The organism is Arthrobacter sp. P1_D12 (assembly GCF_056406175.1).
Window position 1 is genome coordinate 1 of sequence record NZ_JBFUAR010000019.1, and the last position, 56,272, is coordinate 56,272.

Annotated in this window: 51 protein-coding genes and 1 pseudogene (1 of these 52 cut by a window edge); 27 read left to right on the forward strand and 25 right to left on the reverse strand. The window is 67.1% G+C overall.

The annotated features are described in order from the left end of the window. Positions 1–679: hypothetical protein (locus AC1DZV_RS14995; RefSeq protein WP_476954020.1), on the reverse strand; the 679-nt coding region annotated here is incomplete at its 3' end. Further along, a complete protein-coding gene (locus AC1DZV_RS15000; RefSeq protein ID WP_028277422.1) occupies positions 676–1,224 on the reverse strand; it encodes an RNA polymerase sigma factor in 549 nt (182 codons plus the stop codon). The genes AC1DZV_RS14995 and AC1DZV_RS15000, both read right to left, overlap by 4 nt. A gap of 280 nt (positions 1,225–1,504) precedes the next feature. Between AC1DZV_RS15000 and AC1DZV_RS15005 the strand changes: the two genes are divergently transcribed. After that, on the forward strand, positions 1,505–1,648 hold the full coding sequence (locus AC1DZV_RS15005) for a hypothetical protein (protein WP_476954021.1): 144 nt from the start codon (positions 1,505–1,507) through the stop codon (positions 1,646–1,648). 415 nt (positions 1,649–2,063) lie between these two features. On the opposite strand, the gene AC1DZV_RS15010 is transcribed toward AC1DZV_RS15005, so the two are convergent. After that, positions 2,064–3,074, reverse strand: a complete 1,011-nt coding sequence (locus AC1DZV_RS15010; protein ID WP_476954022.1) for a 1-aminocyclopropane-1-carboxylate deaminase — start codon at positions 3,072–3,074, stop codon at positions 2,064–2,066. A 105-nt stretch (positions 3,075–3,179) separates the two neighbouring features. Between AC1DZV_RS15010 and AC1DZV_RS15015 the strand changes: the two genes are divergently transcribed. Beyond that, positions 3,180–3,842, forward strand: coding sequence for a GntR family transcriptional regulator (locus AC1DZV_RS15015; protein WP_476954023.1), 663 nt, complete (start codon positions 3,180–3,182; stop codon positions 3,840–3,842). 144 nt (positions 3,843–3,986) lie between these two features. Here the strand turns inward: AC1DZV_RS15015 and AC1DZV_RS15020 are convergent, their stop codons facing one another. Next, positions 3,987–5,276 (reverse strand): adenylosuccinate synthase, encoded by a 1,290-nt coding sequence (locus tag AC1DZV_RS15020; RefSeq protein ID WP_476954024.1) that lies wholly within the window; start codon positions 5,274–5,276, stop codon positions 3,987–3,989. A gap of 403 nt (positions 5,277–5,679) precedes the next feature. On the opposite strand from AC1DZV_RS15020, the gene AC1DZV_RS15025 reads away from it, so the two are divergent. After that, positions 5,680–6,888, forward strand: coding sequence for a cobalamin-independent methionine synthase II family protein (locus AC1DZV_RS15025; RefSeq protein WP_476949944.1), 1,209 nt, complete (start codon positions 5,680–5,682; stop codon positions 6,886–6,888). 175 nt (positions 6,889–7,063) lie between these two features. Beyond that, positions 7,064–7,696 (forward strand): uracil-DNA glycosylase family protein, encoded by a 633-nt coding sequence (locus AC1DZV_RS15030; protein ID WP_028277428.1) that lies wholly within the window; start codon positions 7,064–7,066, stop codon positions 7,694–7,696. Between the two features lie 94 nt (positions 7,697–7,790). On the opposite strand, the gene AC1DZV_RS15035 is transcribed toward AC1DZV_RS15030, so the two are convergent. From AC1DZV_RS15035 to AC1DZV_RS15045, 3 genes are all read right to left on the reverse strand, one after another. Continuing rightward, the gene (locus AC1DZV_RS15035) at positions 7,791–8,216 is read right to left on the reverse strand and encodes a DUF3151 domain-containing protein (RefSeq protein ID WP_028277429.1); all 426 of its coding nucleotides are present in this window, start codon (positions 8,214–8,216) and stop codon (positions 7,791–7,793) included. 2 nt (positions 8,217–8,218) lie between these two features. Then, positions 8,219–9,238 (reverse strand): class II fructose-bisphosphate aldolase, encoded by a 1,020-nt coding sequence (fbaA, locus tag AC1DZV_RS15040; protein ID WP_243181434.1) that lies wholly within the window; start codon positions 9,236–9,238, stop codon positions 8,219–8,221. A gap of 237 nt (positions 9,239–9,475) precedes the next feature. Beyond that, a complete protein-coding gene (locus tag AC1DZV_RS15045; protein ID WP_079555318.1) occupies positions 9,476–10,153 on the reverse strand; it encodes a TrmH family RNA methyltransferase in 678 nt (225 codons plus the stop codon). Positions 10,154–10,211: 58 nt separating this feature from the next. Between AC1DZV_RS15045 and AC1DZV_RS15050 the strand changes: the two genes are divergently transcribed. Then, entirely contained in the window at positions 10,212–11,042 is an 831-nt protein-coding gene (locus AC1DZV_RS15050) for an HAD-IIA family hydrolase (RefSeq protein ID WP_028277432.1), read from the forward strand. Positions 11,043–11,065: 23 nt separating this feature from the next. Here the strand turns inward: AC1DZV_RS15050 and AC1DZV_RS15055 are convergent, their stop codons facing one another. The 5 genes from AC1DZV_RS15055 to AC1DZV_RS15075 all read right to left on the reverse strand — a co-directional run bounded on the left by AC1DZV_RS15055 (position 11,066) and on the right by AC1DZV_RS15075 (position 15,681). Further along, positions 11,066–12,094, reverse strand: coding sequence for a thioesterase domain-containing protein (locus AC1DZV_RS15055; RefSeq protein WP_476946555.1), 1,029 nt, complete (start codon positions 12,092–12,094; stop codon positions 11,066–11,068). 138 nt (positions 12,095–12,232) lie between these two features. Further along, the gene (locus tag AC1DZV_RS15060) at positions 12,233–12,778 is read right to left on the reverse strand and encodes a hypothetical protein (protein ID WP_476949946.1); all 546 of its coding nucleotides are present in this window, start codon (positions 12,776–12,778) and stop codon (positions 12,233–12,235) included. Positions 12,779–12,873: 95 nt separating this feature from the next. After that, the gene (locus AC1DZV_RS15065) at positions 12,874–13,683 is read right to left on the reverse strand and encodes a GAF and ANTAR domain-containing protein (protein WP_243181431.1); all 810 of its coding nucleotides are present in this window, start codon (positions 13,681–13,683) and stop codon (positions 12,874–12,876) included. Positions 13,684–13,777: 94 nt separating this feature from the next. Further along, entirely contained in the window at positions 13,778–14,362 is a 585-nt protein-coding gene (gene pyrE, locus AC1DZV_RS15070) for an orotate phosphoribosyltransferase (RefSeq protein ID WP_476949947.1), read from the reverse strand. A gap of 71 nt (positions 14,363–14,433) precedes the next feature. Next, positions 14,434–15,681, reverse strand: a complete 1,248-nt coding sequence (locus tag AC1DZV_RS15075) for an FAD-dependent oxidoreductase (protein ID WP_476954025.1) — start codon at positions 15,679–15,681, stop codon at positions 14,434–14,436. 240 nt (positions 15,682–15,921) lie between these two features. Between AC1DZV_RS15075 and AC1DZV_RS15080 the strand changes: the two are divergent. Then, positions 15,922–16,125 (forward strand): annotated as a pseudogene (locus tag AC1DZV_RS15080) (substrate-binding domain-containing protein); the annotation flags it as partial. A 243-nt stretch (positions 16,126–16,368) separates the two neighbouring features. Further along, on the forward strand, positions 16,369–17,190 hold the full coding sequence (gene nadE, locus AC1DZV_RS15085) for an ammonia-dependent NAD(+) synthetase (protein ID WP_026539367.1): 822 nt from the start codon (positions 16,369–16,371) through the stop codon (positions 17,188–17,190). Positions 17,191–17,242: 52 nt separating this feature from the next. On the opposite strand, the gene AC1DZV_RS15090 is transcribed toward nadE, so the two are convergent. Together AC1DZV_RS15090 and AC1DZV_RS15095 are read right to left on the reverse strand one after the other, a co-directional pair. After that, positions 17,243–18,148, reverse strand: a complete 906-nt coding sequence (locus AC1DZV_RS15090; RefSeq protein ID WP_476949949.1) for an NADP-dependent oxidoreductase — start codon at positions 18,146–18,148, stop codon at positions 17,243–17,245. 135 nt (positions 18,149–18,283) lie between these two features. Beyond that, positions 18,284–19,066 (reverse strand): IclR family transcriptional regulator, encoded by a 783-nt coding sequence (locus tag AC1DZV_RS15095; RefSeq protein WP_230010098.1) that lies wholly within the window; start codon positions 19,064–19,066, stop codon positions 18,284–18,286. A 249-nt stretch (positions 19,067–19,315) separates the two neighbouring features. Here AC1DZV_RS15095 and AC1DZV_RS15100 point away from each other — a divergent pair, with 249 nt between their 5' ends. From AC1DZV_RS15100 to AC1DZV_RS15135, 8 genes are all read left to right on the forward strand, one after another. Then, positions 19,316–20,062: a CoA transferase subunit A gene (locus AC1DZV_RS15100; RefSeq protein WP_476949950.1), complete on the forward strand. Its 747-nt coding sequence runs from the start codon at positions 19,316–19,318 to the stop codon at positions 20,060–20,062. An 81-nt stretch (positions 20,063–20,143) separates the two neighbouring features. Further along, positions 20,144–20,824 (forward strand): CoA transferase subunit B, encoded by a 681-nt coding sequence (locus AC1DZV_RS15105; RefSeq protein ID WP_459383705.1) that lies wholly within the window; start codon positions 20,144–20,146, stop codon positions 20,822–20,824. Beyond that, complete coding sequence (locus AC1DZV_RS15110; RefSeq protein WP_476949951.1) at positions 20,821–22,011, forward strand: acetyl-CoA acetyltransferase; 1,191 nt, start codon at positions 20,821–20,823, stop codon at positions 22,009–22,011. The genes AC1DZV_RS15105 and AC1DZV_RS15110 overlap by 4 nt, the downstream gene beginning before the upstream one ends. Before the next feature lie 133 nt (positions 22,012–22,144). After that, complete coding sequence (locus tag AC1DZV_RS15115) at positions 22,145–23,200, forward strand: zinc-dependent alcohol dehydrogenase family protein (protein ID WP_459383703.1); 1,056 nt, start codon at positions 22,145–22,147, stop codon at positions 23,198–23,200. 145 nt (positions 23,201–23,345) lie between these two features. Beyond that, positions 23,346–23,663 carry a hypothetical protein gene (locus AC1DZV_RS15120; RefSeq protein ID WP_079552423.1) on the forward strand — a complete coding sequence of 106 codons (318 nt, stop codon included), beginning with the start codon at positions 23,346–23,348 and terminating at the stop codon, positions 23,661–23,663. A gap of 166 nt (positions 23,664–23,829) precedes the next feature. Next, positions 23,830–26,610, forward strand: coding sequence for a PEP/pyruvate-binding domain-containing protein (locus AC1DZV_RS15125; protein WP_476954026.1), 2,781 nt, complete (start codon positions 23,830–23,832; stop codon positions 26,608–26,610). An 87-nt stretch (positions 26,611–26,697) separates the two neighbouring features. Further along, positions 26,698–27,645, forward strand: a complete 948-nt coding sequence (locus tag AC1DZV_RS15130) for an alpha/beta fold hydrolase (protein WP_476949953.1) — start codon at positions 26,698–26,700, stop codon at positions 27,643–27,645. Between the two features lie 147 nt (positions 27,646–27,792). Beyond that, entirely contained in the window at positions 27,793–27,996 is a 204-nt protein-coding gene (locus tag AC1DZV_RS15135) for a cold-shock protein (RefSeq protein WP_009357211.1), read from the forward strand. Between the two features lie 151 nt (positions 27,997–28,147). Here the strand turns inward: AC1DZV_RS15135 and AC1DZV_RS15140 are convergent, their stop codons facing one another. Next, positions 28,148–30,124, reverse strand: a complete 1,977-nt coding sequence (locus tag AC1DZV_RS15140) for an APC family permease (RefSeq protein WP_476949954.1) — start codon at positions 30,122–30,124, stop codon at positions 28,148–28,150. Between the two features lie 416 nt (positions 30,125–30,540). Here AC1DZV_RS15140 and AC1DZV_RS15145 point away from each other — a divergent pair, with 416 nt between their 5' ends. The 7 genes from AC1DZV_RS15145 to AC1DZV_RS15175 are packed head-to-tail and all read left to right on the forward strand — an operon-like array spanning position 30,541 to position 40,339. Continuing rightward, a complete protein-coding gene (locus tag AC1DZV_RS15145) occupies positions 30,541–30,639 on the forward strand; it encodes a potassium-transporting ATPase subunit F (RefSeq protein WP_018775954.1) in 99 nt (32 codons plus the stop codon). A 7-nt stretch (positions 30,640–30,646) separates the two neighbouring features. After that, positions 30,647–32,314 carry a potassium-transporting ATPase subunit KdpA gene (gene kdpA, locus AC1DZV_RS15150; RefSeq protein WP_476949955.1) on the forward strand — a complete coding sequence of 556 codons (1,668 nt, stop codon included), beginning with the start codon at positions 30,647–30,649 and terminating at the stop codon, positions 32,312–32,314. Further along, a complete protein-coding gene (gene kdpB, locus AC1DZV_RS15155; protein ID WP_476954027.1) occupies positions 32,311–34,449 on the forward strand; it encodes a potassium-transporting ATPase subunit KdpB in 2,139 nt (712 codons plus the stop codon). The genes kdpA and kdpB overlap by 4 nt, the downstream gene beginning before the upstream one ends. Before the next feature lie 10 nt (positions 34,450–34,459). Next, on the forward strand, positions 34,460–35,089 hold the full coding sequence (kdpC, locus tag AC1DZV_RS15160; protein ID WP_476949957.1) for a K(+)-transporting ATPase subunit C: 630 nt from the start codon (positions 34,460–34,462) through the stop codon (positions 35,087–35,089). A gap of 12 nt (positions 35,090–35,101) precedes the next feature. Then, positions 35,102–37,780 (forward strand): DUF4118 domain-containing protein, encoded by a 2,679-nt coding sequence (locus tag AC1DZV_RS15165; protein ID WP_476949958.1) that lies wholly within the window; start codon positions 35,102–35,104, stop codon positions 37,778–37,780. Continuing rightward, the gene (locus AC1DZV_RS15170; protein ID WP_476949959.1) at positions 37,777–38,451 is read left to right on the forward strand and encodes a response regulator; all 675 of its coding nucleotides are present in this window, start codon (positions 37,777–37,779) and stop codon (positions 38,449–38,451) included. Before AC1DZV_RS15165 ends, AC1DZV_RS15170 begins: the two co-directional genes overlap by 4 nt. Before the next feature lie 40 nt (positions 38,452–38,491). After that, complete coding sequence (locus tag AC1DZV_RS15175; RefSeq protein ID WP_476949960.1) at positions 38,492–40,339, forward strand: sensor domain-containing diguanylate cyclase; 1,848 nt, start codon at positions 38,492–38,494, stop codon at positions 40,337–40,339. Between the two features lie 14 nt (positions 40,340–40,353). Here the strand turns inward: AC1DZV_RS15175 and AC1DZV_RS15180 are convergent, their stop codons facing one another. Next, positions 40,354–41,487 carry an acyl-CoA dehydrogenase family protein gene (locus tag AC1DZV_RS15180; RefSeq protein WP_476949961.1) on the reverse strand — a complete coding sequence of 378 codons (1,134 nt, stop codon included), beginning with the start codon at positions 41,485–41,487 and terminating at the stop codon, positions 40,354–40,356. A 381-nt stretch (positions 41,488–41,868) separates the two neighbouring features. On the opposite strand from AC1DZV_RS15180, the gene AC1DZV_RS15185 reads away from it, so the two are divergent. Together AC1DZV_RS15185 and AC1DZV_RS15190 are read left to right on the forward strand one after the other, a co-directional pair. Then, positions 41,869–43,614: an AMP-binding protein gene (locus AC1DZV_RS15185; protein ID WP_459383688.1), complete on the forward strand. Its 1,746-nt coding sequence runs from the start codon at positions 41,869–41,871 to the stop codon at positions 43,612–43,614. A 2-nt stretch (positions 43,615–43,616) separates the two neighbouring features. After that, positions 43,617–44,123, forward strand: a complete 507-nt coding sequence (locus AC1DZV_RS15190) for a MarR family winged helix-turn-helix transcriptional regulator (RefSeq protein ID WP_028277447.1) — start codon at positions 43,617–43,619, stop codon at positions 44,121–44,123. Positions 44,124–44,198: 75 nt separating this feature from the next. On the opposite strand, the gene AC1DZV_RS15195 is transcribed toward AC1DZV_RS15190, so the two are convergent. The 4 genes from AC1DZV_RS15195 to AC1DZV_RS15210 all read right to left on the reverse strand — a co-directional run bounded on the left by AC1DZV_RS15195 (position 44,199) and on the right by AC1DZV_RS15210 (position 48,304). Beyond that, a complete protein-coding gene (locus AC1DZV_RS15195; protein WP_243181412.1) occupies positions 44,199–44,459 on the reverse strand; it encodes a hypothetical protein in 261 nt (86 codons plus the stop codon). A gap of 1,531 nt (positions 44,460–45,990) precedes the next feature. After that, positions 45,991–46,845: an anti-sigma factor gene (locus AC1DZV_RS15200; protein WP_476949962.1), complete on the reverse strand. Its 855-nt coding sequence runs from the start codon at positions 46,843–46,845 to the stop codon at positions 45,991–45,993. Then, on the reverse strand, positions 46,832–47,404 hold the full coding sequence (locus AC1DZV_RS15205) for an RNA polymerase sigma factor (protein WP_243181409.1): 573 nt from the start codon (positions 47,402–47,404) through the stop codon (positions 46,832–46,834). Before AC1DZV_RS15205 ends, AC1DZV_RS15200 begins: the two co-directional genes overlap by 14 nt. A gap of 183 nt (positions 47,405–47,587) precedes the next feature. After that, positions 47,588–48,304: a DUF4397 domain-containing protein gene (locus AC1DZV_RS15210; RefSeq protein ID WP_243181408.1), complete on the reverse strand. Its 717-nt coding sequence runs from the start codon at positions 48,302–48,304 to the stop codon at positions 47,588–47,590. A gap of 1,150 nt (positions 48,305–49,454) precedes the next feature. Here AC1DZV_RS15210 and AC1DZV_RS15215 point away from each other — a divergent pair. Beyond that, positions 49,455–50,615: an alkaline phosphatase family protein gene (locus AC1DZV_RS15215; protein WP_476954028.1), complete on the forward strand. Its 1,161-nt coding sequence runs from the start codon at positions 49,455–49,457 to the stop codon at positions 50,613–50,615. 680 nt (positions 50,616–51,295) lie between these two features. Here AC1DZV_RS15215 and AC1DZV_RS15220 read toward each other — a convergent pair. From AC1DZV_RS15220 to AC1DZV_RS15235, 4 genes are all read right to left on the reverse strand, one after another. Next, positions 51,296–52,468 (reverse strand): YihY/virulence factor BrkB family protein, encoded by a 1,173-nt coding sequence (locus AC1DZV_RS15220; RefSeq protein ID WP_476954029.1) that lies wholly within the window; start codon positions 52,466–52,468, stop codon positions 51,296–51,298. 86 nt (positions 52,469–52,554) lie between these two features. Then, positions 52,555–53,142 (reverse strand): DUF3618 domain-containing protein, encoded by a 588-nt coding sequence (locus tag AC1DZV_RS15225; protein WP_476943362.1) that lies wholly within the window; start codon positions 53,140–53,142, stop codon positions 52,555–52,557. Positions 53,143–53,160: 18 nt separating this feature from the next. Then, positions 53,161–53,571 carry a phage holin family protein gene (locus AC1DZV_RS15230; RefSeq protein WP_476954038.1) on the reverse strand — a complete coding sequence of 137 codons (411 nt, stop codon included), beginning with the start codon at positions 53,569–53,571 and terminating at the stop codon, positions 53,161–53,163. Between the two features lie 8 nt (positions 53,572–53,579). Further along, positions 53,580–54,368 carry a hypothetical protein gene (locus tag AC1DZV_RS15235; protein WP_476954030.1) on the reverse strand — a complete coding sequence of 263 codons (789 nt, stop codon included), beginning with the start codon at positions 54,366–54,368 and terminating at the stop codon, positions 53,580–53,582. Positions 54,369–54,634: 266 nt separating this feature from the next. Between AC1DZV_RS15235 and AC1DZV_RS15240 the strand changes: the two genes are divergently transcribed. Together AC1DZV_RS15240 and AC1DZV_RS15245 are read left to right on the forward strand one after the other, a co-directional pair. Further along, a complete protein-coding gene (locus AC1DZV_RS15240; RefSeq protein WP_476954031.1) occupies positions 54,635–55,441 on the forward strand; it encodes a DUF2382 domain-containing protein in 807 nt (268 codons plus the stop codon). A 92-nt stretch (positions 55,442–55,533) separates the two neighbouring features. Continuing rightward, the gene (locus tag AC1DZV_RS15245) at positions 55,534–55,983 is read left to right on the forward strand and encodes a MarR family winged helix-turn-helix transcriptional regulator (protein ID WP_243181401.1); all 450 of its coding nucleotides are present in this window, start codon (positions 55,534–55,536) and stop codon (positions 55,981–55,983) included. A gap of 272 nt (positions 55,984–56,255) precedes the next feature. Here the strand turns inward: AC1DZV_RS15245 and AC1DZV_RS15250 are convergent, their stop codons facing one another. Next, positions 56,256–56,272, reverse strand: the 3' portion of a protein-coding gene (locus AC1DZV_RS15250) for a hypothetical protein (RefSeq protein ID WP_243181400.1). 148 nt of this gene lie beyond the right edge of the window; 17 of the gene's 165 nt are visible here — the last part of the coding sequence; its start codon lies beyond the right edge, outside the window — the gene reads right to left on this strand; it ends in the stop codon at positions 56,256–56,258.

Here is a 56,272-nt window from a genome sequence, read left to right on the forward strand (position 1 = left end):
GCCCGGGCCCGGGGGTCGGCAGGATGCCGTCGCGGCCGACGGCGGGCGGTGTGGCAGGGGGCGCGTGTCCGGCCGCCGGGGCGCCCGGGGCGCTGGAGATGGTGGGTGTCGATGCTCCGGACTGGTCAGCACCCGGTGTTCCGGACGTGCCGTGACCCGGCGTGGCGGCGGGCGCGGGAAGGGCGGGGATGGTGGACGGCGACGGCTGGACATGCTCGGGGACCGGTGTACCGTGGCCCGGAGTCTGGAAGATGACCCCGACGGTGTGGCTGACGCTGTGCCGGAAGTCCTCGCTGGATGCCGCCACGGCGCCGGCGCCAAGGGTCATGGCACCCACGACGGCGCCACCGACGATTGCCAGCCGGCGCTTCCGGCGGCGGCGCTCGGCCAAGCTGGTGACCCCGGCCGGGAGCGATTCGTCGGCGTCATTCTTCGCGGACGCGACGGTGGGCAGCGCCGTCGTCGTGGCTGTGTCAGGGGCGGCGGCAAGACCGGCTGCTCCGGCTGTCCCTGCCGCGAGCAGGGCCGCGAGGTCGGCGCGGGGCGCGGGAGCCGCATCCGGGACCACGGCGCGGAGCTGTTCCAGCGCGCTCCGAAGCTCGGCCGCGGATTCGAGGCCGGAGTCGCCCAGCATCGCCTGGATGGTGCCATCCTGCTGGGGGTCGCGGGTGCCGGTCATGATGCTGCGTGGTCCTTTTCGGTTACGAGTTCGCGCAGGGCACTGAGCCCGCGGCGCTGAAGCTGCTTGATGGCACCCGGCGTCTTGTCCATGATGCCGGCCACCTGTTCGATGGAAAGGTCCGCGACGATCCGCAGGACCAGAACTTCGCGCTGCTCCTCATTGAGCCTCGCGAGAGTGTCCGAGATACCGCCCAGGGATCCGAGCACTTCGTCCTCGGCGGATGCCGAGTACCGGGCGTCGTTCAGGGGATCGTATTCGGCCAAATGCGGAGTGCGTTCTGCCCGCCGCCTGTAGTCGACCAGCCGCGCGTGGGCGACGGAGAAAATGAAGGTCCTTAGACCTGCGTGGCCGCCGCTGACGCCGGCCAGCTTTGGCAGGACGTCCACGAACACATCCTGGGTCAGGGCCTCGGCGTCGTCCACGCCCCGGGCCCGGAAGTAGCCCAGCACGGCCGGGGAAATAACCGTGTACACCGCGCTGAAACCTGAAGGGTCACCAGCTAAGGCGGCTGACAATTCGTCATCGCTTAGCTGCTGTGCCAAGAGGCTGTCCTTCCGTTACTGCTGGGGTGCGGCCCCCGCAAGTCTAGCGGCCGCACCCCGGAGCCCTCCAAAGTGAGGGCTCCCTCCTTGCTTTCAGACCCATGCCGGGTCCAGGCCAAACAGCCGGAATTTACTTGTCGTGCTGGGGCAGCTCGACGGACGGCTGGGCCGGAACGGACGGCTGGGCCGGAACAGCCGGGGTTGCCGGAATAGCGGGGGTTGCCGGAACGCCCTTGGCACCGGGGACGGCAGGTGTCGCCGGGGTCGCCGGAACTGCGGCGTGGATGTTGGCGTTGGCGCGTGCCTCGCCGGCAGCACCCTTGACGCTGGCGTCGCCCTTGACGGTGGCTCCGTCCTTCGCGTCGGCGGAGCCGTCGACGGCACCTTCGGTGCGTGGCCGGGACAGCCGGCGTGGCGGGCGTAGCGTGGCTCACTTCAGCCTGCTCGGTGCTGGACATCTGAGCGGCATTGGCCAGTCCTATGCCGGAGAAACCTCCGACTGCCAGAATGGCGGCGCCGACAGCGATCTTGGTGGTCTTGCTAACACTCTTCATTACAGACGTATATCCTTTGTTTTTTTGGTTTGAAGGCGGGCTGAGGCCTCATGGGGGCAGTTGACAGCCCACTCTCGCCAGAAAAGGCTGGCCGGCGCCCATGGGGGCAGGCGCCGGCCGGCACTTACGGTGGAAGGCCAGCCGGTGTCTGGTGGGGGGTCCAAGACTCCGGAGGCGCTTACAAAGGAGTAATCGCTGGGCGGGCCCGAAAGGTTACGCACCAAGCGGAAGTTTCTTGGTTTCTTTTTTGAGCCGGTGCTGCCGGGGATTAACGACGACGGCGCGTCAGGAGCGGAAGAGCCCGCTGTAGGCATTGAGGGCGACTTGGCCACCCAGATGGGCATAAAGGACATTGCTGCCGGCCGGAATTTCCCGGCTTTTCACGAGGTCGATCAGCCCGGCGAGGGACTTTCCCTCGTAGACGGGATCGGTGATCATGGCCTCGAGCGAGGCGCCCAGCCGAATGGCCTCCAGGGTGGAATCGACGGGAATCCCATAGAGGTCCCCGGCCCAGCCCTCCATGACGTTGATTTCCTCGTCCCGGAGTTCCCTGCCCAGGCCGATCAGCTCGGCGGTGTTCCGGGCGATGCGTTCCACCTGGTCACGGGTCTTCGCCAGGGTTGCCGACGCGTCGATGCCGATCACGCGGCGCGGTTTGTCCTGGCCGGCAAAACCCGCGATCATCCCGGCGTGGGTGGAGCCCGTGACGGTGCAGACGACAATCGTGTCGAAAAAGACGCCGAGCTCGCGCTCCTGCTCTTCCACCTCGTAGGCCCAGTTGGCGAAGCCCAGACCGCCCAGCCTGTGGTCGGACCCGCCGGCCGGGATCGCGTAGGGCGTGCCGCCGGCGGCCCTGACCTCTTCGATGGCGGTCTCCCAGCTGCTGCGGATGCCGATGTCGAAGCCCGCACTGTCCAGCCGCACGTCGGCGCCCATGATCCGCGAGAGCAGGATGTTGCCTACCCGGTCGGACAACGGATCGGGCCAGTCGACCCAGTTTTCCTGAACCAGGCGGGCTTTGAGGCCGAGTTTCGCGGCCACCGCCGCGACCTGGCGGGTGTGGTTGGACTGGTAGCCGCCAATCGAGACGAGGGTGTCCGCGCCCTGCGCCAGGGCCTCCGGGACGAAGTACTCCAGCTTGCGCGTCTTGTTGCCGCCAAACGCGAGGCCGCTGTTGACGTCCTCGCGCTTCGCCCAGATCTGCGCCCCGCCCAGGTGTGCGCTGAGCCGCGGCAGCGGATGGATGGGGCTCGGGCCAAACATCAGGGGGTAGCGTTCGAAATCAGTGATGGCCATCGTCGGTCCTTCGCTCGCGGTGGGAAACGGTCACAGCAAATATGCAATATATTGCATTGTCGGATACGGGCTCCGGGAGGGCAAGAGGGATATACGATATGTTGCATGCCCGTCCCCTCGCTCGCCGGAGTCCACAAGCGGCCGCTGCTGCGGGACAACGTCTTTGAATCGATCCGTAACGCGATCGTCGACGGCACCTTCGAGCCCGGCGAACGGCTGAAGGACGCCGAACTGGAAGCGTGGCTCGGCGTGAGCCGGACACCCATCCGCGAGGCGCTGCTGCAGCTGGAACGCGCCGGCCTGGTGGTTGCGCTGCCGGGCAAGGCGACCATCGTGGCCCCGTGCGACCCGGCGTCGACCCTCAGCACGCAGCAGGTGGTGGCGGGACTGCACGAGCTGGCCGCACGCCTGGCCGTCCCGCTCCTGGCGGAGGAGCACCTCGCCGCCATGGCCGGGGCCAATGCGCGCTTCGAACAGGCCCTGCAGGCGGCGGAGGTCGAGTCGGCACTGCGGGCCGATGACGATTTCCACGCCGTCTTTGTCACGGTCAGCGGCAACCCGGTGCTCCGGGAACTCCTGGAACAAACCACCCCCGTCCTGCGCCGGGTGGAGCGGATGCGCTTCGGCTCCTTTGCCGCCCGGGAATCGGTGGCGCAGCACGCTGAAATCATCCGGCTCGCCCGCCTTGGGGACGCCGAGGCCGCGGCCAGGGCGTGCCGGGAGAACTGGCTCTCGCTGCGGTTCACGTCCGCGGAAGACCCCGCCTAGGACCGTTGTGGTCCCGCCCAGGCCAGCTGTGGCCCAGGCGCGGCTGCGGCCTTGGCTGCGGCCTTAACGGCGACGGCGGCGGCCCGCCCCGTGCAAGGGCGACCCGCCGCCGTCGTACGCCGGTCAGTGTTGCGTCAACCGGTGCTAATCGTTGATGAGGTCGTTGACCACGATCGTCTGGTCGCGGTCCGGGCCGACGCCGATCGCGGAGAACCGCGTGCCGGAGAGCTTTTCCAGGGCCAGGACGTAGTTCCGGGCGTTCTCCGGCAGGTCCTCCAGGGCGCGGGCGCCGGTGATGTCCTCGGTCCAGCCTTCGAAGTATTCGAAGATCGGCTTGGCGTGGTGGAACTCGGTCTGGGTCATGGGCATTTCGTCGTGCCGCACGCCGTCGACGTCGTAGGCCACGCAGACCGGGATCTGTTCGATGCCCGTCAGCACGTCCAGCTTGGTGACGAAGTAGTCCGTGAAGCCGTTGACCCGGGAGGCGTGGCGCGCCAGCACTGCGTCGTACCAGCCGCAGCGGCGGGGACGGCCGGTGTTGACGCCGAACTCGCCGCCGGTCTTCTGCAGGTACATGCCCATCTCGTCGAACAGTTCCGTCGGGAACGGCCCTGCGCCCACGCGGGTGGTGTAGGCCTTGATGATGCCGATGGAACGCGAGATCCGGGTGGGGCCGATGCCGGAGCCCACGGAGGCGCCGCCCGCGGTCGGGTTCGAGGACGTCACGAAGGGGTAGGTGCCGTGGTCAACGTCCAGGAAGGTGGCCTGGCCGCCCTCCATGAGGACCACCTTGCCCTCGTCCAGGGCGGTGTTCAGGACGTAGGTGCTGTCGATGACCAGCGGGCGGAGGCGCTCGGCGAAGGACAGGAAGTACTCCACGATCTCGTCCACCTCGATGTCCCGGCGGTTGTAGACCTTGACCAGGAGCTCGTTCTTCTGACGCAGCGAACCCTCTACCTTCTGGCGCAGGATCGAGGCGTCAAAGACGTCCTGGACGCGGATGCCGAGGCGGGCCACCTTGTCCATGTAGGCCGGGCCGATGCCGCGGCCGGTGGTGCCAATGGCGCGACTGCCGAGGAACCGCTCGGTGACCTTGTCCAGGACCTGGTGGTAGGGCGCCACGAGGTGCGCGTTGGCGGAGACGCGCAGCTTGGAGGTGTCCGCGCCGCGGGCCTCCAGTCCGTCGATCTCCTGGAACAGCGCTTCCAGGTTCACCACGCAGCCGTTGCCGATGATCGGAACCGCGTTCGGGCTCAGGATGCCGGCCGGAAGGAGCTTGAGCTCATACTTCTCACCGCCTACGACGACGGTGTGCCCGGCGTTGTTGCCGCCGTTGGGCTTGACGACATAGTCGACGCGGCCGCCAAGCAGGTCAGTGGCCTTACCTTTGCCTTCGTCGCCCCATTGGGCTCCGACGATCACGATTGCTGGCATGGGATCCTCCCCCATTCGTTCGGGCCGAACTGCGTTTGATGACCAGGCGGTCACCGCAGTTCAGCGCCGTTCATGAGAATGCCCCGAATCTATCGCTGTGTTCGTATCCAACGCCAGAGTTCCGGGGCTCTTACCACCCAAGTTTAGCCGAAATCGGTGCCCGGCATCGCTTTGGGTCCCTGCTTGGACGCGCCGTCCCGACGGTGGTGAACGCCGGGGCGGCTTCCGCGAGGGAGGGCCACGCGTCCGCCGCGGCGGACGAGCCGTTCTTTTCCATGGCGTTCGTCGTAGCTGCATCATCCGCCGGCTCAGGCCCGACACATAGCGGGCACTACTTGCGGGACGGCGCGGGGTGGAATTGAGTGGGAGTGAGAATCCCGAGCGGCCGAAAGGAAACCGCGCCATGCCCCGGACCACAGACCACATCCGTGTGACCCATGCCGGCTCATTGCCCCGCACGCCGGAGCTGATCGCCGCGAACGAGGCCAAGGAAACGGACGGCATCACGCCCGAATTCCTGGACCTGCTCGAAACCTCGGTGGTGGACGTCGTCCAGCGCCAGAAGGAGCTGGGCATCGACATCCCCAATGACGGCGAGTACGGGCACACGATGTCCAGCTCCGTGGACTACGGAGCCTGGTGGAATTACTCCTTCTCACGGCTCGGCGGCCTGGAACCGACCGACGTGGACCGCTGGGCCGACGCCACGGTGCACCGCTCCTCGCCCGGCCACATCGTCCTGACCTCGTTCCCGGACCGCCGGGACCGGGAGAAGTTCGATGACGCCTACAACGACCCCTCCTCCGGTATCCTGGCCCACCGCAGGGCCGTCACGCAGCCCAAGATCGCCGGGCCGCTGACGTACACGGGCCAGGAGCTCGTGGCCTCGGACGTTGCCAACCTCAAGACCGGCCTGGCCGCTGCCGGACTCGCCGAGGGGTTCATCGCCTCCCTCTCGCCCGGTTCGTGCGCCCGCGTGGCCAACGATTACTACGGCAGCGACGAGGAACTCCTCTACGCCTGCGCCGACGCGATGCGAGAGGAATACAAGGCCATCATCGACGCCGGCCTGACAGTCCAGCTCGACGACCCCTCCCTGGCCGAGAGCTGGGACCAGATCAACCCCGAGCCGAGCCTGGCGGACTACCTGAAGTTCATCCAACTCCGGGTCGAAGCAACGAACTGGGCGCTGCGCGGTCTTCCCCAGGAGCAGATCCGGCTGCATGTCTGTTGGGGTTCCTGGCACGGCCCGCACACCACGGACATCCCCTTCGCGGACATCGTCGACTCAGTCCTGCAGGTCAATGCCGGCGGCTACTCCTTCGAGGCGGCCAACGTCCGGCACGAGCACGAATGGCGCGTCTGGGAGGAAGCGAACCTCCCCGAGGGGAAGGTCATCATCCCCGGCGTCGTCTCGCACGCCACCAACGTCGTGGAGCATCCGGACCTCGTGGCCGACCGGATCGTGCGCTTCGCCGAGCTCGTGGGACGGGAAAACGTGATTGCGTCCACCGATTGCGGGCTGGGCGGCAGGGTGCATCCCCAAATCGCCTACGCCAAGCTGGAGGCCCTAGGCGAAGGCGCACGCCGCGCCACCCAGCGGCTCTGGTAGCAGCCGGGGTCCGGCCCGGCGCCGCATTTCGCGGGGCTTGATAGACTGATAAGGATCGACCAGGAATCGGTCCACACCACATTTTCAAACCACACCATTGCTCCGCATGCCCGTATTCGGCGTGCCTGCATCCGGTGTGGCAGCTTTGCCAATCCCGCAGGAGACCCAGCAACATATGACAGCCCTGGCCACCGAAAATTTCCGCGAAGAGCTTCTGAGCCGCCGGTACGAACCTAACGTCGCCCCCGTCAACGAGCTCCTTGACGTCCTCCAGGCAACCAAAGCTGGCACCGCTGTCCCCTACGTGGACCCCATGCACGACGTCGACGAGTGCCGGATCATCAGCCTGTACTCCAACATCGGCACCGCTGACGCGTCAGGCTTCATCACCGCCGGCGACGACGAGGCCGCCACCCGCATGCTGGGCATCCAGTGGAAACTCGGCCTGCGCCCCGAATTCGTCATGCCCTGGAACGTCCACCCGTGGCACGTCCCCGGCGAGCCGAACGGCAAGTTCACGCCGGACCAGATTTCCGCGGGCCTGAAGCCGCTGCTGAAGTTCCTGGCCCTCGTTCCCCGCGCCTCCGTGATCGTCGCCCACGGCACCGAGGCCAACCGTCTGGCCAACCTGCTACTCAAGACCGAAGTGCCCATGATCTGGCGCCGCGGCCTGAAGACCTACAAGGTCCGCTCGCTCAGCGGCCGGGCGTTCGCCGGCACCCCGGCCCGGCAGGAAGAGTACCTGGCGGAGATGCACACCGCGTACGCGGACGCCATGGCCCGCACAGGGCTGGCCAAGGCCAGCTGACCCACCCGCGCACGCACAAACGACGGCGGGCTCCCACCTCAAGGTGAGAGCCCGCCGTCGTCTGTTAAACCGCAACGCGTTGTCTGGTGCCGCCTCAGCCCTCGGCTTCGATGGCCGCCTTCGCGCCGGGATCGGAATCCTTCAGGAACTTTTCAATCCGCTCCGGCTCCTCAGCCTCGCCGATCGCCGCGGACGCACGGCCAAGCGAGTAGAGGGAGCGCAGGAAGCCGCGGTTGGGTTCGTGCTCCCACGGGATCGGCCCGACGCCGCGCCAGCCATTGCGGCGCAGCGAGTCCAGGCCGCGGTGGTAGCCGACCCGCGAGTACGCGTAGGAATCGATGGTGCGGCCCTCGTCCCAGGCCTCCTCGGCGAGGATGGCCCACAGGAGCGAGGAGGTGGGGTGCTTCGCCACGAGGTCCACGGCTTCCTGGCCGAGCGCGAGATGCTGGTAGATCTCGCTCTCGGCAGGCAGGAGCGTGGGCTCGGGACCCATCAGGTTTTTCCGGAACTCGTCGGACATGGTTAGAAGGTCTTGCCGGTGGAGCCCAGCTGCTGGGCGGCCTCGACCACGCGGGCGGCCAGGCCGGCCTCCGCCGAAGCACCCCAGACGCGGGGATCGTAGAGCTTCTTGTTGCCGACCTCGCCGTCGACCTTCAGCACGCCGTCGTAGTTGCGGAACATGTGATCCACCACGGGGCGGGTGTAGGCGTACTGGGTGTCGGTGTCGATGTTCATCTTGATGACGCCGTAGGAGACGGCGTCCGCGATTTCCTTGTCCGAGGAGCCGGAGCCGCCGTGGAACACGAGGTCGAACGGGTTGGCCTTGCCGATCTTGGCGCCGACCTGCTCCTGGATGTCCTTGAGGATCTCAGGGCGGAGCTTGACGCCGCCCGGCTTGTAGACGCCGTGCACGTTGCCGAAGGTCAGCGCCGTGATGTAGCGGCCGTTTTCGCCGGAACCGAGCGCGTCGATGGTGGCCAGGGCGTCCTCGACCGTGGTGTAGAGCTTGTCGTTGATGGCGTTCTCGACGCCGTCTTCCTCGCCGCCCACGGTGCCGATCTCGACCTCGAGGATCATCTTGGCGGCCGCGGTGCGCTCGAGCAGTTCACGGGCGATCCGCAGGTTTTCCTGCAGGGTCTCGGCGGAGCCGTCCCACATGTGCGAGTTGAAGAGGGGGTTGCGGCCTGCCTTGACCTCGGCCTCGGAGGCGGCAAGCAGCGGGAGCACAAAGCCGTCCAGCTTGTCCTTGGGGCAGTGGTCCGTGTGCAGGGCGATGTTCACGCCGTAGTTTTTCGCGACTTCGCGGGCGAACGCGGCAAAGCCGAGGGAGCCGGCAACCATATCCTTGGTGGAGGCGCCGGACCAGTAAGCTGCACCGCCGGTGGAGACCTGGACGATGCCGTCGGACTCGGCCTCGGCGAAGCCGCGCAGGGCGGCGTTCAGGGTCTGGGAGGACGTGACGTTGACCGCCGGGAAGGCGAAGCCGCCCGTCTTTGCACGGTCGATCATCTCGGAGTAGATCTCTGGGGTTGCAATGGGCATGCTGACTCCTAATGTGAATTTCGTCTACGGGCTGGTGATCCTGGAGGGAACCTCGTCGGCTAGGAACCATCCTAGCCATTCCTGCGCCGGGGCCGTGTCTCCGGTCACGTGGCCCCTGTAACACTCGCGGCCGGGCGCTTCGGTCATGGTTCCGGCCTGCCGGCGGACTGGCCGGCGCCGGCCCCGCCGCCGGCATTGCGCCGGGCGCTGGCGGTGCGCCGGCCGCCGGCGGTGGCTTTAGCCCGGGAGCTGGCCGAACACGTGGCGGCGGATCCAGGCGTGCATCGCGATCGCGGCGGCGGAGGCTGCGTTGATGGAACGGGTGGAGCCGAACTGTTCGATCGACAGGGTGTCCAGCGCCGCTTCGTGGACTTCAGGGGTCAGGCCCGGGCCTTCCTGGCCGAAGACCAGGACGCAGTCCTTGGGCAGTTCGTAGGTCTCCAGCGGCACCGAGTCCGGGAAGATGTCGATCCCGATGATCGCCAGCCCCTCCCCCTGCGCCCAGGCCACGAAGTCCTCAACGGTGGGGTGGTGGCGGACGTGCTGGTAGCGGTCGGTGACCATGGCCCCGCGGCGGTTCCACCGGCGTCGTCCGATGATGTGGACTTCCTTGGCCAGGAACGCGTTGGCGGTCCGGACCACGGTGCCGATGTTGAGGTCGTGCTGCCAGTTCTCGATGGCGATGTGGAAATTGTGGCGTTTGGAGTCCAGGTCGGCCACGATCGCCTCGTGCTTCCAGTAGCGGTATTTGTCCACCACGTTGCGCCGGTCGCCGTCCGCCAGCAGGTCCGGGTCCCAGTGCCCGCCCTGTGGAAGTTCGCCTTCCCAGGGGCCGACGCCGACCTCCGCCTTCGGTTCCGGCCCTTCCTCTGCGGCGGGAAGGGACGGGGCGGGGCTTTCGGGCTGTTCAGTCACTCCTCAACATTAGACTGGGAGCCAGTAAGCAGCACATCACCAGCGGCGGAGGTCCCCCATGGCAGAGTCAGACGAAGTACGTTCATCGGCGTCGGTGTACCGCAGCGGCCAGGAAATCGAGTGCTGGCTCACGGACATGGACGGTGTGCTGGTCCACGAGAACCAGCCCATCCCTGGCGCGGCGGAGCTGATCCAGCGCTGGGTGGACACCTCCAAGCGGTTCCTCGTGCTGACCAACAACTCAATCTTCACGCCCCGGGACCTCGCGGCGCGGCTGAGCTCTTCCGGGCTGGAAATCCCGGAGGAGAACATCTGGACCTCGGCTCTGGCCACGGCCCAGTTCCTCAAGGACCAGGTCCGCGGCTCGGAGTCGGGAAACCGCGCCTACACGATCGGCGAAGCAGGACTCACGACGGCGCTCCACGAGGCCGGCTTCATCCTCACCGACCAGAACCCCGACTTCGTGGTGCTCGGCGAGACCCGCACCTATTCGTTTGAGGCCATCACCATGGCCATCCGCCTGATCCTCGCCGGCGCGCGTTTCATCGCCACCAATCCGGACGCCACCGGGCCCTCGAAGGACGGACCCATGCCTGCCACCGGGGCCATCGCTGCCCTCATCACCAAGGCCACGGGCCGCGAGCCGTACATTGTGGGCAAGCCCAACCCGATGATGTTCCGGTCGGCGATGAACCAGATCGACGCGCACTCGGAAACCACGGCGATGATCGGCGACCGCATGGACACCGACATCATCGCCGGCATGGAGGCGGGCCTGCACACGGTGCTGGTGCTCAGCGGCATCACCCACCGGGACGATATCGCCGCGTATCCGTTCCGGCCGAACCAGATCCTGAATTCCGTGGCGGACCTCAAGAACCAGATCTGAGCAACACCCCAGAACGCGATACCTCAGAACGCGGTTTTCTTCCCGCCGCCGCCCGGCAGCGGGAAGAGGTCGTCCTGGAGTTTTTCGATGATGGGCCGGTAGATGAACGGGCTCCAGCCAGGGCTCGCGTGCTCCGGCCTCGCCCCGTCGGTGCGCAGGTCATCCGAGACCATGTTGGTTTTGAAGGACAGTGACCAGTTGTCCCGGGCGGTCTCGTAATCCACCGTCTTGTCCCGGGGGTTGCCGATGAACGCCATCTTCGTTTCGCCCAGCTTCCCGACGAAACGGCTGGCCTCAAAGTGGAAGATGTAGGCGGATTCGGACTGGATCAGCACGCTGGACGGCGCGATCGGGGACAGCTGTTCCAGTGTCTGGTCCACCACCTGGCCCCAACTGCGTTCATTCTTGTGCAGCATCCTCTCGCCGAGCTCGTAGCCGCCGCGCAGCACTGTGGGGAAGCGGAACCCGCTTTCGTAGAGCAGCACCACGCCCTCGAACCAGCTCTGGTCCAGCACGTCGTGCCGGCTCGCCGGGCTGGAGTCGAGGAGGATGAACGCCACTTCGACGCCGTGCAGTTCGCGCAGCCGGGCCGCCACCTGGGTTGCCACCATGCCGCCAAAACTATGGCCGTAGAAGTAGAGGCTGGTGAGATTGTGGGCGCGGACGTGCTCGATCACGGCGATGACCACCTCGTCGATGTCCAGGCCTTCGTTGGAATACCCGACGGCGGCGAGCTGGCCCCTCTTGTTCAGGGAGCCGCGCAGCGCGTTCAGGATCCACAGGGCTTCTTCCCAGCTCGTTTTATAGCCGGGGAACAGGATCCAGCTGGCGTGGGGGTAATACCGTTCGGCAACGTCATCAGGTACTTCGAGGATCCGGCTGACACGCCGCTCGGCCTGCACGCGCTGAGTGAACAGCATGTCCGCCGCCAGCAGCGACGCGGACCCGGCGCCGATCAGGAACGATCGCCGGGAAACCCGTTTAAGCTCGACGGCGCGGCGGAGCATGCGGGCCTCGGAAGCACCGGGGCCTCGCGGATGGTTCGGATCCATCTCGGCCGGCACATCTCTACCGTAGCCACGCTTTGTCGGGGATGAGAAACCGGACCATACAGCGGTCCCGAAGCCCAGCGTGGAAGCGCCGCTGGCGGGCCGCTGGCGCGGTTGGCGCCGTTCGCACGCCGTTGCCGGTTATGCGGGTTCGGGCTCGCGGCCGACCTCGCGGCGGCTGATTTCCATGCCGATCTCGTCATAAGTCGCCAGGAGTTCCGAGCGGGCCATGTCAGCGGGATCATCGAGAAGGCCGAACACAGAGTCGCTCGCGGCGAAGAGTTCGTCGTCGGAGAACCGGTTCAGCTTCCGGGTGCCTGAGGGATCGATCGAGGCCGTAAATTCCCCGGCCATGTCCAGGGGTGGCAAGGCGGCGGAATCGTCGCGGTGCGCGGTCAGTTCCAGGGAGACTCCGCCGGGAGCCGGCCTGCCGGCGACCTCCGAGCCGGAGGCCCCGCCGTCGATCGCGTTGAGGTCGTTGCGCAGGCCGGCCAGCGCCACTGATTCCACGAATGCGGCCAGGCCGAGGTCAACGCGGATGTGCGAGATGATTCCCATGCGGCGGACGCGCTGGATAATTTGCATCAGGGAGGGGCGGGAGGCCTGTGTGAGGCTCCCCCGGACACTAATCCGGACGACGTCGGAAACGACATCGAGTTTGACGTGGGCTTGCAGTGTTTGGTCCATAGGTACTCCAAATAAGGATGTCTATGGCCGACGGCTCAACCGCATTCAGCGTATCCGCGCTTGTGGTCGCACACAAGTCATAGACTGCTGCCGGTTCAGCCGGCCTGCCTCCTATCCGGCTCCTCGTAGTGCGTCCGGGTTGCCGTTCCGCCGACAGACTGCACCAGGGATTTGGCGATGTCGCGCAGCTTGACGTTGCCGTTGCTGGAGGCGTCGGTGAGGATCCGGACGGCGGTTTCCTGGTCGCAACGGTTCTGCGCCATGACGATCCCGATGGCCATGTCGATCACGGTCCGGGATTCAAGCGTGGCGCGCAGGTTTGTGGCACTGTCCGTGTGCAGCGAGAACCGGACTGCCAGCCGCAGCGCCTGGGAGATTTCGCGGGTGTAGCCGCGGGCCCGGACCGCGACGTCGCCGTCGAACTTGTGCGGGACATCGGAGTAGAGGTTCAGGGCCGCCTGGGCTTCGCCCTGGAGGTGGAAAGGCACCGACAACACCGAGCGCAGGCCGTGCGAGGCGACGGCGGAGGCGTAGTCAGGACCCCAGCGGTCCTCGTCGAAGAGGTCCGGGACGTAGACCTCCCGTTCCTCCTTGGCGGCGGTCAGGCAGGGGCCCTGGGACAGTGAGTACTGGATCTCGTCCACTTCGCGGGCGGAGTCGCTGCTCCACCCGATCGTGGCGGCCTTACGGTCCCGGAGCAGGGTGATTCCGCACAGCGCGTCGTCGCCGGAGCCGGCCACCTGGTGCGCGGAAAAACGCGCGAGTTCGTTCAGGAACTCTTCGAAGTCCGCGCTGTCCAGGATCAGGTTCTGGATCTGGTCGACCGTTCCCACCGAGATGTCGGCGCCCTGCCCCTCAGGGCCGCGGTTCACACCGCTGTTCAGGGACTTTTCGGACGGGAGCATGGCGCGTGTTCTCCAGATAAAGGATGGACGGGTATGGGACAAATGATAGGTCACGGCCCATACCCCGTCCACCTTTGCCGTCCGGCGTCGACCCCTAGCTAAGGCCGAGTTCGTCCTTGCCGAAGGCGAAGAGATACGGAACACCGGCTTCGGCCTCGATCTTTTCCTTGGCCCCGGTGTCGCGGTCCACGATCACGGCGACGGCCACCACGTTGCCGCCGGCCTTGCGGACGCCCTCGACGGCGGTCAGCGCGGAACCGCCGGTGGTTGAGGTGTCCTCCAGGACCAGGACCTTGCGGCCCTCGACCGAGGGGCCTTCCACCTGGCGGCCCATGCCGTAGGACTTCTGCGCCTTGCGGACCACGAAAGCGTCCACCGGGCGGCCGGCGTCGACGGCGGCATGCATGACGGCGGTGCCCACCGGGTCCGCCCCCATGGTGAGTCCCCCGGCGCACTCGAAATCGATCCCGGCGTCCTCCATCAGCGAGAGCATGACCTGTCCGACGAGTTTGGACGCCTCGTGGTGCAGGGTGATGCGGCGCAGGTCGATGTAGTAGTCGGCTTCGGCGCCGCTGGAGAGGGTGACCTTGCCGCGGACGACGGCCAGTTCCTTGATCAGTTCCAGGAGTCGGGCACGGGCAGCGGCAGCGTCGGCTGCGAAGTCACGGGTGGCAGTCATGGCTCCCAGTTTAGTGGCTGGTCCGCCGCGGATTCCCAGCCGGTGGGCTGTATGTCGGTCCCGGGTCAGGGCTAGGGCTGCGGCTGGGGTTCGGCACGCCGCGCGAAGGCCGGTGCGTGCTCGGGCCGCGGCCCAAAGGCGATGAAGCGGGGAATGATCTTGCGGAACGCCGGAATGTGCCGGGCGATGAAGAGTGCCGCGGCCGGAAACTTTGTCCGCTTCCCGGTCAGGACCGGGCCGAAGATCGTGTGTTGCATGAGCCGTTGGGCGCTCTGCACAATGACGGTGGGCAGCCGGCGCCGTCGTTCGACTTTCTCCAGGTCTGCGGTGGTCACCCTGCCCCGGAGCAGTGCGGGGGCAAGGTACTCGGCGGCGGCGGCCGCGTCCTGGATGGCGAGGTTGATTCCGACGCCGCCGGCCGGGGACATCGCGTGCGCGGCGTCCCCGATGAACAGCAGCCCATTGATGTGCCACGAGTGCAGCCGGTTCAGGCGCACGTCCAGCCAGTGGAGGTCATCGAGGGATTCGATGGCGTCAACCCGGTCCGCAAGATCCGGGCGGAGGGCCGCCACGCGCCGTCGGAAGCCCTCGACGCCTTCCGCATGGATCCGGGCATCGGCGCCCTTGGCGGCGAGGTAGCCCATTTGGTAGTAGTCGTTGCGGAACAAGGCCAGCAGCGCCTCGCCGGGGCCGAACGCCGGCACGAGCCCGGCCACCTCACCCGTTTCGGAGGGATAGCGGGGCAGCCGGAACCACCAGGTGTCGAAGGGCACCGGGAACTCCTTTGGCGCCAGCCCGGCCGCGGTGCGCAGCACAGAATGGCGGCCGTCCGTGGCAACCACCAGGTCCGCCGGGAGCTCGTCCTGCGTGCCGTCGGCGGTCCGGAAGCGGACTCCGCGGACGCGGCCTCCGTTGCGGACCAGGCCCGTGGCGGTGTGGCTCATGAGCAGCGTAAACCCCGGTTCCTGGGCCGCGGCCTCGGCGAGGAAGCTCAGGAAATCCCATTGCGGCATCATGGCGATGTAGTTGTACGGCGGCGGCAGGGCGTCAAAGTCGCCCATGGTCACGGCCTGCCCGCCGGGGACCGGGAAAACGACGTTCTTCAGGCGGCTCTGCGGCAACCGGCGGAACTCCTGGCCGAGCCCAAGTTCGTCAATGAGCCGGATGGTGGACGGGTGCACGGTGTCGCCGCGGAAGTCGCGCAGAAAATCGGCGTGCTTCTCCAACACCGTCACCCGCACCCCGGCCCGTGCCAGGAGCAAGCCCAGCATCATCCCCGCAGGTCCACCGCCCACCACCGCACATCCGGTCTTCTCCATGGCCCCACGCTACGCCTGCGCGGGGTGCCGCGGGAGGGGTTTTTCGCGCACGTTTCGGACCCGCGCCGCGGCTTCGGACCGGCGCGGCGGGGATCCGCGCAGCACCGGCCCGAAACCCTAGCGGCGAGCCGAAACCTAGGCGCCCGCAGCCCCGCCGCGCCAGTTTAGAGCCGGGTGTCGAAGGAGTCGCAGAAGACGTTCTCGTTGAACGTGCCCTGGAACTCCGACTTGCCCTGGATCTGCGACGACATCTTTGGCGCCGACTTCTGCAGTCCGCCGCTGTCCACCATGGCCTCCCCGATCGAGCAGGCCGGCCGCGTGGCGGTGTCCATGCTGCTGGCCCAGCTGAACCCGCTCGCCGGCGGTGGCACCCGAAGCCGGTCCGTGATGCCCACCCATCTCACGGTCCGCGGCTCCACCGGTCCGGTGCGGCAGGCTCAATAGGCCCGGCGTCCGGGCCGGTGCCCAGTCAGGACCGGGCCGGCGGCGGCCGGCGGTGCGGTTTTCGGGGCGGTTCCGGCCAGGGGCGCCGAATTCGGACCGGCGCACCGGGGATCTAAGTCGCAACGGTCCGAAACCGTAGCCGCCGTCCGGAACCGAAGCCATTTCGACGCCGGATCCGCGTGTCAGCCGCCGGTCCGGCGCAATAGTTGAGCGTTGTTGACACCGCTGACTAGGCTGTGAGGCATGCGTGAACTCCAGGCGAAGATCATCGAGGAAATGGGCGTGCAGCCCCGGATCGACCCTGCCGGGGAGGTGCGCAAACGCGTGACGTTCCTGAAGGAATACTTGACGGCCACCCACACCAAGGGCTTCGTCCTGGGCATCTCGGGTGGCCTGGACTCCTCCCTGGCCGGGCGGCTGGCCCAGCTGGCGGTCGAGGAACTCGAGGCCGAGGGCACCGAGGCGAACTTCGTGGCCGTGCGGCTGCCCTACGGCGTCCAGCATGACGAGGACGACGCCCAGGCGGCCCTGGACTTCGTGCGCGCCAAGACCGAATGGACGTTCAACATCTCGGCCGCGGTAGATGGCTTCGAGGACGAGTTCGAGAAGACCGTGGGCACGGAGATCTCCGATTTCCACAAGGGCAACACCAAGGCCCGGACCCGGATGATTGCCCAGTACGCCCTGGCCGGCGAGCACAACTACCTGGTGATCGGCACGGATCACGGCGCCGAGTCCGTCACGGGGTTCTTCACCAAGTTCGGCGACGGCGGCGCGGACATCCTGCCGCTGTTCGGCCTTAACAAGCGCCAGAACCGCGCCCTGCTGGCTGAACTCGGCGCACCGGCCCGGATCTGGGAAAAGGTTCCGACGGCGGATCTGCTGGACGGCAAGCCGGGCCGCACCGACGAGGACGAACTCGGCCTGGGCTACGACCTGATCGATGACTACCTCGAGGGCCGTGACGTACCCGATGCCGCTGCCGAACGGATCGAGGCGATGTACCTGCGGACCCGCCACAAGCGCACGGTCCCGGTGACGATTTTCGACACCTGGTGGAAATAGCCTGAGCCGGGAGCCCCGGGCCGGGCTGCAGGCTCGCCCCGCGGGGTTCCAATTACGGGATCAGCACGAGTTTGCCCTGGACATGGCCTGCGCGGCTGATGCCCAGTGCCCGGGCCGCATCGGTGAGGGGAATCCGCTCCTGGATGCTGAAGCGGAGCTTTCCCTCGGCCGACAGCCGGGCCGCCTCCGCTACCCGTCCGTCCAGCAGCCTGACCGGTGCAATTCCGGCGGCGTTGGTCTCCTTTCCAGGCACTGTGGTCACCGCGGCGCCGTGGCCGCCGAGCAAATGGACCGTCGCCGTCGTCGTCTCCTCCCCGCCAAAGGTGTCCACGACGGCGGTGATGGTGCCCAGTGCGCGGACGCGTTCCACGAACCCCTCGCCGTAGGCCACCGGCACGGCGCCGAGGCCGCGCAAATAGTCGTGGTTCTGCTCTGAAGCGGTGCCGATGACCTGGGCGCCGAGCTGCCGCGCGATCTGGACTGCCGCCGAGCCGACCCCGCCCGCTGCGCCGTGGATGAGGACCGTGTCCCCCACGCCAATGCCAAGCTGAACCAGCGCCGAATACGCCGTGCCGCCAGCTATCGCGACACACGCGGCCTGCTCAAAATCGATGCCCGCGGGTTTTGGCGTCAGCTGGCTGGCCGGAAAATTGGCCAGGGCACGGTAGGCCCCGGAAATGCCATTCCAGATGACGTCGTCGCCCACCTCATAGCCGGTCACGCCGGGGCCAACGGCGGTCACGATTCCTGCCGCCTCACAGCCGGGAACTGCAGGGAAGTCCAGGGCAAGGTACGGCTCCAGGTAGCCGGCAACGATTTTCCAGTCCACCGGGTTGACGCCGACGGCGCGGATCTCCACCTGGACCTCGATCTCCGCCGGAACCGGCGGTTCCTCCTCGCCAACCGTGACGACATCCGGGCTGCCATAGTGATCGAAAGAGATCTTGATGTCTTTCATGAGGCTTTGCTCCTTCGGCTCGACGCGATGCGGCCTGTGCTGCCAGCTTCTGGCACAAGCGGCGACTGCGCAAGAGTCGCCCGGCGAGTTGAACCGTCCGAGGCAGCCTGAGCCGGACCGGGGCCATGGCCAGGGTCAGGCGCCTGGCGAGCGGGTCAGCAGCGTGGAGATCCGGTGCGCTTCTTCCAGGAGCAGCCGCCCCAGCTGCGGACGCCGGTCCTCCCGGAAGCGCGGCTCGATACCGGTCAGGGACAGCGCCCAGGCGGGGCGCCCCCGCTGGTCGAAGACCGCCGCACCCATCCCCCAGCTGCCTTCCAGGACCAGCCCCGGATTGACCGAATAGCCGGCCTGCCGCGTCGCTTCGAGGTTCTCCCTAACCAGTGCTGCGGTGTGCGCGGCCGCAAAGCTGCCGGCGTGGGCTGCCCAGTTGGCGAGCAGCTCTTCCTGCTCTTGTGCCGGCAGGAAGGCCATGATGGCGGTGCCTGCGGAGGCGACGCCCAGCGGGAACCGCACCCCCTCGTGCAGCACGAAGGAACGGACCGGGAAGCTGCCTTCTTCCCGGAGCAGGCACACGGTCTCGTTGCCGCGGCGGATGGAGAAGAAAGCGCTTTCGCCGGTCTCTTCGGCCAGGCGGCGCAGGCTCGGCCTCGCGATGTCCTCCAGGGGGAAGCGCGCCGAGGCCACAGACCCCAGCAGCAGGATCTCAGGACCCAGGACCCAGTTGCCGCTGCCCGGGTCCTGGTCCAGCAGCCCCTCGGCCGCGAGCGAGCTCAGCAGCCGGTGCACGGTGGGCCGCGTCAGGCCGGATTCGCGCACGAGCTCCACCAGGGGGCAGCCCTCCGGCTTCCGGCCGACCAGGCGCAGCAGGCCGGCTGCCCGGCTGACCACCTGGGCGCCCTGGACGGGGGTTGTATTCATTGCTTGCCTCACGTCGGCCAGGAACTGGGTGATGCTGTCACCCACGTTGCTTTTACCCGATTTTACCATCAGGTATCCACATAATGGATAGTGCCAAGGGTAGCGTCCACACTATAAACTCCGCCAATTTGCGGGGAAACTCCACGTTGACAGTGGTCCGTGACACACCATAGGCTCCTTCTTCAGGCATGGAGTCCACAAAGTGGATTGCCGGAGTGGATAGCAAGACGAGCTCAATGAGGAGATGCAATGTCAAAGGTGAAATCCGGGGCAGCGGCCGCTCTGCAGGACGTACTGCGCGACGGCATGACGCTCGCCGTCGGCGGTTTCGGGCTCAGCGGGATCCCCGCTGATCTGATCGAGGCGGTGCGGGATTCCGGGGTGAAGGACCTGACGGTCGTCTCCAACAACATGGGCGTGGACGGCAAGGGCCTCGGGGTCCTGATCGAAGGCGGCCAGGTCCGCAAGGTCATCGCGTCCTACGTTGGGGAAAACAAGCTCTTCGCCGAGCAGTACCTCGCCGGCCAGTTGGAGGTGGAGTTCACCCCGCAGGGCACCCTTGCTGAGCGGCTGCGCGCCGGCGGCGCCGGCATCCCGGCGTTCTACACGAAGACCGGCGTGGGCACCCTCGTCGCCGAAGGCAAGCCGCTGGCGGAGTTCGACGGCGAGACCTATGTCCAGGAGCGCGCCATCAAGGCCGACGTCGCCCTGGTTCACGCCCACACGGCCGACACCGACGGCAACCTGATCTACCGGTACACCGCGCAGAACTTCAACCCCGTGGTCGCCACGGCCGCCGCCGTGACCGTCGCCGAGGCCGAAGTGATCGTCGAGCCCGGCCAGCTGGACCCGAACCACATCATCACCCCCGGCGTGTTCGTCCAGCGCCTGGTCCAGGCCAGCGGCCGCGTCAAGGACATCGAACAGCGCACCGTCCGCCCGCGGCCCGCAGCGGAAACAGAGCCGGCGCAGGCCGCCTCCGCCGTCACCGTCTAATCCGGCCCGAGCGCCGCCCACCCCSGGCGCGCCGGCATTGGCGCCCCACCCCTGCACCCTGACTTTCCAAGGAGAACCACCATGGCCTGGACCCGAGATGAAATGGCCGCAATCGCGGCCGAAGAACTGAACGACGGCGACTACGTCAACCTTGGCATCGGCATCCCCACGCTGGTGGCCAACAACCTGCCCGACGGCGTCCGCGTTGTCCTGCAGAGCGAGAACGGCCTCCTCGGCATGGGCCCGTTCCCCTTCGAGGGCGAGGAAGACGCGGACCTGATCAACGCCGGCAAGCAGACCGTCACGGTTCTGCCCGGCGGCAGCATCTTCGACTCCGCGACGTCCTTCGGCATGATCCGCGGCGGTCACGTGAAGGTCGCGATCCTGGGCGCCATGCAGGTCTCCGGGAACGGAGACCTCGCCAACTGGACCATCCCCGGCAAGATGGTCAAGGGCATGGGCGGTGCCATGGACCTCGTGGCCGGCACCCCGCGCGTCGTGGTCCTCACCGAGCACAACGCCAAGGACGGCACCGCCAAGATCGTCAAGGAATGCACGCTGCCCCTCACCGGGCTCAGCTGCGTGGACCGCATCATCAGCGACCTCGCGGTCTTCGACCTTGTGAAGAATGAGCACAAAGCAGACGGCGGGCGGAAGCTCACGCTCACGCGCCTCGCGCCGGGCGTCACCGTGGAGGAAATCCGCGAAAAAACCGAAGCCGACTTCGATGTCGCGCTCGAATTTGAAGGAGCGACGGCATGAGCCTCAAAGACCAGTTCGGCAAGGACGTCCTGCTCACCGGCTGGGGCCACAGCCGGTTCGGCAAGCTGAGCGAAGAAACCCTGGAGTCCCTGATCGTGGAGGTCGCCACCGAGGCGATCGGCAACGCCGGGATCGAGCCCGGCCAGATCGATGAGATTTACCTCGGCCAGTTCAACTCCGGCATGATGCCGCTGGCCTTCCCGTCCTCCCTCGCATTGCAGGTCTCGGATCAGCTGGCCAACGTTCCCTCCACCAGGGTCGAGAACGCCTGCGCCTCCGGCTCTGCCGCGTTCCAGCAGGGCACCAAGTCCCTGCTTGCCGGCACCGCGAAGACCGTCCTGGTGATCGGTGCCGAGAAGATGACGCAGGCCGGGGCCGACGTCGTGGGCGCGGCCCTGCTCGGCGCGGACTACGACATGGCCGGCAAGGCCTCCACCACCGGGTTCACGGGACTCTTCGCCGAGGTGGCGAAGCACTACGGCAAGCGCTACGGCGCCGGCAGCCTCGGCGACGTCCTGGGCACCATCGCGGCGAAGAACCACCGCAACGGCGTCGACAACCCCTACGCCCAGCTCCGCAAGGACCTCGGCGAGGACTTCTGCCGCACCGTCTCGGACAAGAACCCGATGGTGGCCGACCCGCTGCGCCGCACCGACTGCTCCCCCGTCTCCGACGGCGCCGCCGCCGTCGTCCTCAGCGTCGCCCCGACCGGCGGGGCAACCGCGCCGGTGCGGCTCGCCGGCTTCGGCCAGGCGAACGACTTCTTCCCCGCCGAGCGCCGGGACCCGACCGAATTCGCCGCCACACGTGCCTCCTGGCAGCGGTCCCTGCGGATGGCCGGCGTCGGGCTGGAGGAGCTCGACTTCGCGGAAGTCCACGACTGCTTCACCATTGCCGAACTGCTCATGTATGAGGCCATGGGGCTGACCGAACGCGGCCAGGGTGCCCGGGCGCTCGAGGAAGGCTGGGTCTTCAAGGACGGCAAGCTGCCGGTCAACGTCTCGGGCGGCCTCAAGGCCAAGGGCCACCCCGTCGGCGCCACCGGCGTCTCCCAGCACGTCATCGCCGCGATGCAGCTCACCGGCACGGCCGGAGACATGCAGCTGGCCAACCCGCGCCGGGCAGCGGTGCAGAACATGGGTGGCGTGGGCATCGCCAACTACGTCAGCGTGCTCGAAGCCCTCTAAAGCAACGCGGGGGTCAGATACGGCCCTTAATGGGCCGGATCTGACCCCGCGTTGCTTGTCCTCGCCTGCGTGGCCGGGATGCCACGGGACTAAACTCGTTCCCAGCCCATCCACCACAATGCGAGGAGCACCCATGCGCGCCACCATCATCCACGGTCCCGGCGACATCCGAGTCGAAGACCGCGACTACCCCACCCTCCAGCTGCCCACCGACGTCATCGTGAAGGTCACCGCCTCCTGCGTCTGCGGCTCGGACCTCTGGCCGTACCGCGGGGTCAAGCCCACCCACAAGCCGTCCGCGATCGGGCACGAGTTCATCGGGACGGTCGAAAGCGTCGGCGACGACATCAAAGACCTCGCCGTGGGCGACTTCGTGATCGCTCCGTTCGTGGTCAGCTGCGGCGCGTGCCCACAGTGCCTCGACGGCGTCACGGTGGCCTGCGACCACCTCGCCGGCTGGGGCGGCAAGGATGACACTGGCCACGGGATCGACGGCGGCCAGGGCCAGGCCGTGCGCGTACCGCTCGCCGAGTCCACGCTGGTCAAGGTCCCAGGCGTCACCGACCCGGACGACGCCCTCCGCGCCAGCCTGCTCACGCTCTCCGACGTCATGGCCACCGGCCACCACGCAGCACTCGCGGCCAAGGCCGGTCCCGGCCGGACGGTCGTGGTGGTCGGCGACGGCGCCGTGGGGCTCTGCGGCGTCCTGGCCGCCAAGCGCCTCGGCGCGGAGCGGATCATCGCCATGTCGCGGCACGCCGACCGCCAGGCGATCGCCCGCGAATTCGGGGCCACGGACATCGTCGCCGAACGCGGGGACGAGGGCGTCGCCAAGGTCCGCGAACTGCTCGGCGGCGTTCTGGCCGACTCCGTGCTGGAGTGCGTGGGGACCAAAGAATCCATGGAACAGGCCCTGCACAGCGTCCGCCCGGGAGGCGCCCTCGGCTTTGTCGGCGTCCCCACCGGCGGCGCCGAAGCCCCGCTGCGCTTCCTGTTCGACACCAACATCTCGATCGGCGGCGGCATGGCCCCGGCCCGGACGTACATTCCGGAACTGCTGGCGGACGTGCTGAACGGCACCATCAATCCGGGCCGCGTGTTCGACTCGGTCATGCCGCTGGAGGAGGCACCCGAGGCCTACCGCGCGATGGACGAACGGCGCGCCATCAAGGTCCTCCTGACCCCGTAGCCGGGCTCTCGACGGCGGCCGCGCGTGCCCCCCCCCCGCCGCCCGCGCCGGCCCTGGCTGTACTGCTGGCTCCCGCCCTTGCACGGGCAAGGACGAGGGTCTAGCGTGAAGCGCATCAGCATCCGCCGCCGTCAAGGGAGCCGTCATGGCCAGGTTCGTGCAGATCATCGAATTTCAGACCTCCCGCATTGAGGAGATCGAGCAACTCGGCCGGCCCTCCAGGACGGAGGGAACCACTGCCCCGACCTTCCGCCGGATCATGGCCACCGCAGACCGCGACCGCCCCGGAACGTACCTCACGATCGTGGAATTCGACTCCTACGAGTCGGCCATGGAGAACTCCAACCGGCCCGAGACCTCCGAATTCGCCGCGCAGATGGCCGCCCTGTGCGACGGCCCTCCGGTCTTCCGCAACCTGGATCTTATGTGGGAAGACACCGGCGAGGCCGACGCCGGCCAGTAGGCCGGCAGGCTCGCTTGGCAGAGGTGCCGCCGCGCCGCCGGACTGAGGMCCCGGCGGCCGCCCGCGGCTTGAATACGTGGCGTGAACACGTGGCTTGAAGACGCGGACAGGACGTGGGAGCAGGGAAATGGGTTCTGCAGATGGCAGGGCGCCGGAAAGTCTCGTCATGGATCTCAGCGCACTGGGTTCCGCTCCCCTGCCGCTCGTGGGCGGAAAGGCCCTGAACCTCGGCAAGCTCACGACCGCCGGGTTCCGCGTACCCCGCGGATTCTGCCTCACCACGGTTGCCTACCGGAAGGCGGCCCCGGCCGAACTCGACGCGCTGGCGGCCCGGCTGGACGCCGCGCAGCCCCACCCGTCGAACAACGGCGAAACAGACGACGGCGAATCCCGCCCCGGCCAGCCAGGCCGCCCCGGGTTGCACCGGCCCGGACCGGACCTGGGCGAACTGGCCCGGCAGGCGCGGGAAATGATCGTGACCGCGCCGATTCCCGCCGACGTCGATGCCGCCCTTCGCGGCGCGTATGCAGTGCTCGGCAACCGGGCCACAGTGGCAGTCAGATCCTCCGCCACCGCCGAGGACCTGCCCTTCGCCAGCTTCGCCGGCCAGCAGGATTCCTTCCTGAACATCTCCGGAGCCGACGCCGTGGTCGAGTCGGTCCGGCGCTGCTGGGCCTCACTCTGGACCGAACGGGCTGTGGCCTACCGCGCCGCCAACGGGATCAGCCACCGTGAGGTGGGCCTCGCCGTCGTCGTCCAGGACCTCATCACCGCCACCAGCGCCGGCGTGCTCTTCACCGCCAATCCCGTGACGGGCACCCGGACCGAAACGGTCATCGATGCGAGCGCCGGGCCCGGCCAGGCGGTGGTCTCCGGCAGCGTCAACCCGGACCATTTCGTCGTGGATACGGCCACGGGACGCATCCTCCTCCGTTCACCGAAGGGGACGTCAGTCCGGCGGCGGCCGAGCCTGGACGACGCCCGGATCCGCGAACTCACGGCCCTCGGCGATACCGTCCAGCGGCTGTTCGGGGCACCCCAGGATGTGGAATGGGTGATCGACGCCGCGGGCAGGATCTGGGTGACCCAGTCGCGGCCCATCACCACGTTGTATCCGCTGCCGGAGCCTGCGGCCGCCGAACCGCTGGGCGCGGAGGCAGGAGCCGACGTCGACCCCCACGTCTACCTGTGCGGCACCTTGCTCCAGGGCCTGACCAGGCCCCTGACCCCCATGGGGCTCTCCGTGCTGGGCTCAATGCGGAACCGCAACGGGCCGTGGCGGTACGTCAACCCGGGATTGCGGATGTATGTGGACGTGACGCCCATGGTGCGCAACAGGTACGGCCGCCGCTACCTGCTGCGGATGCTTCCGCTGGCGGACGGCAGGTCCGGCGCGGTTTTTCCGGCACTCCTGGATGACCCGCGGTTCGGCGTGCGCAAACGGCCGTCCCGGCGGCCACGGCACGGCGCGGCGGGCAGGCTGGCCCCCCGGCGGCCGGGGACCGGCAGCGGCGCAGCGGGCAATAGCGCAGGGCGCGATCCCGGAACCATGGCCGGCCTGGGCCTGACGGTCCGGCTGCTTCCGTCCCTGGTGCGGGCCGCGGTGCGGCCGTCCGCCGAACTGCGCCGCGCCTTCGATTACGGAGATCGCCTTCAATCCGAACTTGTCCTGCCGGAACCGGCCACCACTTTTGGCCGGCTCGATCACGCCCAGCGCATCCTGGAGAACACCGTGGACGGGCTGATCCTGGCGACGCTGCCCGGACCGTCCGTTGGGTACCTCATGCTGGCCGGGGCGCGCAGGCTGCTGCGCGGCATCGCGGCACCGCGGGAACTCGAGGCCGTGTTGCGGGGTCTGCCCAACAATGTCACCACCGAGATGGACCTCGAACTCTGGCAACTGGCCGTCACCGTCGGCGCGAATGCCGCGTCCCGGGAAGTGTTCCTGGCCCACGGGCCAAGGGAACTGGCCGCCCTGTACAAGGCCGGCTCGCTGCCCGCAGTGGCACAGACCGGCCTGCACGGGTTCCTGGACCGCTACGGCCACCGCGCCGTGGCAGAGATCGACCTTGGCATGCCGCGGTGGTCGGAAAAACCGGACCATATCCTCGGGATGATCTCGAACTACCTTCATGTGGCCGACCCTGAGCAAGCGCCCGACCGGCAGTTCGCCCGCGCCGAGGAACATGCCGAGGCCAGGATCCGCAGCCTGGTGGAACGGACCAGGGCCCGGAGCCGGATCCGTGCCCGGCTGGTGGAATTCTGCCTGCGCCGGACCCGCCAGCTGTCCGGACTGCGCGAACTGCCCAAGTTCTACATCATCCTCGCCCTCGCGGAAATGCACCGCCAGCTCAACGCGATCGGCATCGAGCTGGCCCGGTCCGGTGCGATCGCCGCCGCGGACGACGTGTATTTCCTGGAATTCGACGAGGTCCGTGTGGGTTTGCGGGGTGCCGACCTGAAGGGCATCGTCGCGGGCCGCCACCGGATCTACGACGTCGAACTACGCCGGCGCCGGATTCCCCGGCTCCTGCTCTCCGACGGCACGGACGTGGAGGCGGCCGTGATGGCCAAGTCCCCCGCTTCCGGCGCCCTCGCCGGGACACCGGCGTCGGCCGGCACCGCCACCGGAACGGTCCGCGTCATCCTGGATCCGGTGGGCGCGCACCTCGAGCCCGGGGAAATCCTCGTGGCACCCTCCACCGACCCCGGCTGGACGCCGCTGTTCATGACAGCCGGCGCCCTGGTGATGGAAATGGGCGGGGTGATCTCGCACGGCGCCGTGGTGGCCCGCGAATACGGCATCCCGGCGGTGGTGGGCGTGCCGGACGCGACCACCCGTTTGCGGACCGGTGAGACCGTGACCGTGGACGGATCGGCCGGAACGGTGCGGCAGGTGGATGCCCCGCTCTCCCCCGCGACGGCCGCCGGCAGCCTGGCTGGCTGAGCGTGGACCTCCGGACCGGCCGGCGCCGGGCCGTCGAATTGCAGCGGGACCTCCGCCACGCCGCCAGCCGGGGGCTATGTTAGATAGATGGCGTCTGCCGGCAGTAACGCACAGGGCGGCCCGGTTCCCGAAGGCTTTGGTTCGGGGCTGGTGGACGATGCCGCCCGCCGGGACGCCGCGTTGCCCGACTTCGACTGGGCCGTCCTTCCGGCAGGCGTGATGCGCGGTGAGTTCGAGGCACCGAGCGGGACCTTGGCGACGATCGCTGCCGGAGATCCTGGGAAGCCGCGCGTCCTGCTGGTCCCGGGCGCAACCGGCTCCAAGGAAGACTTCATCCTCATGCTGCCTGAGCTCGCCGCGGCCGGCTACTTCGTCCTCAGCTGCGACATCGCCGGGCAGTATGAATCCGCCCAGGCCGGGCCCGAAAACCTCGTTCCGCCCCGGAACTGCTACGACTACGAGCTGTTCCGCGACGACCTCCTGGCCATGCTGGACACCGACCAAGGCTCGGTGCACGTCGTGGGGTATTCCTTCGCGGCGGTGGTTGCCCAACTGGCGTTCGTCCAGCAGCCAGAAAAGTTCCGCAGCCTGACCCTCATCAGCTGCCCGCCGGAGCCGGGGCAGAGCCTCCGTTATGTGCGCCTGGCTGGCTGGGTCAGCTGCTGGGTCACCTCCAGGGTCGGCACCGCATTAATGATTTGGGGCATCCGCAGCAATATTGCCCGGGTGGCGCCGCAGCGGCTGCGGTTCGTCAGGAGCCGGTTCGCGTTCACGCGCCGCGCCTCGGTGGTCGACATCATCGGCCTTATGAAGCACACCCCGGATCTGCGGCGGGTGCTGGCGGCCGCGACGCTGCCAAAGCTTGTCGCAGTCGGCGAACACGACCTCTGGCCGCTGGCGTTGCACCGGAGCTTCGCGCAGTCGATCGGTGCGCGGATTTCGGTCTACCGCGCGGGCCACAGCCCGTCCGAGACCTCGCCGTACCAGATCAGCCGGGACCTGATTGCGCTCTTCGACGCCACCGTCTCGGCCTGACGAAAGCGGCCGGCCGGGACGAAGACCCCCGTCAGACCCTTGCACCGCGGCCCGTCGCACCGTACGTTGGGGACAGCGGACGAATGTCTCCGCAGCCGTTGGCCTTATGGCCGCCGGAGATCAGCAGCATTTCAGAAGGATAAAGGCATGGCTACAGGCACAGTTAAATGGTTCAACGCCGAAAAGGGTTTTGGCTTCATTGCCCCGGATGACGGGTCGGCCGACGTTTTCGCCCACTACTCGGCAATCGCTACCAGCGGCTACCGTTCGCTGGACGAGAACCAGAAGGTTGAATTCGACGTCACGCAGGGCCCGAAGGGCCCGCAGGCTGAGAACATCCGCCCGCTCTAAGTACTCCGGAAAAAGCCCCGGCCGCCTGGCCGGGACACTTTCCCCGAAGACCACAAACGCCCCTCCGGAGGATTCCTCCGGAGGGGCGCTTGTGTTCGAGGCGCTTGTGTTCGAGGCGCTTGTGGCCTTGCGCCTGCCGCCGGGCGCGGTCTCAGCCGACGTGGACCCACGGACGCCGGGTGACGTCCGGCTCGGCCTCGCGCAACACTTCGCGCGTCACCGGGGCGATCTCGCCTTCGCCGAAGGCCAGGAACCGCAGGAGGTTGGTGAACGGGTTTCCCTCCGTCCAGCGGAAGTAGATGTGCGGCATCAGCCCGGTGACGTCGCGGATGTGCAGCAGCACGGAGGCGATCGTGTTCGGAACAACGGGCCCGTGGACCTCCAGGATCTGGTATCCGTGCCGGGTGACCCCGCGGACCTCGAGCGCGGTCTCGAAGTCCGAGGAGTCGTCCACCACTACTTCCAGGAACAGCGCCTGGGAGTCCAGCGGGAGGTGGCTGACCTCGATGGCGGACGTGAGCTTGTCCAGGTACGCCTGGGCAGTGAGCCGCAGCGGTTCGTGGGCGATGATCGCGATGGGGCCGGATTCATTGGCGGCCAGGAATTCCAGAGCCGGGGTGTCCATGCGCACATGCGTGGCGTGGAGCTCGAAGGAGCGCCGGATGCGCGAGAGCAGGGAGATCACGATGATCCCGAGGATGAAGAAGGCCGCGATCCGGATGCCTTCGGGCCGCTCGAAGATGTTCGCCACCGTGGTGTAGATGAACACGACGGCGATGATGCCGAAGCCGATGCTGCGCTTACGCTGCTGGTGGCTGCGCGCGGACAGCGTCACGGCAATCGCCGCCGACGTCATCAGGACCAGGACGCCGGTGGCGTAGGCGCCGCCCTGGGCATCGACGTCGGCGTCGAACAGCCAGGTGATCAGGAACCCCACCAGGGTGAACACCAAAACCAGCGGCCTGACCGCCCGGGCCCATTCCGGAGCCATGCCGTACCGGGGCAGATAGCGCGGCACGAGGTTCAGCAGCCCGGCCATGGCGGAGGCGCCGGCGAACCACAGGATGGCGATGGTGCTCAGATCGTAGACGGTGCCGAATCCGTTTCCCAGGTATTCGTGCGCCAGATAAGCCAGGGCGCGGCCGTTCGCCTGCCCGCCGGGCTGGAACTCCTGCGCCGGGATCAGGACCACTGTGGTGAAGCTCGTGGTGACGAGGAACGCGCTCATGATCAGGGCCGCCGTCGTCAGCAGCCGGCGTGCACCCTTGATCCGGCCCTGGGGGTTCTCCTCGGTGTCCTTGGCGTGGCCGCGGATCTGCGGCATCACGGCGACGCCGGTCTCGAAGCCGGACAGGCCCAGGGCCAGCTTGGGGAACACGAGCAGCGCGATGCCCACCACCATCAGCGGGCTCCCGTGCTGGGTGGTCAGGGCCAGCCACCAGTTGTCGACCGCCACCGGGTGCTGCAGGACCTCGATGATCGTTGTGATGACCACGACGACGTTCAGCCCGAGGTAAATGCCCACCAGGACGACGGCGACGCCGATCGCCTCCTTGAAACCGCGCAGGAACACCGCGGAGAGCAGAGCCAGCAGGAACAGCGTGACGGCGACGTTCTGGCCCTGCATCCACTCGGGGGCGAGGGGGTTCTCGATGGCGTGGGCGGTCGCGTCCGCGGCGGAAAGCGTCATGGTGATCATGAAGTCGGTGGCGGCGAAGCCGAGCAGGACCAGGACCAGGAGTTTCCCGCCCCAACGTGGCAGCAGCCGCTCCAGCATGGCGATGGACCCTTCACCGCGCGGGCTTTCGCCGGCCACCCGGCGGTACACGGGCAGTGCGCCCAGCAAGGTCACGGCCACCAGGACCAGGGTGGCCAGCGGCGAAATCACGCCGGCCGCGAGCGCGGCGATGGCGGGCTGGTAGCCCAGGGTGGAGAAGTAGTCCACGCCGGTCAGGCACATGACCTGCCACCACGAGTGCTTTTTCAGGTGGCTGTCGCTCACGGCCCCGGGCCCCTGGTGGATTCCCTTGGCGTCTTGGAGGCCGAACAGCAGCCAGTTCCTGAAGTGTTCCCCGGCGCCGGGCCGCGGCGCGGAGGGGTCTGCCGGGGGCCGGCTGAGGGTGGTCATGATGTCCTTTCCACGCGGCACACCGCGCCGCTTCCGTCCGAGACGCTACCAGCCCCGGAGGCCGCCGCTACCGTCCGGCGAACAATCCTGATGGTTCCTTAACGCGGCCCTCAAACCGGCGCTTCGGGTGCCCGTCCGGGTTCCCGCGCGTCGCCGGCCTCGCCGGACCCGCCACCGCTAATGCGGCATCAAGATCCAGGCCGCAACCATCAAGGAAGCGTTAAAACCGCCGGTTCGGGCCGGCGACGGGGTTTGACTGGAGCTGTCTCCCAACGGGGACACCGAGGAAAGGAATGCCCAATGGCTGATTTGGCTGTGATCGGAATCCTGATGCTGTCGATGGGATTCGTAATGTGGATCGGCCACGTCCTGGCCGGGATGGTCGGCAGTGCCGATGACCGGCCGGAGGGTGGCAAGTGAGCGCCGATGCGGTGATGTGGCTCGTTCTGTTGCTGGCAGGGCTGTGCCTCTTCGGCTACCTGCTGGCCGTCCTGATCCATCCGGAAAAGTGGTGAACGGATCATGACCTTCAACCCTGCGTCCTTTGCTGTCCAGGTGGCGGCGCTACTCATTGTCCTGGCGGCCATGCACAAGCCTCTGGGCATCTACCTGGCCCGGGTTTTCGAGGGCACGACGTCAGCCCGGGCCGAGCGCCTCTTCTACCGGCTGGCCGGGGTCGACGCCGGCACCGAGCAGACCTGGCCGGTCTACCTGCGCAGCGTTCTAGCGTTCTCGGCCGTCTCGATCCTGGCCGTGTTCGGCCTCCAACGGCTGCAGGGCGTCCTGCCCGGCAGCGGTTCGCTGCCCGGCGTCGACCCGTGGGTGGCCATGAACACCGCTATTTCCTTTGTGACCAACACGAACTGGCAGACCTACGTCCCCGAGACCACGGTAGGCATCTTCGTGCAGATGTGTCTGCTGGCGGTGCAGAACTTCCTCTCCGCCGCCGTCGGCATCGTGGTCGCCGTCGCCCTGATCCGGGGCATTGCCCGCACACGGACACAGCGGCTGGGCAACTTCTGGGTGGACCTGACCCGGACGACGTTCCGGGTCCTGCTGCCGCTGGCGTTCGTCGCGGCAGTGGTGATGGTCCTCGGCGGAGTGGTGCAGAATTTCTGGTCCACCGAGGTCACCAACCAGGCCACGGGCCTTTCGCAGAGCATTCCCGGCGGCCCCGTCGCCTCCCAGGAAGCCATCAAGGAGCTCGGGACCAACGGCGGCGGCTACTTTAACGCGAACTCCGCCCACCCGTTTGAAAACCCCAACGCCTTCATCAGCCTCTTTGAGGTGTTCCTGCTCCTGCTCATCCCCTCCGCCCTCCCGTATGCCTTCGGCCGAATGGTGGGCGACCAGCGGCAGGGCTACACGGTCGTCGCCGTGATGGGCACCCTGTGGCTGGCTTCGATTTCGCTGATGGGCTGGGCCGTCGCTGCCGGCCAGGGAACCGCGACGGCCGCCGCCGGTGGCCTCGGCGAAGGCTTCGAACAGCGCTTCGGCCCCGTGCCCAGCGCGATCTTCGCGACGTCCACCACCCTGACCTCCACCGGCGCCGTCAACACCGCCCACGATTCCCTGCCGCCGCTGGCCGGCGGAGTGGCCATGGTGAACATGATGCTCGGCGAAGTCGCCCCCGGCGGAACCGGGTCCGGGCTCTACGGCCTGCTGATCCTGTCCATCATTTCCGTCTTCATCGCCGGCCTCATGGTCGGGCGCACCCCGGAGTACCTGGGCAAGAAGATCGGACCGACGGAAATGAAACTCGCCGCCATGTACATCCTCGTCACCCCGAGCCTGGTGCTGGCCCTCGCCGGCATCACCGTCCTGCTGCCGGACGCCATGGCCAACGCCCCAGCCACCGGCCCGCACCAGTTCAGCGAAGCGCTTTACGCCTTCACCTCCGGGGCCAACAACAACGGCTCCGCGTTCGGCGGCATCACCACGTCGGGCCCATACCTCTCGGTCATGATGGGCCTGGCGATGCTGCTGGGCCGCTTTCTCCCGATCGTCCTGGTGATCGCCCTGGCCGGCTCCCTCGCCCGTCAGGGCAAGGTTCCCACGTCCGCCGGCACCGTCCCCACCCACGGCCCGCTGTTCGGCTCGCTGCTGGTCGGCGTGACGGTAATCCTGACCGCCCTGAGCTACTTCCCGGCCCTTGCCCTGGGCCCCCTCGCGGAAGGACTCCTCAAATGACCCGGTCCCACACGGCGTTAGCCACGGACACCGAAGCCCTGACCTACGCCGACGGAAACCCCCTTGGCACCCCCGGCGAGCACAAGCACCACACCAAAGCCCCGGCAAAACTGACACTCACGTCCGTCATAGCCGCCCTGCCCCTCGCGGTCAGGAAACTCTCCCCGCGGCAGATGATCCATTCCCCGGTCATGTTCATCGTGCTGGTCGGGGCCGGCCTGTGCACCGCGATCTCGGTGTACCGGCCGTCCGTGTTCGGCGTCGCCGTGACGGCCTGGCTGTGGCTCACCGTCCTCTTCGGCACCCTGTCCGAATCCATCGCCGAGGGCCGGGGCAAGGCCCAGGCCGACAGCCTGCGCGCCAGCCGCAAGGGCGTCCAGGCCCGGCTCCGGCAGCCCGACGGCGCCACCCGGGACCTGCCGGGGACGGAGTTGCGGCGCGGAGACGTCGTGGTTTGCGAGGCCGGGGACGTCATTCCCTCGGACGGCGAAATCATCGAAGGCCTGGCCAGCGTCGACGAATCCACCATCACGGGCGAATCAGCCCCGGTCATCCGCGAATCCGGCGGAGACCGGTCCTCCGTCACCGGCGGCACGAAGGTCCTCTCGGACCGGATCGTCATCCGCATCACCGCAGAGCCGGGCCAAACCTTCATCGACCGGATGATCAGGCTTGTCGAGGGCGCCGTGCGGCAGAAGACTCCCAACGAAATCGCGCTCCACGTACTGCTGGTGTCCCTGACCATCGTCTTCCTGGCCGTCACCATGTCACTGGCACCGTTCGCCGCCCTCGCCGGCGCCACGCCGTCCCCGATCGTGCTGGTCGCACTGCTGGTCTGCCTGATCCCCACCACCATCGGGGCCCTGGTCCCGGCCATTGGCATCGCCGGCATGGACCGGCTGGTCCAGCACAACGTGCTCGCCACCTCCGGCCGTGCCGTGGAAACCGCCGGAGACATCACCACCCTGCTGCTGGACAAGACCGGAACCATCACCTACGGCAACCGCCGCGCCGTCAATTTCTTCCCCGCCAACCACGTGGACCGGACCCAACTCATCGAAGCGGCCCGGGTCTGCAGCCTGGCCGACGAAACCCCCGAGGGGCGCTCCATCGTGGACCTCGCCGCGGACAAGGGCGTGACCGGGGCCGATCTGACCACCCTTGAACATAGCGCCAGCGACTTTGCCGTCGTCCCCTTCAGCGCCAGCACGCGCATGAGCGGGTTGGACCTTGACGGCCGGCAGATCCGCAAGGGCGCCGCCTCCACGGTTGCGGCCTTCGTTGCCGAGTACGGCGGGCACTCCCCGGCGGAGGTCGAGCACCGGGTCACGGAAATCTCGGCCCAGGGCGGCACACCTCTCCTGGTCGCCCAGGTGGGCAAGGACGGCAGCGCCGACGTCCTTGGAACCATCCACCTCGCCGACGTCGTCAAACCCGGCATGCATGCCCGCTTCGCCGAACTGCGGCAAATGGGCATCCGGACCGTCATGATCACCGGCGACAACCCCATCACCGCCAAGGCGATCGCCGCCGAGGCCGGCGTCGATGACTTTCTGGCCGAAGCAACCCCGGAGGACAAGCTCGCGGTCATCAAGAAGGAGCAGGCCGCAGGCCGGCTCGTGGCCATGACCGGGGACGGCACCAACGACGCCCCGGCGCTGGCCGCCGCGGACGTGGGCGTCGCCATGAACTCCGGAACCCCCGCCGCGAAGGACGCTGCCAACATGGTGGACCTCGACTCCGACCCCACCAAACTCATCAACATCGTCGGCATCGGCAAGCAACTGCTCATCACCCGCGGCGCCCTGACCACCTTCTCGGTCGCCAACGACGTCGCCAAGTACTTCGCGATCGTCCCGGCCCTTTTTGCCGCCGCCTTCCCGGGGCTAGGGCTGCTGAACATCATGGGCCTGGCCACCCCGTCTTCAGCCATCCTGTCCGCGGTGATCTTCAACGCCCTGATCATCATCGCGTTGGTTCCGCTCGCGCTTCGGGGGGTCAAATACCGTGCCGTCTCCGCCAACCAGGCACTGGCCCGGAACCTGCTGATCTACGGGCTCGGCGGCCTGATTGCACCCTTCATCGGCATCAAGATCATCGACATGTTGATCTCCCTCATCCCAGGAATCGGCTAGGAAAATCCCTATGAACACTCTCACTGGCTACCTCCGGCAGGCAGGCACGGCCCTTCGGTTCTTGCTCTTCGCCACCCTGGTCCTCGGCCTTGCGTACCCGCTCGCCGTCTTCGGAACCGGACAACTGATCGCCCCGTACCAGGCCAACGGCTCCATCCTCAAAGACAGCGCCGGCGCCCCGGCCGCGTCCGCCCTGATTGTCCAGGCCGCGGCCAACGATTCCGGTGTCCAGGACCCCCGCTGGTTCCACGCCCGCCCTTCGGCTGCGAAGTGGGATCCGGCGTCGTCCTCCGCCAGCAATCTGGGGCCCAACGATTCGAAACTGCTCGACGGCGTGACCGCCAACCGGTCCGCCGTCGCCGCGGCTGAAGGCGTGGATCCGGCAACGGTGCCCGCCGACGCCGTGACCGCCAGCGGTTCCGGACTGGACCCGGACATTTCACCCGAGTACGCCAGGGTTCAGACGGCGCGGGTGGCGGCAGCGAACGGCCTGGGCGCCGACGCCGTTGCCTCCCTGGTGGAGCAGCACACCAGCAGTGGGTTAGTCGCGTTTCTCGGCCAGCCGTCAGTCAACGTGACTGCCCTCAACCTCGCCGTGGCGGCGGCCGCACGGCCGTCGCAGCCGGCACAATCCAAGTGAGAGAATGACGGCATGGCACGTGGAACGCTGCGGATCTTCCTGGGCGCCGCGCCGGGTGTGGGCAAGACCTACGAGATGCTCGAAGAAGCCCACCGGCTCGGCAAGCGCGGCGAGGACGTCGTCGTCGCGTTCGCCATGGACCACGGCCGCAGCGAGACGCGGGCGCTGCTGGAGGGACTCGAAGTCATCCCGCCCAGGAGGCTGCCCTACCGGGACACGGAGTTTGAGGAGATGGACCTTGACGCGGTCCTGGCCCGGGCGCCAGGGACCGCGGTTGTGGACGAATACGCCCATTCCAATGTCCCGGGTAGCCGGAATCCCAAGCGTTGGCAGGACGTTGCCGTGCTCCTCGACGCCGGCATCAATGTTCTCTCCACGGTCAACATCCAGCATCTGGCGTCCTTGGGGGACGTCGTCAGCGCCATCACCGACGTCCGCCAGGCGGAGACGGTGCCCGACGACGTTGTCCGCCGAGCGGATCAGATCCACCTCGTGGACATCTCCCCCGAGCTGCTCCGCCAGCGCCTGGGCGACGGCAAGATCTACGCGGCCGACAAGATCGACGCGGCCCTCTCGAACTACTTCCGGCTGGGCAACCTCACGGCGCTGCGCGAACTTGCCTTGCTGTGGCTGGCCGACCGGGTGGACGAGGGCCTCGCCAAGTACCGGGCCGAACAGGGCATCGATGAAAGCTGGCCAGCCCGGGAGCGGATCGTCGTCGGGCTGACCGGCGGCCCGGAAGGGGAAGTCCTGATCCGCCGGGGGGCCCGCATCCTCAACCGGGTCAACGGCGGGGACCTGCTGGCGGTCCACGTCCGTGCCGCTGACGGCGTTGCCGGCGAATCCCCCCAGGCGCTTGAGGCCCAGCGCCACCTCATCCTGGACCTGGGCGGCAGCTACCACATCGTGACCGGGGAGGATCCGGCCGCCGCCCTGCTGGACTTCGCCCGCAGCGTCAACGCGACCCAAATCGTCGTTGGCATCTCCCGGCACAAGAAGATCGCCGGGCTGATCGGAAACCTCCTCGGCGGCGGAGTAGGCACCCGGGTAGTCCGCGATTCAGGCGACATCGATGTCCATATGGTCTCCCACCCCCTCGGCGGCCGCGGAACCCGCCCGTCACGGCAGCGCGACTTGGGCCGGGTCCGGGTCGCCGTCGGGTTCGGCTTTGCGGTGCTGCTCCCGGTGGTCCTGCAACTCTTGCTGTCGCTCCTGAACCCGGAGCGGAACGTGGCCGCGGCCATGCTGGTCCAGCTCACCGGTTCAGTGGCGGTGGCGCTGATCGGCGGATTGTGGCCGGCCATCCTGGCCGCACTGTGGAGCAGCCTTCTGGTGAACTACTTTTCAACCCCGCCGTTGGGCAACCTCACCATCAGCGATCCCCAGAACTTCCTGGCCCTGCTGGTGTTTGTGGGCGTCTCAGCCGCCGTTGCCGTTGTGGTCGACCTATCGGCCCGCCGCTCCAAAGAGGCCGCGCGGGCCCGCGCCGAAGCCACGACGCTCGGTGACCTGACGCGCAGTGCCGTCGGCTCGGATGACACGGTTCAGGCATTGCTGGAGCAAGCCCTGAGCGTCTTCCAGGTGCGCGGTGCTGCTGTTTTCAGCCTTGGCTACGGCCTCGCGGACGGCGACAGCGGCGCAGGACCAGACCGGCGATGGCAACTTCAGGCCGCCGTGGGAGAAATTCCGGCCCTGCCCGCCGGCGCGCCAGGGGACGATGCCACCGGCGACAACGTCGAAGAAATCGACGCTTCCACGCGCCTGGTGCTCTTCGGACGGATTCTGCCGGCCAGCGACCGACGTCTCCTCGGCGCGTTCGGTGTTCATCTGGCGGCCCAGCTGGAACGCCAACAGTTGGTGACCAGCCGGCGGGAGATGCTGCGATTGGCCGAAAGCAACACGATGCGGACCTCCATCCTCCGCGCAGTCTCCCACGACTTGCGCACCCCCTTGGCCGGGATCAAGCTTGCCGTCGGCGGGCTGCGCCACGACGACGTCCATTACACCAAGGAAGAGGAACACGAACTGCTGGCAACGATCGAGGAGTGTTCGGACCGGTTGGACGCGCTGGTGGGCAATCTGCTGGACATGTCCCGGATCACCTCGGATGCCGTCAATCCCCTGCTCAAACCCGTGCGGTGGTACGAGGTCATACCGGGTTCCCTGAGCGCCGTCCCCGCGGGCCGGGTGCGCGTGGACCTGCCTCCGAACATGCCGGAGGTCGACGCCGACCCCGGCATGCTGGAACGGGTGATTGCGAACATCGTCGAGAATGCCGTGAAATACGCTCCAGATTCGGACATCGTCCTTGTTGGGGCGGCTGGCGGCCTCAGCCCTGCGACTCTCGAGGGGCGCCCTGCCGGGGAGCTTCGGGTCATCGATCACGGCCGGGGAATCCCGGCGGAGAGCGTCCTGGAAATGTTCCGGCCCTTCCAGCGGCTCGACGACACCCCGCAAACCACCGGGATCGGGCTCGGGCTTGCGGTGGCGAAGGGGTTCACGGATGCCATGGGTGGCAGCCTGACCGCAGAAGCCACACCGGGCGGAGGGCTGACGATGATTATCCGGCTTCCGTTGTCCACGGGAACCCCATATGACGGGCACCGCGCCCAGGCCCCGTTCGAGCCCCGGTCGCTGGTGGCGCGCCGCGGTCATGCGTTGCCCCTTACGTCCGGACCGGACACCGCATGACGGCCGTCCTGGTCGTCGACGACGACCCGCACCTGTTGCGGGCCCTGCGCATTACCCTGCAGGCCCACGGCTACACCGTCACCACCGCCGTGGACGGGACCTCGGCGCTGCTGGCCGCCACCCAGAACCCGCTCTCACTCATCATCCTGGACCTCGGCCTGCCTGATATTGACGGGACCCGTGTCCTCAAGGAGCTGCGCGGGTTCAGCAGCGCGCCGGTCCTGGTGCTCTCCGCCAGGCACGGCTCCGAAGACAAAGTCGAGGCTCTCGACGCCGGCGCGGATGACTACATCACCAAACCGTTCGGCCTCGACGAGCTCCTGGCCCGGCTCCGGGCGCTGCTGCGCCGCAGCGTCGAACCGGAGCGCGAAGCAGTGGTCAGGACCGACGCCTTCACCGTGGACCTGGCCAAGCACCGGGTGACCAGGGACGACGCGGACGTCCGGCTGACCCCCACGGAATGGAAGATTCTGGAGGTTCTGGTCCGCAATCCGGAAATGCTCATCACCCAGCAGCAGCTGCTCTCCAGGGTCTGGGGTCCGGCCTACGCCAAGGAGACCAACTACCTCCGGGTATACATGGCGCAGCTGCGGCGCAAGCTGGAGCCGGATACCGCCAGCCCGCGCCACCTGCTCACCGAGGCCGGCATCGGCTACAGGTTCATGCCCTGATGGTTTTCCGATGCCGCCGCCGGCAATGGATACTAAGGCAATGACTAATCGCAGCCCACTCAACAGGGACGATGCCGGTCCGTCGCCACTGCCTGAGATCCCGGCGCAGCTGCGGGCCGTCCTGAACGGAATCCCGGCACTCGTGGGCTATTGGGACACGGGACTCCGCAACCGCCTGGCCAACGACGCCTACTGCGAGTGGTTCGGTTTCGCACCCCAGCAGCTTCACGGCATGCATGTCCGGGACGTGCTCGGCGAGACCGTCCTGGAGGCCAACCTGCCGCACATCGAGGGAGCGCTCGCCGGGAAACGGCAGCAGTTCGACCGGACCCTGGTGGATGCCGCGGGCCAGTCCCGCTTCACCGAGGTGACCTACACCCCCGATACCCAGGACGGCGCGGTGCAGGGCTTCTTCGTCCTGGTCACGGACATCACCGAGCGTGTGCTGGCCGACCGGCGCCGGCAACGGGACATGGACCGGTACCGCGCCCTGGCGCGGAGCGTTCCCGGTGTCTTCGTCCTCCTCTTCGACGCCGAGCTGCGCTACCTGATCGCCGAAGGCCAGGAGCTGGAGACCTTCGGCTACCGCAGGGAAGAGCTCGAAGGCCAGCGCATCCAGGATGTGCTCAAGGGCGATCTCGCCAGCGAGCTCGAGCCGCGCTACCGTGCGGCCCTCGCCGGCCGCGACGTGTCCTGGAGCCGGCAGATCGGCCACCGCACGTACCGGCTGAACGCCGGGCCGGTCTACTCCGACGACGAGGCCGCGGCCGGCATGGTGGTGGCGGTCGATATCACCGAGCGCCTGCAGCAACAAAAGGTTTGGGAGGCTTTGCACGAGATAGCCACCGAAGTTGCCCGCAACGCGGCCCCCGCAGCCATCTCTGAGCGGGTCGCCGCGATTGTCCGCGACCTGTTCAACGTCGATTCCGCCGCCGTCGTCCGTTTCACGGGCGCATCCTCGGCGGAAATCGTCGCCATGGCGCCGACGCTCCCGCCGACGCTGAGCCGGCGGCAGATCTTCGCCCCGACGGACGAGTCGGCCACTGTCCGGGTGGCCGTGACCGGCAAGCCGGCCCTGGTTCGCTACCGGGCGGAAGGTGGACAGGCAGCGGAGCAGATGCGCGCCGGCGGCTTCCAGTCCGCGGCGGCGGCGCCGATCCGGGTCCGCGGCAGCCTGTGGGGCGCCGTGAGCCTGACGTCGAAGTCGCGCACCGGGGTCACGGAGGCGATGATGGAGCGGCTGGCCCAGTTCGCGGAGCTCGTCGAGATCGCCATCGGCAACACGGAGGCCCGGACCGACCTCGAACAACAGGCCACTACCGATGCCCTCAGTGGCCTGCCCAACCGGCGGGCCCTGGAACGGCACCTCACCGAGCACGTTGCACAGGCCCGCAGCCGCGGGACAAGCCTGAGTGCCGTCGTCCTTGATATCGACCACTTCAAGAGGGTCAACGACACCCACGGCCACCTGACGGGCGACGTGGTCCTGGCGGAGGTCGCGGCCAGGCTCCGGACGGTCGCCCGCGCCGAGGAGATCGTGGCCCGGTTCGGCGGCGAGGAGTTCGTGTGGCTGCTCCCGGAGACGGACGGCGCCGAGGCCCTGCGCGCCGCCGAACGCGCCCGCAAGGCCATCGCGTCCGAACCGTTCGGGGAAGTAGGTTTCCTGACGATCTCCGCCGGAGTCTGCGAGCAAAGCGACGCCGCGGCCGGCTCGCTCCTGGACTGCGCGGACCGGGCCCTGTACGAGGCCAAGAACGGGGGCCGCAACCGCACGTCCCGCTACGGCCACGCCAGCCCGGCGGTTCAGCCTGCCCCGGCCGGGCGGGCGCGAGCCGGCCAGGCGCGGGACGGCGAGGCGCGGGACGGCACTGACACACTCGGAGCCTAGATCCCGCGGGGAGCCTAGACGAAAGCGGACTTTCCCGTCACGGCCCGCGCCACGATCAGTGAATTGATTTCGTAGCTGCCCTCATAGGTATAGAGAATTTCGGCGTCGCCGAAGAGCTTGCCCATCTCATAGTCGCTGCTGATGCCGTTGCCGCCCATGAGGGACCGTCCCATCGCCACCGAGGCACGCGCCAGCCGCGTGGTGGTCGCTTTGGCCATGGCGGCCTGGACCATCTCGAGCTTGCCCTCTTCCTGGATCCGCGCCAGCTGGGCCATCAGGGCCAGGGAGGCGGTCGCGTTGCCCAGGATCTCGGCGAGCTGCTGCTGGATGAGCTGAAAGCGGGCCAGTTCCTTGCCGAACTGGCGGCGCCGCAGCGAATACGCGCGCGCGACGTCGAACGCGGCCAGCTGGATGCCGGCACCCTGCCAGCCCACCCAGGCCCGCGAATCGCGCAGGAGCTCGTTGGCCTTGGAGAAGCTGGTGGCGCCGGGCAGCAGGTTGGCCGCCGGGATCCGGACCTCGTCGAGGACGATGTCCGCGTTCTGCATGATGCGCAGGCCGATCTTGTTGGCGATCTTCGTTGCGGTGTAGCCCGGACGGTCCGTCTCCACGATGAAGCCCTTGATGTGCTGGTCAGCGACGTCCCGGGCCCAAACGAGGGCGAAGTCCGCGATGGTGCCGGCGCCGATCCAACGCTTGGCGCCGTTGAGGACCCACTCGTCGCCGTCCAGCCGGGCGGTGGTTTCCAGGCCGCCGGCGATGTCCGAGCCGTGGTCCGGCTCCGTCAGGGCGAACGCCCCGAGCTGGGTGAACGCGGTGAGGCCAGGGAGCCAGCGCGCCTTCTGTTCCGCCGAGCCCAGCTCGTCGATCATGCCGACGATCAGCTCGTTGTGGATCCCGACGAGCGCCGAGAGGGACACGTCGGCGCGCGCCACCTCGACATACATGAGCCCCTTGAAGAGCTTGGACGTGCCGTCCGTCTGCAGCCCGCCCAAACCGTATTTGCCGAGTTCGGCGAGCAGCCCGAAGGGAAACTCCTCGCGGTTCCAGTAGTCGATTGATGCGGCCCGGATCCGGGACTGCAGGAATTCCCGGACCTCTTGGTAGCGGAGCTGTTCGTCCGGCGGCAACAGGTCAACGATGTACATGAGGTCGGCGTCGGGAAACGGCGGCTCCGCCGCGGCTTCGGGGGCGGCGCCCGCGGTAGCGGATTCGGCTGTCTCTGATCCCGCCGTGTCTGATCCCGCTGTGTTTTCGGTTCTATTTGATTCGGCTCTGTCTTCCGCTGTGTTTTCGGCTGGCGCCGACGGTCCGCTGGCACGTCCTTGTGGCTGCACGGGCACGTATCCCTTCGTCATGCAACGCCTGCGGAGCAGCGCCGCCCTTCCAAACCCTTGGATGTCCTAGTATATTGCACAGTGACGGGGATCACTAGGCAGGCACCGTGCCGGGCCGGTGGATCCCAGGCAACGGCGCCGTGCCACCGACCGCCCGGAACGGCAGCGCCAGAGGACTTCGAAAGGTGCACCATGACCGTGACTGAGGAATTCCGGGCCGCGCGAGACCGGCTGCTTGCCCTGCGCGGGGACTACGACGGCGCCCGCAACGAATTCCAGTGGCCCCGCTTTGAGGAGTTCAACTTCGCACTGGACTGGTTCGACCAGCTCGCCGCGGACCCGGCCAAGGCGGACAAGCCTGCGCTGGTGATCGTTGAACAGGACGGGTCCGCGACCCGGCGCAGCTTCGCTGACCTCTCCCGGCGCTCGTCCCAGGTGGCCAACTGGCTGCGCGGGGCAGGTGTGCGGCGCGGGGACCGGATGATCATCATGCTCGGCAACCAGGTGGAGCTCTGGGAACTGATGCTGGCCGGCATCAAGCTGGGGATCGTCATGATTCCCACCACCACACTGATGGGACCGGCCGACCTCCAGGACCGGGTGGAACGCGGCGGTGCGGCCTGGGCCGCCGTCGGCAGTGCCAACATCGCGAAGTTCGCCGACGTCGCCGGCCAGTACACGCTGATTGAAGTTGGCGCCAGCGCCGGGGACCCCGCTGCTGCCCAGGCCAATGCCCTGCAGTACTACGGGGCAGATGCTGCCGCGGCCGGTGCGGATTTCACCCCGGACGCCCCCACCCCGGCCGACGAGACGCTCCTGCTGTACTTCACCTCGGGCACCACGTCCAAGGCCAAACTCGTCGAACACACGCACACCTCCTACCCGGTGGGACATCTGTCCACGATGTTCTGGATCGGTATGGAACCGGGCGACGTGCACCTCAACGTGGCCTCGCCGGGCTGGGCCAAGCATGCCTGGTCCAATGTGTTCACCCCCTGGATCGCCGAGGCGTGCGTGTTCATTTATAACTACGAACGCTTCGACGCCAGGGCGCTCATGGAGCAGATGGACCGCGAATCCGTGACCAGCTTCTGCGCCCCGCCGACGGTCTGGCGGATGCTGATCCAGGCCGATCTCACACTGCTCAAGAATCCGCCCACCAAGGTGGTGTCCGCCGGCGAACCGCTCAACGCCGAGGTGATCGACCAGGTCCACCGCGCATGGGGGCAAACCATCCGGGACGGCTTCGGCCAAACCGAATCCACCGTGCAGATCGCGAACACGCCGGGCCAGCCGATCAAGATCGGCGCCATGGGCAAGCCGCTGCCCGGCTACGACGTCGTGCTTGTGGACCCCGCCACGGGTGAGGAGGCCGACGACGGCGAGCTCTGCCTGCGCCTCGACCCCCGCCCCGTGGGGCTCATGAAGGCGTACTACGGCGACCCGGACAAGACGGCGGAGGCTTTCCGTGACGGCTACTACCACACGGGGGACATGGCGAGCCGGGACGAGCGCGGCATCATCACGTATGTGGGCCGCGGCGACGACGTCTTCAAGTCCTCCGACTACCGGCTGTCCCCGTTCGAACTGGAGAGCGTGCTGATTGAGCACCCCGCAGTGGCGGAGGCCGCCGTCGTCCCCTCCCCTGACCCGCTCAAGCTGTCAGTGCCGAAGGCGTTTGTGGTCCTGGCCGCTGGCCACCAGCCGGGCCCCGAGCTGGCCGAAGACATCCTGCGGTACTGCCGGGAGCACCTGGCGCCGTTCAAAAGGATCCGCCGGCTGGAGTTTGCCGAGCTCCCCAAGACGATCTCTGGCAAGATCAGGCGCGTGGAGCTGCGGCACAGCGAGGAAGTGCGCCACGGCGGCGGGCCCGTCCCGGAAGGCCTCGGCATCGAGTACTCCGACTCCGATTTCCCCGGGCTCAAGGGGCAGGGCTGAACATGGGAACACCGCTGCCGCGAGATCCGATTGCCGACGCCCGGCTGAACTGGGAGCGCCACGGCTGGTCCGACGTCGCCGCCCCGATGGCCGCCATCACCGCCATCATGCGGACCCAGCAGATCCTGCTCGGCCGGATCGAGGCGGTGCTCAAGCCGTTCGGGCTCACGTTTGCCCGGTACGAGCTGCTCGCGTTGCTCAGCTTCGCCCGCAGCGGGGCGCTGCCCATGAACAAGGCGAGCGCGCTGCTGCAGGTCCATCCCACCTCCGTGACCAACGCTGTGGACCGGCTCCAGGAGGCCGGGCTGGTGATCCGCTCGCCGCACCCCACGGACGGCCGCACCACCCTGATCGAGCTCACCCCGGAAGGCCGCACCCTGGCCAAACGGGCGACGGCGGTGCTGAACTCCGAGGTCTTTGGCCAGTCCGGCTTCGCGGACCAGGACGTGGACCAGCTGATCCGGATCCTGGGCACATTCCGCCGGAACGCCGGTGATTTCAGCGGCTGACGCCCGGGTGCCGGGCGATCGGGAGCGTTCCTTCGGCGGTATTCCTTCGGCGGTATTCCTTCTGCCTGCCCGGCGTCAGCTTGAGACGAACCGGCGTTCGAGGATCTGCCCGGGCCATTCCTTGACCTTGATCGTTTCGGTGCGCCGGTAGCCGGCGGATTCGTAGAAGCGGACCAGGTCGCCCTGGCCTCCCCCATAGCAGTCAACCCGCAGGAGCGGCACACCCAAGCGCTTGGTCTCGTCATCCGCCAGCCAGGCGACAGCCTCGTCGAATAACGCCAGAACGGCATACGACTGGCCCCGCCATGAGGACTGTGACTCAGAGCGTGAGCACACCCTCGGGGTGTGGATCCACACCCAGCGGTACAAAAACCGCCGCAATGAACTGGACCCGGTGAAGGTCAAACTCCTGGACGCTGCCGCTCCCGGTTGGCAGGCCGGGAGGACCGGGGGCCGCCCGCCCCGGCGGTGACCTGGAAGGCCGCGCTTCCCGGGGGGCCAGCGGCCAGGACGTCACGCCGGCTAGTACCCTTAGAGTGGTTCTCCAGTCCCCCCAGCTTGGAGAACCGGGAGCCTCCGCGCTTGAGTCCCTGGATTCGCGCGGAGGCTTTCCTCATACTCCCGACCAAGACCGCGCTCAAAGTGCCATCAAGGGCCGGGCCGGCGCACGTCAGGCGGCCGGCMCGGCGCCGCGGACTCCCGCGGCCGGCCGGCCGGGAAGCGGCGTGACCTTTTCCGGGCCCTGGTGTGAGATGAGTTGAGGACCGGCAGGTGCCTCGAGCACGGCGAGCGGGAGTTCGCGGTGGACCAGGTAATCGCACGCGGCCGGGCCGGTCATCCTCAGGCCCGGGCACCTGCGTCCACGGTATTCAATGTGGACATCGGCTGCGCGCAAACCTGCTCTGAACGCCCTGCCACTAACTGGTGCAAACCCTCCAAGCCCGCACCAGCTCAGATACAAGCCATACAGTTCCTCCACGCTGAGACCGCCGTCCGGATCCGGTGCGACGCACTCAGTGAGGAAATCTTCCAGTGGTGTCTTCGTCATCGTGGCCTCCTGCATCCTGGCGGCAAAGCCGCTCAAATGAAACAGCAACAGCATGAATGTGAAGCATGACCAACCCAGAAACACTAAAAAATCTAGAAGCACCAATCCCCACTGTCAACCAGATTTTCCGGAGCGAGCCAGGCCTGCCCGCACCGAGCCGTGGGGCAGTCCACAACCCTGAAGGAGAGCCGCAGCAAGGCCCGCAGGGGTTGTGCCCACTGGGGTCAGGTGGAGCCCTCCGCGCAGCTCAGGCTGTCCCCATTGGCGTGCAACCAGTTGATTGTCGGAGCCCTCCCCCATACTGAATCCAGCGGCTGAGAAGTATCGGTAATCCGTTGAGTAGCTTCTCAACGAATAGCCTCCGAATTCGCCCGGTTAGCGGTCCTCGGCGTCACCCAGAGCTGGTAGCGGACTACCTCCCGCCGGAAGATGAACCAGATCCCCGCCAACAGCAGCATCCCAACTCCAAGGTCCACACTGTTTCCCGTTCCCGTTGAATCGATCCCTGTCCCGGGTACCAATACGATGTATAGGCCAACGGAACCCAGGAGCGCGCACACTGCGAGACTTAGCTGCCGGTGCCGGGGACGCCAATTAGTGTGGCCCCACCGCAAGGAGGAGCGCTCCGCTAGAACCCGCCTGCCACAGCCAATGCCAAGAGCGATGCGCCGGACAGGACCAGCAGGGGTTCGTGCATGGAATCCTCTTCGAAGATACTGAGGCCAGACTACAAGTGGCCGACAACGGTTCTGAACGCTGGGACGGCGAGAAGCCCAGGGTAAAGATTCTTCCGGGGCGGACGGTCCGGCCCCCGCAGGGTCAGTTTTTCAGGTTGAGCTTTCCGCGGGCGATGCTGTCGGCGGAGTGGGCGGGATCCCCGTTGTACGGCTGATTGGAGATGTCGACGATGGGGTACTGGGCCAGGTCGATGCCGGCAGGGATGGTGAAGTTGCCGGATTCGTTGGCGAGGACGCCGAGGCTGACCATTTTGGTCAGGTCGGCGGAACCGACCCACACTCCCCGGAATCCGGTGATGTGGTCGTTGGAGAGCCGGATCATCAGTTGGCGGGTTCCATCCGGGAGTTGCTCCACCCGCGCGTCTCCGCTGCCGGTGTGCGCGGGCAGGGGGGACAGGGACGTTTGGGCGAGGACAATGGATGCTGGAGCCGTCTGGGTGGAGGAAGGGGACGGCGTGCCGGTGTGTCCGATGACTCCGGCGGCGACCCATCCGGCGGCCGTGCCGAGAATGATGCCGGCCGCGGCCGCCATCATCCAGAGTCCGGGACGGGCGGCCCGGTTTTTGGCGCTGGGCCGAATGGGAGCCGGTGCCGACGCTGTCTTGCTGCCATGGTTCAGGGGCGCTTGCGCCGTGGCCGGGTCGATGGCCGACCGCTCCGGAGGTGCACCGCGCGGTACGGAGTGCTGGCTCAGGGGATCCGTCGCCAGCGCCGGGGAGAGCCCGAGGGCCTGATGGATGGCGGTCCAGTTCTGGCTGCCGGGTTTTTCGAGTTCAACGCCTCCCGGGTCGAGGGTGGCAATGTGCACGGCGTGCCGCAGCCCTCGCAGGGTATCGCTGCACGTGGGGCAGCCGGCGAGGTGGGCGGCGTCGGCGTCTGTGCCTACGGGCTCGCCCAGGGCCAGCAGACTGAGAAGGTCCGCGTCAAGGTGTTCCATGTTCCACCTCCAGGCGGGTGCGCAAACGGGCGAGGCTGCGCCGGATGTGGCTTTTGACGGTGCCGAGCGGCAGGTTGAGGCGCGATGAGATTTGGTCGTGGGTCAGGTCTTCATAGAATGCCAGCCGCATTATTGCTTGCTGTGGGTCCCCTAATTTTTCCAGTTCTTCGTCCAGGGTTAGGCGGTCGGCGACCTCGTCGACGTCCCCCGCATCTGGCTGGGCGGCGGGGTCAACGACCAGGAGCGTGGCCGCTTGTTCGAGATGACGCTGGCGGGCGCGGGCGGACAACGCGTCGGAGATGGCATTGCGCGTGATCCCGATCAGCCAGGCTGGCAGCCGTGCCGCCTCAGGCCGGTAAGTGGTCCGTGATTTCCAAGCGCGGATGAAGACCTCCTGGGTGACGTCGTCGGCAGCGGCACGCTCTCCTAGGGATCTCAGCGCCAGCGTGTAGACCAGCGGACCAAACCGTCGGTATGCCTCCGCGAGGGCGCGTTCGTCGCCGCCGACAAATGCGCGATCGAGACCGGGGTCCCAGTCATGCGTTGCGGCAGCCTCCATCGGGCGCTCCTTTGAGCGATAAGCGGCCCTGTTGACCCACATTATGCCGCTCGCGCGGGAGCTCCGCCACGGTCGAATGGCGGCGGTGGTCCGGGACGTCATTTCGCACGCCTGCCGGTGGGGCCGCAGTCGAAGCGGTCCCACCGGGCAAGAGGACGTGATGGCGGCAAGAGCCCTAGGAGCCTACTCGTCGTCGCACTCGTCTCCTTGCGAGGCGGAGTCCACAACCTGTACGGCGACTTTGAGGTTCTTGGCGGCGAGGCTGCCCCAGGCGTAGACGATAGTGTTTTTCCCCTCGGTGATCCGGACGTTGGCCGGGCCGATCAGCGGGGACGTGGTTCCGGCCGCTGCGACCGACGCGGAGACAGTACCGGCCTTAAGGGTGAGGGTCTTTTGATGCGGGTTGGTGAGTTCTTTGACGACGGCGGTCCTTCCGGCGAGGACGTCGACGGCCGGGGCGGCGGCAACGTGCCGGACGGTCAGCTTGCCCTTTCCATCCGGGCTGGTCGAGGTGTCATTGGTGAAAAGTGTGGCCGTCGGTTTGCCGTTGGCGGCCAGGTGCGCGACCGCGGTGTAGTCCTGGCCTGCTTCCAGGTCGACCGTGACGGGGCCAATGACGGGGTTGGCCGCGCTGGTGGCGTTCGCCCCGGTGATGGCAATCTTGTGGTCTCCATCGGGGACGTTCAACGGCCCGGCCACCTTCCCCGGCGTGAAGTTGTCCAGGGCGCGCTTGCCGTCGACCCAGACGTCCACGGTCAGGCCCGGGACGCCATGGAGGACGGACAGTTTCGCTGTGCCTTCGTCGTGGTGGTGCCAGGTGCCGGCCTGGGCGGGGGCAGCCAGGGTCAGTGCTGCCAGCAGCGTCATCGCTCCGGCGGCTGCAGTAAGTGTCTTGCGCATTTCCAACTCCTCATAAGGTGCCCGCATGGGGGCGGTGGTTGTGCTTACACCCTTACTACCGGCCAAAGCCCGTACCCGGATGCACCCGCATGGAAGTTTTTTAACGGACCGGCTGCCTGGCGCAGGGGCATGGTTCCGCGGTCCACAGCGTAACCGGGCTGATTTACCACGCGGGGGCACCCTGCCCACGTCCGCTTCTACGATCGGACCTTGCATCGCACGCGGCGCGGAGGGTGCGGGCCGTCAGGACGGGGGAATTTGGGTGGAGGAGGCGGTGCCAGCGGTGTTCTAGTTGCTTGATGCGACGAAATCCGGGCCAGTTGGGGCCGGTTTGATCAGCTAGCCGATGCCGCGCAGGGTGTGGAACGTGGGGGGCCGGCGGCGTTGGTCTTCCGCCGGAGATAGGAGATGTAGAGCTCGACGTTGTTGCCGCGCCGGTCGGGGTTTTCAGGGCCAGACGTGGTTCACGATTTCGGCCTTGCGCACGACGTTCCCGGGTATTCCATCAGCAGCTCCTTCTCCCCCACCATGTTCTTTTGCCTGCTGGCGGAGCATCGCGGAGCTGTGCCCGACGGAGCCCGCGCAACCCGAAGGGCAAGCACCTGATGGATTGCGGGGAGGAAATAAGCGCAGCGCCGACCACAACGCATCCGGTGCGCGGTCGTCCGCAGGACGGTTGCGCCCGTGTAGCGGGCACATATGATCCAACGGACAGCAGCAAAAAGAATGAAAATGCTTGTGCTGTCCGAGCGCAGCGAGGCCCGTTTTGCCCTTGATGGGATCCGGGACGGCCTGGGGGTGATTCCCGGCGAGATCGTTCCGGATTCCTGGTCCTAGACGATATGAACCCGGGGTTCCAGTCCTACGTCAGCGAGCACCACAGTTCATATCGTCTAGGCCAGCGGGAGCTGAAGATGTCGTTCTGAACGGAGCCCACCGAGACGGGTTGGACGGTAGTCACATGCGTGACGTTCACGAACGAGAGTCGACCAGTCTTCTTCGACATCATTTACACCTATGCAACGTGGGCCCGCAGGGCTCCACAGGTATTACTCAGCGCGTACAGACAAAATGTTGATTCTAGCGTGGGCATCAAACGCCACTTGGTAATCGGTCCGCCGGGGGCTGGGCCAGAGAGAAGCCGGAACGGATGAGCCGAAATACCTTCAAAATTCTGGTGCTGGACAGCGCGGCGCGACCCGCGGCGCTGATTCTCGCTGCGACCCTCGCGGTCGCGGCCACGGCCTGTGAGCCCACCCCGCCAGGAGGCGGGCCATCGCCGGGGCAGGACAAGACAACGGCCGCCCCCGGAACTCCTGCGACAACCCCCTCTGCAGAACCCACACAGGCCCAGGGGAAGCCCGGCCACGTCTTCGTGATCAACCTGGAGAACCACGATTACAACGATGTCTGGGGTGCTAGTTCGGCGGCCCCTTACTTGTCGAAGACCCTGCGCGCCGAGGGTGTGCTGCTCTCCCGGTACTACGGGATAGACCACAATTCCCTCCCGGACTACCTGGCCCAGATTTCGGGGCAGGGCTCGAACGCCATGACGCGCGCCGATTGCCCGGTGTATGCCGGGTTCAAACAAACCGGAACATCCGAACTTAGCCAGGTGCAGGGTACCGGCTGTGTGTACCCGGCCTCGGTTCCGACACTTGCAGGCCAGCTCAGTTCCGCCGGCAAGACCTGGAAAGGCTACATGGAGGACATGGGCACTCCCTGCCAGCATCCCGAGCCCGGCTCTAAGGACGATCACCACAAGGCGAAGGAGGGCGACCAATACGCAACGCGCCACAACCCGTTCGTGTATTTTGAGGAAATAACATCGTCCCCGGACTGCCAGAAAAACGTGGTGGATTACACCCACTTCGCCGATGACCTGAAGTCCACGGACGCGACACCGAACCTTTCCTACATCACACCCAACCTGTGCAATGACGGGCACGACAGCCCCTGCGTCGACGGGAACCCGGGCGGTCTCGAAAGCGCCGACGGCTGGCTGCAGCAGCAGGTTCCGGCCATCCTCGACTCCCCGGCCTACAAAAAGGACGGGATGCTGGTGATCACCTTCGACGAAACCGAAGCCAAGACCCCCGGCCCGTCGGGCATCCCCGGGGGCACGGCCGGCGGCCGGGTCGGGGCGCTGGTGATCTCGCCGTTCACCAAGGGGGGCACGACGTCGGACAGGATGTACAACCACTACAGCCTGCTTGCCAGCATCGAGGACATCTTTTCAGTACCCAGGCTCGGCTACGCAGGCGCGCCGGGGCTGAACAGCTTCGGCCCGGACGTCTTCAACGCCCTGTAATCGCCCGTAGCACCGAATCTCCAAGCATCGCCGCTCCCCCGACCCGGGGCTCCCACACGGCAAGAAAAACCGCAGCTTCAGAACCTACTGTTGCGTTGTGGCACAGCAGCCCAGTCAGGGGCACGCCACAACGTCATTCAACCTCAGAATGACGAAGCGCACCCCAGAGACCGGCTCCACCTTCCTTAAAGATGGAGCCGGCCTGAGCGGCCCACCGAGAAACGCGCGGAGCGATGCCCTGCAGATAGCGATCGACTTCGCTCAACGGCAGCACGGGCTCTCAATGAAGGTGCTGAATTGGGTCCGCACATGCAGCGAAGTAGGACGTTTGTCTCCCGGAGAGGCCCACAAAAGGTATCCCCCAGGCTCCAGCGAGGATTCGGCTGCTGACCTACTCACCGCCACGCCTGCTGTGACTTTGCAGACGTCCGGCGCGCGCAAGCTACGCGGACTGATCGTATCCGCGCGCCGCCCGAGTCTGTACCTAGGACGCGTGCTGGCTTCGTGAGTCCAAGTAAGCAGCCCTTGTGCGCTCCGATGGCCCAGCGCGTCAGCTTAGGACCGGGGGCGAGGACCCCTAATACCCGGGCATTTTGTGCCGCCGCCGGCTGTCACCCTGCGGCTGATGTTGTCCGTAAGGGGAGCCAATCCATTCGCTCTGGTCGGGGCAACTTTCCGTGTCAGGTGCGGTCCATTCTGCTCGAGCCTCGGTGTGGAGCGCTCCGGTCGTCCTGGTTCTGCTGTTCCCTCCCGACGGCGTCGGCGTGCTGTTCGCGGAGTTCGCGGCCGCGGCGGATATCCTCTTCTTCGCGGGCTTGAATCTTGTCGCTTTGTTTGGTGTCACGGGGCGGCAGCTGGATGGTCTCTTCGGCTTCGATGCCGGACTGGAGCTGGCGGCCGCGTTCCGTTTCGGCGTCGAACTCGGCACCGAACAACAGGGACATGTTCAGTATCCAGAGCCACAGCAGCGAGATGATCACGCCGCCGATAGTGCCGTAGGTCTGGTCGTAACTGCTGAAGTTGCCTACGTAGAACCCGAAGGCCACGGAGGCGAGCAGGAAGATCACTAAGGCCATCAGGGACCCGATGCTCATCCAGCGGAACTTGGGCTGCTTCACGTTAGGCGTGGCGTAGTAAAGGATGGCGATCACGACGATAACCAGGAGCAGCACCACGGGCCACTTCGCAATGTCCCAGACGGTCACGAAGGCCCCGCCGAGGCCGACCGCGTTCCCGACGGATTCTGCCACGGGGCCGGTCAGGACCAGCATGAGGGCGAGGAGGGCGACAATCAGCACGGTGACGACGGTGACACCGAGCATGGTGCTCCGGAGTTTGATGAAGGGCCTGCCTTCGTCAACTTCGTAGATCCGGTTCATTGCCCGGCCAAACGCGCCCACGTAGCCCGAGGCGGACCAGAGCGCGACGAGAATGCCAATGAGCAGCGTAAATCCGGCCGAGGAGGAACTGGTGAGCTGCTCGAGGGGCGCCCGGACGGCGTTCACCGACTCGGCAGGGGCGAAGCGCTGAACGATCTCCAGCAGCGTAGCGGTGGTCTTCTCGGCTTGCCCGAAGATGCCAAGCAGGGACACGAAGGCCAACAGGGCAGGAAAAAACGAGAGTACCGCGTAGTAGGTCAGGGCCGCGGCGAGGTCGGGGCACTGGTCCTTGGTGAACTCCCGCAGGGTCTTCTTGGCGATGTGCCGCCACGAGTGTTTGGTGACATCGGCGGGGCTGTCGGGCTTGCGGGGATCGTCGGGGGCGGGCGCCGTGTGGGCTTTGGCCGTGCTGCTCTCCCCTGTCTCGGCGTCGGTCACGGTGCCATCTTCTGCATTGGAAAGGTTCTTGGCCATGGAAATTTTCCTTCGTGAAGTTAAGTGCAGAGGCCGGCCGCCCAGCGCATCAGCGGGGGCAGCCGGCCGGATCCTGATCAGAGCCCTTAGGCCTGCTGCACGTTGTCCTTGGCCTCGGTGGCCCGGTCCTTGACGTCCGCCACGGCACCCTGGCCTTCGGCCTTGACATGATCGGTGGCGTCGACGGCGGTGGCTTTGACGTTCGCCACGGCCTCCTGGGCCGGTTCCTTCAGCCCTTCGGCCACGTGCTTCGCCGCCTCGGTCAGTTCCGTGGTGAGCGGCTCCGCGGCCGTCTTAAGAGCATCCGCGGCCTCGCGCTCCTTCTGGCTGGCCGGGATCAGGGCAGAGACCAGCAGCCCGGCGCCGAACGCGATCAGACCTGCCGCCAGCGGGTTGCCCTGCGTCCTGGCCTTGACCTGCGCAGGGGCGTCGCCGACGTGCGTACCGGTACTGGCCGTGGCCGAGTGCACGTTGCCGGCAGTGTGGTCCGCTGCGCCCATGACTTTCTCCTTTACTCCAAAGACGGCGTCCTTGACGTTCTCTTTGACTTTGTCAGTTTGCCGCTGGACGATGTGCGACGGTGTGACCTTGTCCGCTACGGCATCGACGTTGGTACCCAGCCGGGCACGGGTTGCTTCGATATCTGCTCGGATGACATCCGGGTTTTCACTCATCGTGGTTCCTCGCTGAATCTAGGTGTTGGGTTTGAGCGTGGGCGGGATTTCCTGCAACGTCTCAGTGGTCTGGGGCATCCCCTTGACCGCCTTGAGTTCCTTGCGTCCGGTCGAGGACAGGATCGCGGCAACGGCGCCCCAGATCACGGCGAGAACCACGGCGGACCAGGCAGGCCCCATGACGTAGCCCAGAGCCCACCAGAGCGCCAGGGACAGGAACAGGAGCACGAAATGTCCAGCGACGGCGGCGCCCGCCAGCATCCCCGCACCCTTACCGGCCCGCTCGGCCGACTGCTTGAGCTCGACCTTGGCCAGCTCGACTTCCTGCCGCATCAGCGTGGACATGTCCCGTGTGACATCACCCAGGAGATCGCCGAGGGAGGCGGATTCCGCTTTCGCCTGTGCGGCTGTGGGAGGTGGCTCCGGCATCTGGCTGCTCACAGCTGACCACCCTCCCGGTTCGGAAAGGGAACGTTGTCCCGAATGGATCCGTCGGCTGCTGTACCCGGCGGCAGGGTGTGGGCCGAAACGGGACCCGCTGTGCCGGGGAGGGCCGGTTCGTCGAAGAAGCGGTCACCGGAGCCGGCGGCGATGACGGTTTCCTGGTGGGCGGGGGGCGTTGCCGGGGTCGAGAGACGAGCGGGTTTCGACGCCGCCTGCTGCCTGTCCGGGGCTCCGGCTTGCAGGTTTCGTCCCAGCCGGCCGGCGAGCAATCCGGCGCCGGCTGCGACCAGGAGGAATGTGCCCGGCCGCTGCCGTGCGAACGACTTCACTTCCTCCAGCAGGGATCCGGGATCCCGGTTTTCAAGCCAGGAAGCCACGGACTGTGACCGTTCGGCGGCCTGACGGATGAGGTCAGCCGCGACGCCGGGCTCCTCGGATGCGTCTGCCATGGTGTGCAGCTGCGAAGAGAGGGTGCGGATTCCCTTGGCGGCTTTCTGTTGCTGCGCGCCTGCCTGATCCGTCAGGTCTGCCTTTGCCTGGTAAAGGAGATCCTTGGCGTTTGTCTTCGCCTCTGCCGCGACATTGGCAGCCTCGGCCTGGGCGGTTTCGGCCACGTTCTTCGCTCTCCCTGCAGCGTGTCCCGCCACTGCGGCGGCTTCATCCTTTGCTGCTTCTTTCGTGGAGGGAGAGCTTTCCACTCCACCGGAGGGCGCTGCCACGGTATGCGCATACTCGCCCGTGGGCGGCTCTGGAGTGGCCTGGGTCCATTGATTCTCTGTCATCGTTGCTCTCTTTCAGGAAGGGCCCGCCGGCGAATGTGGAACGCGCGGCACCGGATGAATTAGGCCAGATGAATTAGTAAGCACGGCTACCAATTAGATAGTAAGCATACTTTCCGTTTGTTGCGCAAGAGGTGCCGGTCGGAACAAGAAAAAATAGTAAGTAGGCTTGCCAAACGGTTACTAAGCATGCTTATGGTGGGGTCCTGCAGCGTTCCACCCGAAGTTGCTGCAGTCCCAAACCGCATCACAGATCCAAGGGGACATTCATGCTCGCCAAGGAACATATCGATGACCTGCTTCGGCGCAACGGAAGCGTCCTGTCCACTGACGGGGACAAGATCGGGTCCATCGGCCAGGTTTACGCGGACGACGACAACGGCCAGCCCACGTGGGTCACGGCCAAGACCGGATTGTTTGGCACGTCCGAATCCTTCGTCCCGCTGGAAGGAGCCCGTACCGAAGGCGGCGACCTCGTCGTCCCGTACACCAAGGACCAGGTCAAGGATGCGCCCCGGGTGGACACCGACGGGCACCTTGAACGCGCCGAAGAGGACCGGCTCTATGCCCACTACGGCATCGGCGACGGGAACCGGACGTACACCGATGCGGCAGCCGGTCGGGACGGGGACTACCGCGACGCAGACTACGCGGACACCGGCGGGGGCGCCGTGGGGCGCGACACCTCGGGACCCACCACCGACGATGCCATGACCCGTTCGGAGGAACGCCTGAACGTCGGCACCGAACGGCAGGCTGCCGGACGGGTGCGGCTGCGCAAGTACGTCACCACTGAAAATGTCACCCAGACCGTTCCCGTGGAGCGTGAAGAGGTCCGCCTCGAACGTGAGCCCATCACGGACGCCAACCGCGGGTCGGCGCTGTCCGGCCCGGACATCAGCGAGGAAGAACACGAGATCGTCCTCCACGAGGAACGCCCCGTTGTTGAGAAGGAAACCGTCCCGGTCGAACGGGTCCGTCTCAATACGGAAACCGTGACCGACGAAGTAACCGTCGATGAGGACATCCGCAAGGAACGGATCGAAACCGACGGCGACGACGGCACGCGCCGATAGCGGTCGTGGCGGGCTAGGGGTACGGCTAACGCCGGACCCCTGGCCTGCCCCTTCTGGTTGATCCTCGTCCCGCTCACGGAAGGCCGTAATCGATGCCCCTCGACCCCCAGGTCAACGCCCGGGACGGCTACCTGCTCCTCTCTACGGCGGCGCGCCTGGTTCAGCGCCGCCTCGATGAGGCACTTGCCCCGCTGGGCCTGACCCGGGCCGCAGTCATCGCCCTCCAAGCCGTATCACCCCACCCCATGAACCAAGAACAGCTCGCCGCGAAGGTCCAGGTTCAAAGCCAGACCCTGGGCCGCGTGCTGGCCCGTCTGGAGGCGGGAGGCCTGATCACGAGGACACGAAACCCCCATGACCGGCGGCAATTCCAGGTAGAGATAACTGACGCCGGGGAAGCGGCACTCAAAGCAGCCCTCGAGGCTGAAAGCGCCGCCGTCTCGCCAGACTTCGACGGATGGGAAAACCTTCTCGAACAACTCTCCCGGTTCGTGAACACCTTCCAAGATCCCCGACAAGCGCAGGGTCCGCCCCGCAACTGACACGACACACTGTCAGGTGGGACGCCCTCACGGGTCCATGCCGGGAGAAACCACGGCGCCCGCTCCTCCGATTTCCCGATTGATCCATGGGGCCCGGGGCAGGGCTTGTTCGTGGGCTTCGGGGTCCAGGAACGGAGCCGGAGGCCTACGGATCTACCTCCCGCCCGCCGGGCACATCTGGGTGCTGCACCCGGCCTCACGGCCTACGACGAACCGGTACGACAGACACGGAAAACAGATCATTCTGCGCAACAACGCGTTAAGGAAAGCCGTCAGCCACGGCGAAGGA

Bases quoted from the DNA above. Each gene is read 5' to 3' on its own strand.
- pyrE (WP_476949947.1), bottom strand. From the start codon at position 14,362: ATGACTGCCACCCGTGACTTCGCAGCCGACGCTGCCGCTGCCCGTGCC.
- AC1DZV_RS15245 (WP_243181401.1), top strand. From the start codon at position 55,534: ATGCCCCTCGACCCCCAGGTCAACGCCCGGGACGGCTACCTGCTCCTC.
- AC1DZV_RS15140 (WP_476949954.1), bottom strand. From the start codon at position 30,124: ATGACCACCCTCAGCCGGCCCCCGGCAGACCCCTCCGCGCCGCGGCCC.
- AC1DZV_RS15075 (WP_476954025.1), bottom strand. From the start codon at position 15,681: ATGGAGAAGACCGGATGTGCGGTGGTGGGCGGTGGACCTGCGGGGATG.
- AC1DZV_RS15175 (WP_476949960.1), top strand. From the start codon at position 38,492: ATGACTAATCGCAGCCCACTCAACAGGGACGATGCCGGTCCGTCGCCA.
- AC1DZV_RS15130 (WP_476949953.1), top strand. From the start codon at position 26,698: ATGGCGTCTGCCGGCAGTAACGCACAGGGCGGCCCGGTTCCCGAAGGC.
- AC1DZV_RS15225 (WP_476943362.1), bottom strand. From the start codon at position 53,142: ATGAGTGAAAACCCGGATGTCATCCGAGCAGATATCGAAGCAACCCGT.
- AC1DZV_RS15010 (WP_476954022.1), bottom strand. From the start codon at position 3,074: ATGGCCATCACTGATTTCGAACGCTACCCCCTGATGTTTGGCCCGAGC.
- kdpA (WP_476949955.1), top strand. From the start codon at position 30,647: ATGACCTTCAACCCTGCGTCCTTTGCTGTCCAGGTGGCGGCGCTACTC.
- AC1DZV_RS15035 (WP_028277429.1), bottom strand. From the start codon at position 8,216: ATGTCCGACGAGTTCCGGAAAAACCTGATGGGTCCCGAGCCCACGCTC.
- AC1DZV_RS15200 (WP_476949962.1), bottom strand. From the start codon at position 46,845: ATGGAACACCTTGACGCGGACCTTCTCAGTCTGCTGGCCCTGGGCGAG.
- AC1DZV_RS15190 (WP_028277447.1), top strand. From the start codon at position 43,617: ATGGGAACACCGCTGCCGCGAGATCCGATTGCCGACGCCCGGCTGAAC.
- AC1DZV_RS15210 (WP_243181408.1), bottom strand. From the start codon at position 48,304: ATGCGCAAGACACTTACTGCAGCCGCCGGAGCGATGACGCTGCTGGCA.
- kdpB (WP_476954027.1), top strand. From the start codon at position 32,311: ATGACCCGGTCCCACACGGCGTTAGCCACGGACACCGAAGCCCTGACC.
- AC1DZV_RS15065 (WP_243181431.1), bottom strand. From the start codon at position 13,683: ATGCTCCCGTCCGAAAAGTCCCTGAACAGCGGTGTGAACCGCGGCCCT.
- AC1DZV_RS15135 (WP_009357211.1), top strand. From the start codon at position 27,793: ATGGCTACAGGCACAGTTAAATGGTTCAACGCCGAAAAGGGTTTTGGC.
- AC1DZV_RS15060 (WP_476949946.1), bottom strand. From the start codon at position 12,778: ATGGACCAAACACTGCAAGCCCACGTCAAACTCGATGTCGTTTCCGAC.
- AC1DZV_RS15230 (WP_476954038.1), bottom strand. From the start codon at position 53,571: ATGCCGGAGCCACCTCCCACAGCCGCACAGGCGAAAGCGGAATCCGCC.
- nadE (WP_026539367.1), top strand. From the start codon at position 16,369: ATGCGTGAACTCCAGGCGAAGATCATCGAGGAAATGGGCGTGCAGCCC.
- AC1DZV_RS15100 (WP_476949950.1), top strand. From the start codon at position 19,316: ATGTCAAAGGTGAAATCCGGGGCAGCGGCCGCTCTGCAGGACGTACTG.
- AC1DZV_RS15025 (WP_476949944.1), top strand. From the start codon at position 5,680: ATGCCCCGGACCACAGACCACATCCGTGTGACCCATGCCGGCTCATTG.
- AC1DZV_RS15220 (WP_476954029.1), bottom strand. From the start codon at position 52,468: ATGGCCAAGAACCTTTCCAATGCAGAAGATGGCACCGTGACCGACGCC.
- AC1DZV_RS15170 (WP_476949959.1), top strand. From the start codon at position 37,777: ATGACGGCCGTCCTGGTCGTCGACGACGACCCGCACCTGTTGCGGGCC.
- AC1DZV_RS15095 (WP_230010098.1), bottom strand. From the start codon at position 19,066: ATGAATACAACCCCCGTCCAGGGCGCCCAGGTGGTCAGCCGGGCAGCC.
- AC1DZV_RS15030 (WP_028277428.1), top strand. From the start codon at position 7,064: ATGACAGCCCTGGCCACCGAAAATTTCCGCGAAGAGCTTCTGAGCCGC.
- AC1DZV_RS15020 (WP_476954024.1), bottom strand. From the start codon at position 5,276: ATGCCAGCAATCGTGATCGTCGGAGCCCAATGGGGCGACGAAGGCAAA.
- AC1DZV_RS15055 (WP_476946555.1), bottom strand. From the start codon at position 12,094: ATGGATCCGAACCATCCGCGAGGCCCCGGTGCTTCCGAGGCCCGCATG.
- AC1DZV_RS15120 (WP_079552423.1), top strand. From the start codon at position 23,346: ATGGCCAGGTTCGTGCAGATCATCGAATTTCAGACCTCCCGCATTGAG.
- AC1DZV_RS15105 (WP_459383705.1), top strand. From the start codon at position 20,144: ATGGCCTGGACCCGAGATGAAATGGCCGCAATCGCGGCCGAAGAACTG.
- kdpC (WP_476949957.1), top strand. From the start codon at position 34,460: ATGAACACTCTCACTGGCTACCTCCGGCAGGCAGGCACGGCCCTTCGG.
- fbaA (WP_243181434.1), bottom strand. From the start codon at position 9,238: ATGCCCATTGCAACCCCAGAGATCTACTCCGAGATGATCGACCGTGCA.
- AC1DZV_RS15110 (WP_476949951.1), top strand. From the start codon at position 20,821: ATGAGCCTCAAAGACCAGTTCGGCAAGGACGTCCTGCTCACCGGCTGG.
- AC1DZV_RS15240 (WP_476954031.1), top strand. From the start codon at position 54,635: ATGCTCGCCAAGGAACATATCGATGACCTGCTTCGGCGCAACGGAAGC.
- AC1DZV_RS15185 (WP_459383688.1), top strand. From the start codon at position 41,869: ATGACCGTGACTGAGGAATTCCGGGCCGCGCGAGACCGGCTGCTTGCC.
- AC1DZV_RS15090 (WP_476949949.1), bottom strand. From the start codon at position 18,148: ATGAAAGACATCAAGATCTCTTTCGATCACTATGGCAGCCCGGATGTC.
- AC1DZV_RS15180 (WP_476949961.1), bottom strand. From the start codon at position 41,487: ATGTACATCGTTGACCTGTTGCCGCCGGACGAACAGCTCCGCTACCAA.
- AC1DZV_RS15205 (WP_243181409.1), bottom strand. From the start codon at position 47,404: ATGGAGGCTGCCGCAACGCATGACTGGGACCCCGGTCTCGATCGCGCA.
- AC1DZV_RS15215 (WP_476954028.1), top strand. From the start codon at position 49,455: ATGAGCCGAAATACCTTCAAAATTCTGGTGCTGGACAGCGCGGCGCGA.
- AC1DZV_RS15115 (WP_459383703.1), top strand. From the start codon at position 22,145: ATGCGCGCCACCATCATCCACGGTCCCGGCGACATCCGAGTCGAAGAC.
- AC1DZV_RS15165 (WP_476949958.1), top strand. From the start codon at position 35,102: ATGGCACGTGGAACGCTGCGGATCTTCCTGGGCGCCGCGCCGGGTGTG.
- AC1DZV_RS15015 (WP_476954023.1), top strand. From the start codon at position 3,180: ATGCCCGTCCCCTCGCTCGCCGGAGTCCACAAGCGGCCGCTGCTGCGG.
- AC1DZV_RS15125 (WP_476954026.1), top strand. From the start codon at position 23,830: ATGGATCTCAGCGCACTGGGTTCCGCTCCCCTGCCGCTCGTGGGCGGA.
- AC1DZV_RS15235 (WP_476954030.1), bottom strand. From the start codon at position 54,368: ATGACAGAGAATCAATGGACCCAGGCCACTCCAGAGCCGCCCACGGGC.
- AC1DZV_RS15050 (WP_028277432.1), top strand. From the start codon at position 10,212: ATGGCAGAGTCAGACGAAGTACGTTCATCGGCGTCGGTGTACCGCAGC.